This is a genomic window from Pantoea sp. X-Soil-TKNS-1280 (assembly GCF_059730475.1).
The window spans coordinates 2,063,528-2,121,198 of the sequence record NZ_AP035962.1; the positions used below are offsets into that span (position 1 = coordinate 2,063,528).

Below are 57,671 nucleotides of genomic sequence, written 5' to 3' on the forward strand. Positions count from 1 at the left end.
TTATATTGACTTTGAGTCGCTTAAGAAAATCGGGATATTTCTTTTCCATGTCATATTTGTTTTTTGTTTTTAGTGAATATTTCGGATTGTCCTGAATATCCGGTGGGGATATTTTATCGAGAATCTTATTTATCCATCGATTAGCCTTGATTTCACGCTCGGGAAACTGTTTGTAATAGACGGCAACTTTATCTTTGAACTCCCGGTTACGATAATTGAAGGCTTTTATTTTCTGGTTCAGCTTTTCGAATTCCTTTATGAATTCATCCGCTTTTGGGTAAAAAATATCTTCATTCGGGTATATGCTGTGGAATAGTGCAATTGCCCGTGAAAAACGTTTAAATCCTGAGTTAATTGTTGCAGGTATTTCCCATCTTGCAAATTTCTCTATAAATTCACTGGCTGCAGGATATTTACCTCGTATAAAATCAACTGGCAGGATCATTCCCAGCTCTTTCATCATTTTTCGGCATGCTATTTCAGCAAAGTGGGGCGGGTCTGGAAGCTGACTACCTTCCTTAATTAAATTCTGCATCGCTGCTTTGCGCTGATAGTCCTCATAGGGATTTAATGCCATGTAACCATAGGTCAGTGGACTAATCATATCGGTATAGAACGGGGCTTTTGTGGAGGCATTACGCTTCACCCGAATCGATGCACTGCTACCGTTGATGGGATCACCACGCCAGGAGATAAAGATGTCATTAAACTCACACAGTTGTTGAAATTGAATGCGTCTTTCTTCATCTTTCCATTCGATGATTATCGTGTCACCATCGTCTCTCTTAACCCAAAGGCGTACCGGTTTCCATCCAGGATAGGTGATTAAATTATTGAAAAAGGCATCAGAGATATTTGCGCTGTTAAAATTAATCTCCGAAAATTCTTTTTTAAAAAACACTTTTCCATATTTATCGGAAGTACGCATATCCTGTTCCATTCGTTCGGTCTTTAATGCATCAAGCGTATTGCTTGCGATATGAGATAAGAAATCAGAAACGTTTATGACTAATTCCTGATTATGCGGTTCAGAGCGAGCCACTTCATAGTTGGTAGGGAGAAGGAATAAATTTTTCTGATCAAGCCGATAGTTTTTTATACCCTGGGGGCCGTTAGTTTTGCAATAAATCTGGTCTGTGAGCATATTCCAGCGAACATCAAGAATTTTTATCTGAGCAGGAAGCTGCCGAATATTGAGAGAATTGTTATGCAACATCCAGCCCAGATCGGTATTAAACAGGGTCGAATTTGCCAGGTAATTCCTTACCTGACTATCCTCAAGATACATTTGTTCCTTCACATCCGATGCATCAGTTGGGTTCAGGCTGACCTGTGAGGAGGCGTGTTTGGTTTCCTTTCTGATATTTTCAGCGATCTTTCCGACAACAGAACGCGCAACTGCGGCGAAAAGCCTTACCAGTTTGCTGCCTTCCCCTTCAGGGGTTGCATCATAAAGGCATATTGCCGCATCCTCAAGGGTCAGCAAAGCCTTCTTTAGGGTGCCTGGTCCGGCGGTAATATCATTCAGTGCCTGTTTGCACGATTCAACCGGAATGAACTGCGTGGCTAAGTTTTCGGAAAAATCAACCACAACATCCCAGGTTCCCGGTGAAGATGTTGTGACCGTGGTGATTTCAGGGAAACGTATATTAATAATACTTTGACTTAAGCGTTGCATATATATCTGCCAGCTTTCCCTTTCATTAGCGGCAGGAACGGTTTTTTTGTCGCTGACAAAAAACGTGGTTTGCGCCAATTGATTGACACCCTGGGCAGATAAACGTGCCACAAAATCGGTTTTACCCTGCTGATTAAGCCAGTTCGCGTAATGATCTCGGGTGTGGAAATGTGCGGAATCATCATAGGCTAATGGTGCAGCAAAATTATTTAGCACCGGGATTTCAGAAATGAAATAGCAACGCCTGATACGCTCGAAATCTGCTGTCACAATAAAACCAATAAAATGGCGGTTTTTAACGGATTCTGACGCATTCTGTGAAGTGATGAAATAAACTTCCAGTCCCTGTGGCTCCTGCGAAGCAAACAGGAAAAAATCCTGATCGACCGCAGGAATCTGTTCAAAAGCCAGACGGCAGAGTTGTTTTTCCACATCAGCTAAAGCCTGATAATCGCTTTTAAGATGTGTGATCTGCTCTCTGTATTGTTGCAGATCGTGGTAAATTTTATGATTGAGATACAACGCATGTACCAGCAACCGGCCTTCCACTTCGAGATGATTGAGATAATCACTCAGCCTGTAAGTGCTTTTTTTAAGCAGGTCATCATAGCGGGAAAACTTTCTTAATAAATAATCATCTGAGAAACGGAGCAGAGATTGCATACCAAACTTTTTTAACTTCTCTGCAGTAAGTAGATTCAGTTTGTTGTCATTGGCAATAATGCCCGCCGCAACGGTTAAAAGCACGCCATTGGTAGAAAGAACGGCTTCGTCACTGACATCATCTTTGTTTATCAGACGGAAGCAGGGAAGATGATTTTTAATGAACTCCAGGTGGAGAAACTGCATTTTTTCAATGATCACCTCACTTTCCAGAAAAGCGGGTAGTGCTTCATCAGCATTTATCACGGAGGCCAGCAGATTGTTTTTAAATCCATTTTGCAGATCAATGACCAGATTTTCCAGCGCTGAAAATTTAGTGCTGACGGGTTTTACCATCGCCAAAATAGTATTAAAGGTTGCGGACAGTAACTTCCCCGGATCGGGTATCAGACGGTCGATCTCGTAGAGCAGGATATCGGTCAGATGATGTTTTCCCTCCGGAGCCTGTACCCAGGCATTCAGTAATTCTTTATTATTCGCAAAGGGTGAGCGCTCAAACAGTGACGTGGCAAATTTGACTGCCTCTGACTCGTCATATGCACAGTCCTGGTTATGATTTATCACTAATTTTCTGATGATGATGGCGATTTTTTCCAGCGGAGTAAGTTGCGACGTGACGGACCCTGGCAGGGTAAGCAAATAAACATGAAGTTTGTCTTCAATCTGAGTCGCTGGAATTTGGCTGAGCCACTGCTGTGCCTGTACCAGCATGTCATCAAGATCGCGCGCAATAAGGGGGGGGCGTTTTATTCTGCACGACCCCTGCGGTTTCGCTGTTTCAGATGGACCAAATAATAGTGTCAGACTATCCTGAGTGACCGCAGGCAGCGGAGTGGTGCTACCAGGCAGGGCAGCGGTTGTGGGGGGATTTCTGGGGAAGGTAAAGGGATATAATATTAACACCCTTTTATTACGATCAAACAGGTTGAGCGCATAATCAACCTGCTCAGCAGACAGCATTGGCGTTGACGATACAGCCTGCGCCGTGGTCGTTTCACCGTAGTCGTAAAATGGCCATTCATCAAAACCGGCCATGGGTCCAAATGGATCGAGGTCATTTTCATCAATCACCTCAGCCTGAATATCCTGTGCTCCAGCGACGGGCAGGAGATTCCAGCCTAAGAGCGGCGCAGCCAATGTTTTCCGTGCGGCGTTGGCAGCAGGGCAAATACCGCTGTTAATTGGCTCGCTCACCCCATCGATTTGCAGTGGGAGACGGTAAAGTGCAGAAGAATAGCCTGTCGTGGCGGTATTTAACTCCCGGCCGATCTCAAGATCTAAACCGTTGTTATTGCTAACACAAACCCGTGTTGCCAGATTGCCTTCAATACCTACACCCGCGATTTCAATCTCTGAGGTCTGGTTATCAAACCTGTTCACCCTATCCGAGGGACACTTGGGAATACGCAGGCAAACCGACTGTCCCTGCCTGAGCAGCAGCGGTGGCAGGGAAATGTCGGCAGGCAGGTTGATGATGGATTTGAACCATAATTCTGCGGCGGGTGATGTGCCCCCAATGATAACCGGACTGGCATTCAACATCTGCCCAGGTGCTGTTGTCGCAGAGGACGCGCCGAGGGTGGGCAGCGTAGTATCCAGATAAACGCTGACATAGGGTGCCAGCGCATTGATCAGCGGGAGCATCAGCGTTGAACGGGGCTGCCAGAATGCCATCTTTTCCAGGCAGCCTTTGAGTTTCTGCTCAAACTTGCGGTAAAGGTGACGATCTTCTTCCGTCAGGCTATTCAGCCATGCTTCGCGGTCCGCAACATGTTCTTCGACACGTTGCAATGCCACGCTGGCACCTTCAGCCGTTGAGGCGGAAAGCATCAGTTGGTTTAGCGCATACAACTCCTCATTCAACTCAGCGTTGTCTGACGTGGTCAGCAGCAGCCTGGGTAGCTCACTGTGTGCCTGATCGAGTGCCCGCTGCTGTAGCTGGCAGAACGACCAATGCAGCAGCAGTTGTGCAGCGGCCAGTACCGGCCTTTCCATTCCGTAAGAACTGGCGCGGATCAGTGAAGCGAAATAGCTATTGAGATTGCTCAGACTCTGCCTCACCACCTCCGGCGCTGAGCGTGGCAACCGGTGATTACTGGAGAGTCGTGTCAGGCTGTTGCTCAGGGTCCGGCATATTCTGCCGAATGAAAATGCTGTTCTGCTGGTGGGTTGTAACGCTGCATGGCCTGCGGTTGATGAGAAAATATGTGCTGCATCCGTCATTAAGAACCCCCTGAGTGATGATTTGTTGAACGAGAATCGGCAGGAGGCTAAAACCTGGTTACGGCTTCCCGTTTTGACAAGGAAGCCAACATGATCAAATGATGAAAAATATCTGAATCAGAAACAATGTCGTCAGTCTGCGAGGGACAGGGGGCGGTTTACCCATACCAGCTATATCCCCGTGGCACACGGGAAAATCCGATCTCTTTCAGAGCCGGAAGTAACGGCGATTGCCCGGCGGGTGTCTCATCAATACGCTCCAGCGTAAAACTGAGATGCTTCTCGCGTTTGAGAGCCACACCCAACGCCAGTATCGCGGCATGTAACTCTTCATGACTGGACCCGGCAGCAAAAGTCATCAGCTCTTTGCCACCTTGTGGCAGATAAAGCCTCACCCGACCCTGCGCAATCACCACCAGCGCGCCATTGCGGCGCGTGGGACGATTACCGCTCAGACTCAATGGCCACGGCAGTTGCACGCCAAAAGGGTTGGCCGGATCAAGTACTGCAAGAGCCACCGGACTGGATCCACTATGCTGACTGCTGGCGAGCTGGCGCAGACGGTCAATCGCCGTAGGGTCAGCAAATTGCGCGGCACCCATCCCGGCAACAAACCGCCCGCGTAACAGCCGTCCAGCATCTTCCAGGCCACGCAGCAGCGGTTGTAAGGCCGGGAACCCGCCGGGCACCTGTTCTGCGATGGCGGCACCGCGGCTGATGACGCCAAAGCGATCCAGCATATTTTCTGTCAGCGCCAGCGCACGCTCGGTATCGGTAAGGGGCGGGCGCATAATGAGCGACCAGCGGCCCGCCATGCTGTTGAGGGTAGGCCCGGTGCTGATACGGGCAGCGGGCGCGCTATAGCTGATGCGTCCGCGCCGGGGGCGGCTGGGGCGGGAACGCAGTGTGCTGCTCTGGCTGCTCAGGGTGCGCAGTGCTGACCAGGTGTCGGTGGTGAGATAACCGCGCCAGGCCAGATCCCACATTGCTTCGTAAACTAATGAGGAATCAGGCGTTTCATCCACCACACGCGGTAACAGCTGGCGCACAAACCAGCCGCTGCCGTCCTGCAACAGCGTCAGGATCGATTGTTGTAGCGGTGACAGTGCCACGGTTCTCCCCTCGTCTGGTGCAGGCAGCGTTTCACCGGCGTAGTCATTTAAATGCAATGACACCAACCCTTCACTGGCCCCCTGAGCGCGTTGTCCGCTCCAAATCACTTCGCCGCTGGACAGCAGTTCATCCAGCATTGCGGGCTGGTAATCACGTACCCGGACAGGAAAGATTTGTGATTCCCACAGCGCAGCGGGCAATGCGACGCCTGCCAATTGTTCGATCACCCGCAGTACGCCGTTGGTGCCACTCAATGCGCCCTGGGCCTGACGGGCGGCGGCATCGCTCAATACGCCCTGACGCTCCAGCAACAGGGTGACATAGACGGCCTGATCCACCGGTTTAGTGGCTTCGCGCGCCGCCTGCAACGAACGGACACGCAGGCGACGGAATACGGATTCCGCCACCCATTGCGGTTCGTCGGTGTCGGCTGCGGCAAAGTCGCCTTTCAGCACCTTGTCCTGTTGGCGCAGCACCTCCAGCGCATCGTCGGCGACGGCACGCCCCAGCCCGAAATGTCGGGCCATTTGTGATGCCGTAAACAGCGCGTGAGTGCGGGCGAAGCGGTTGATCAGATCGTATAACGGACGTGTTACCGGCTGGAGTAGCACGGCGGGTAAGGTATCGGGCACGCTGATTCCCAATGCATCGCGCAACCGCGCGGCATCCTCAGTCACCGTCCAGCGCGTGTCACCGGCCATGTTGGCCGGGAAAATCCGTTGTGCCTGTTGTAGCGCCGTTAAACCGGCATTCAGTGCTTCTTCGCCGCTGTAGCGTTTCGCCAGTTCCGTGGTTGAAAGGGGACCGATTTCACGCAGCAAATCCACCAGTGCTTCGCGACTGCTGGCGTGATAATCGGGTAATGTGCGTTGTAATTCCTGCTCCACGCGGGCGACCACCTCGGGAGCCAGCAGTTCGCGCATATCAACCTGGCCCAGCAGGTCACTTAACAGTTTGCTATCCAGCGCCAGCATGGAGGCGCGTTTCTCTGCCTGCGGGGCATCGCTGGCATACATAAATTCAGCCACATAACCAAACAGCAGCGGGGCAGCAAACGGTGAGGGCGAATCGGTACTGACTTCCACCAGCTGAATCTCTCCCTGTTGCAGACGCAACATCAGATGATGCAAGGCGGGTAAGTCATAGACATCCTGTAAACATTCGCGAGCGGTTTCAATCAGGATGGGAAAATCATCAAACTGGCGGGCAACTTCCAGTAACTGCCCGGCACGTAAACGTTGCTGCCAGAGTGGCGAACGTTTACCGGGATTGCGTCGTGGTAACAGCAACGCACGCGCCGCACATTCGCGAAACCGGGCGGCAAACAGCGCCGACTGGCCGACGGATTGCGTCACCACCCGTTGTAGTTCATCAGGCGCAAACAGGAACATTTCAGCGCCGGGTACACGGCCTTCACTGTCCGGAAAACGCGCGACAATGCCATCATCGCTGGCGACCACGGCAGGATCGAGACCCATTATCCGGCTGATGCGTTCTGCCACCGCCAGTGCCCAGGGAGCATGCACGCGCTGGCCGTAAGGCGAATGCAAAATCACGCGCCAGTCGCCGGTTTCATCGCGGCAACGTTCAATCAGTAAGCTACGGTCAGTTGGCAAGGTGCCAGTTGCCTGGTGCTGTTCGGCAATCAGCGTCTGAATATTATGGCGCGCATATTCATCCAGGGTAGCGCCCGGGGAAGCACCCTGATCAATGGCGCGTAGATAGCGCCCAATTGCCTCACCGAGTGCCGCAGAGCGGCCAACCCCCTCGCCATGCCAGAAGGGCAGACGCGCCGAACGCCCGGGAGCAGGTACCACCACTACCTGATCATGCGTAATTTGCTGAATACGCCAGGAAGTGGCTCCGAGGGTGATGATGTCATTGACCCGCGATTCGTACACCATCTCCTCATCCAGTTCGCCCACGCGTCGCGCGCCCGCCTGTTCTTCCCCTTCGGGCAGCATGACGCTGAACATACCGCGATCCGGGATGGTTCCGCCGCTGGTGACAGCCAGATGCTGCGCGCCAGGACGGCCACTGAGGGTGTGGTTGTGGCGGTCCCAGATGATGCGCGGGCGTAAATTAGCAAATTCATCGGAGGGATAGCGTCCGGCCAGCATATCCAGCACCGCATCAAAGGCGGTACGTGGCAGGGTGCGGAAAGGATCGGCACGCCGGACCCGCTCAAACCAGGCATCAACCTGCAAGGTATCCATCGCAGCGGCAGCCACCGTGTGCTGTGCCAGCACATCCAGCGGGTTATGCGGCGGGGCAATGGCATCCAGCTCACCGGCCAGCATGGCATTCACCGTCACTGTGGTATCCACCAGGTCCCGGCGCGTGCGCGGCCAGAAAATACCCTTAGGAGTGCCGCCAACCTGGTGCCCGGCGCGCCCCACGCGTTGCAGCGCACTGGCGACCGATAACGGTGCGCCAACCTGCATCACCAGGTCGATATCACCCATATCAATGCCCAGTTCCAGACTCGATGTTGCGACCACACAGCGTAGCTCTCCCGCCTTGAGGGCGGTTTCAATTTCCAGCCTTTGCTCTTTCGACACTGAGCCATGATGCGAGCGGGCGATAAAGGTATCGGGCGTTTGCACACGTTTTTCGGTGCCGCCAGTGAAGGATCCGTAGCCGAAGGATTCTTCTGGTTCTGTTGGTTGTTCCCCCAGCCGCCGCGCGTAGAGTTCGTTGAGGCGCGCGGTGAGTTTTTCCGCCAGACCGCGTGAATTAGTAAACACCAGCGTGGCCCGATGGCGCAGCACTTCGTCAAGGATACCGGCTTCGATATGCGGCCAGATCGACCCGGCAGCCAGGGTTGCATCCTGAGCAGCGCGCGCATCGGGACGCTGCTGAATATCGGTCATATCGGCAACCGGGACGGTGATGGTCAGTTGCAGGGGACGTTTTGCGTCGGGGTTGACCACCCGTGTTTCACCCGCACCACCAAGGAAACGAGCCACCACCTCGGGTGGGCGCACCGTCGCTGAGAGACCGATGCGTTGGGCTGGCTGGGCCAGCAGTGCATCGAGTCGTTCCAGACTGAGCGCCAGATGAGAGCCGCGTTTGCTGCCCGCCACCGCATGGACTTCATCGACAATTACCGTTGAGATGCCCTGTAGCGTTTCGCGTGCTTTGGAGGTCAGCAGCAAAAAAAGCGATTCCGGCGTGGTAATCAGAATATCGGGTGGACGTCGTTGCAGCTGCGCTCGCTCGGCACTGCGCGTGTCACCAGAACGCATCCCCACCGCCAGCGCGATCTCCGGCTCGCCTTGCTGGCGGCGCTGTGCTTCAACGCCCGCCAGCGGCATTTGCAGATTGCGCTGGACATCAGCGGCCAGCGCTTTAACCGGGGAGATATACAGGATGCGGGTTTTGTGGCTACGTTCGACGGATGCGGCCTGGCTTCGTTCACGAAACAACGCATCAATCGCATGCAGAAAAGCCGCCAGCGTCTTACCGGAGCCGGTAGGGGCGATCACCAGACAGTTTTTCCCGCTGGCAATGGCCTGCCATGCTTCGGCCTGGACCGGTGTCGGGGCCCGAAACGCAGCACGAAACCATTGCTGTGTCGCGGGTAAGAAATGACTGAGCGCTGCATCTGACATCCGGATTCCCTGATTGCGTTATCGGTGCATTTCTCAGTTTAGCGAAGTCGAAGGAGGAAAATCAGGGTATATACTTGTTTCTTTGGTTGGTTTCTTCATCAACAGGAGTGAATGATGGTTATGTTGAAGCGCGCGCTATTGCTGGCGCTATTTCCGGCCTCAGTGCTGGCCGCCCCGATTTTTACCCTGCAATCATCCGATTTTACCGACAATGCGATGCTGGAAAAGGCATTTGCCGGTAACGCGCAAGGCAATCCTTCCTGTACCGGTGAGAATGTTTCCCCGGCCCTGAGCTGGTCCAATGCGCCCGCCGGGACACGCAGTTTCGCCCTGATGATCACCGATCCGGTGGGAGGAAAGGGGTTGGGCGTCACGCATCTGGTGGCCTATAACATCGCCTCCGATCGCACGTCCTTTGCCCAGGGGGAACTGGCAAAAGGTACCGGTTATACCGGGGGCAAGAACTCTCCCGGCACTACCCGCTATTACGGCCCGTGTCCGCCGGTGGGAAGCGGCGTGCATCACTACAACTTTGTGCTGGTTGCTACCGATTTACCGCCTGACCAGTTACCGGCGGGGTTAACCCATGATGCGCTGGTGGCGAAGCTGAAAGGGCATGCGCTGGGGGCCGCCACCATCGTCGGGCGATTTACTAACGATCAATAACTACCCGCCGCACGGATCCGTAGCGGCGCGATAAATCGCACCGCTACCCAATTTCCGTCAGGTGTTGTAGCCCAGTTCTTCGGAAATGGCGCGGGCGGTGGCGACCACCGGCCCCATCAGCTTTTTCACCCCGATCTGTTGCATCTTGGCGGTGGGTAACGATATCGATACCGCGTAAGGCACGCGTTGCTGGATATCGAACACCGGGGCGGCAATGCATGACACGCCCAGCTCATTCTCTTCGCGATCCATCGCTGTTTGCTGCTGGCGGATGTTTTTCAGCTCTTCCATCATTTCCGGCAGCGTGGTAATGGTATTTTTCGTCAATTGCTGGATGCTGTCCTGATGGCTTTGCCAGTATTCGGGCAGATAATCTTCGCTGCCCCAGGCCATAAAAATCTTGCCCATCGCCGAGCAGTACAGCGGCATATGCTGGCCGATATAGGCGCGAGTGCGCATCATCCCGGTAGTGGGTTCCAGCTTATAAATCAGGATCACATGGTCATCTTCGCGGCTGGAGAAATTGACCGTTTCTCCCACTTCTAAGTTCAGTTTCTCCAGATGCGGGGCAGCGACATGGATGATGTTGAGCGAGGAGAGTGCCTTCTGCCCGACAGAAATAAATTTGGTGGTTAAGCGATAGCTGCCGGGCGAGGGGGCCTGGGTGACATAACCACTGCTGTGCAACCCCTGCAGCAGGCGGTGCACGGTACTCTTGTTCATGCCGGACAGCTCAGAAAGATGGGCCAGCGGACACCCGTTGGGGTAATTGCTTAACAGTTCAATCAGTTGCAATCCACGAAACAGGCTCTGTGTCCCCAGCGGCTTGTCACTCTTTTCTTCCTTTGCTTTATCCACTTTAACCACCATCCACGCTTCCTCTCAGTTTTCCTGCTCCGGTAAAAGAACAGTCGCCAGATGTTAACTCAGACACTTCAGCCTGGGAATCCTTCGCCAGTTTTAGTGTGACTTTTCGCGAAAATCCACCCCCGATGGAAGTGAGTGATGCATCACAATTCCGCAACAGAAAATATAACTAACTGTTTATTAATGAATTATATCCCGCTCACTTCTTTGCTTTTCGTGCGCGTCAGGAATAGTATTTTTTGGAATCGTATTTCGCATGTTGAAATTTAGCGGTGTTTTCAGGTTGTCGCCGCTGTTGATGCTCACCAGGAGTTTGCAGGAGGCGGTAATGCAGCATAGCCCGGGAACACCGGTTCTTACTCTGAGCCATATCACCAAACGCTTTGGCGGCAACCCCGCCGTGAATGATGTCAGCCTGGCGGTTTATCCCGGCGAAGTCGTTGCCCTGTTGGGAGAAAACGGCGCTGGAAAATCCACCCTGATTAAAGTGCTGGCCGGTGTCTACAACCGTGATGAGGGAGATATCCGTTTTCATGAAACCAGCATCGGCTCAGCCGCCAGCCTGAAAACGGCGACGCACCAGCCGATTGCGTTTATTCATCAGGATCTCGGTCTGATCGAATGGATGACGGTGGCGGAAAATATGGCGCTGGTGATGGGGTTTACCCGTCGTCTGGGGCTCATCGACTGGCGTGCCGTACGTGAACGGTCACGGGCTGCGCTGGAGGAAGTCGGCATCGTACTGGACCCGGACGCCCGCGTCTTCGAACTGTCGCGCACCGAAAAATCGCTGCTGGCGATTGCGCGTGCGGTGGCGGTCAATGCGGAAGTGCTGGTGCTGGATGAACCGACTGCCTCCTTACCCGCTAATGATGTGCGTCATCTGTTTGATGTGATTAACCGGCTGAAAAGCCGCAAGGTCGGCATGATCTACGTGACTCACCGCCTCGACGAAGTGATCGAAATTTCCGACCGTATCTGCGTGATGCGCGATGGCAAACATGTGGCGGAAGGCAACACCGCCGACTACCAGCTGCATGATCTGGTGGAGATGATTGTCGGTGAAGCACTGGAAGGGAATCAGCGACAGCCGTTACCCAATGCGCAAAAACCGGTGCTGGTGCTGGACCAGCTGTGCATTGATGAAGTGGGGCCGGTCAGTTTCACCCTGCAACCCGGCGAAATGCTGGCGCTGGCTGGATTACGTGGAGCCGGGCAGGAGGAGATTGGCCGCCTGCTGTTTGGTTTGCGTCAGGCCACCGCAGGCAGCATCCACTTTCGCGATCAACCCTATCAGCCACAAACCCCGCAGCAGGCAATGGCCGCTGGCGTATCGCTGGTGGCAGGCGATCGCACCGGTGAAAGCCTGGTGATGTCGATGAGCGTGCGTGAAAACCTGTTTCTTAATCCCTGCGCCAGTGGCCATCGGCTGCTGTCACGCTACGGACGTCGCGCCGAAATCGGGGCCAGCTGGTGGAAGGTGCAGCTGTTCGATGTCCGGCCTAAAGACGTCAATCTCGATATCAGCGCTTTGTCCGGCGGCAATCAGCAGAAAGTGGTGATGGCGCGCTGGATGCACCTCAACGCCCCGTTATTGATTCTGGAGGACCCCACTGCCGGTGTGGATGTCGGTGCGCGTGAAGAGATCTATCACCTGCTGAATAAAGCGCTGGCTGACGGCATTGCGGTGTTGGTGATTTCCAACGACCTCGAAGAGATCGCCCATATCTGCAACCGCGCACTGGTGTTTAACCGTGGCCAGGTGGTGGGCGAATTAAAAAATGAACAGGTGACCTTTGCCGGTTTGCTGGAGCTGGCCTCTGCCAGCAGCGCTGCCCCATTAACCACCGTCTGAAAAGGAAGGCAGGAGAAAAATTATGTCGAAAACATCCGTAAAATCCACCGCGCTGGAGCAGCGGGTAAACCTGGCTCAGCATGGCTTTGCCCCCTGGTCGATGCAGATTATGACCCGCTATGGCCTGCTGCTGCTGTGCGTGCTGCTGACCCTGCTGTTTTCCGTCTTATCCCCGTCGTTCGCCACCATGCTGACGTTACAGGCGATTCTTGCCAGTAAAGCCAAAATTGCCTTGCTGGCACTGGCGGCCACGCTGCCGATGATCGTCGGCAAGATCGACCTTAACGTCGGTTTCGGTATTGTGCTGTGGCACATCCTCGCCATCACCTTACAGGTGGAATATGGCTTCTCGTGGCAGATGGCGGTGCTGACGGTGCTGGCGATCTCGGCGTTGTATGGCCTGCTTAACGGCATTCTGGTGGCGTTAGCCGATATCGATAGCTTTGTCGCTACCCTCGGTTCCGGCACCGTGCTGTACGCGGTGGCGTTGTGGCACTCCGGTGGACGCCAGATTGTCGGCGATCTGCCCGATGCGTTCAGCGCGTTGCACCATACCGAGCTGTTTGGAATCCCGATTGGCGCGTTCTATGTGCTGGCCGTGGCAATCGTGCTGTGGCTGATCACCGAACACACCCCGCTGGGTCGTTGCATGTATGCGGTCGGCGGCAATCCCACAGCGGCGCGCCTGAACGGTATCGCAGTGAACAAATACATCATTGGCACCTTTATCGCTTCCAGCGTCCTTACGGGTTTCAGCGGCGTACTGATTGCTGCCGAACAGGGTGTCGGGCAGGCCAGCGTCGGGATGGATTATCTGTTGCCGGCGCTGGTCGGGGCGTTCCTCGGCAGTACCACTATTCGTCCGGGACGGGTGAACGTCTGGGGCACCGTGGTGGGTATTGCGATTCTCGCCATTGGTATTGCCGGTATTCAGCAGTTTGGCGGTGACTTCTGGGTCGAACCGTTGTTCAACGGGGCCACGCTGTTGCTGTCGATTACCCTTGCCGGTTACGCCCAGCGTCGCCGCATGTTGAACCAAAAAGCGGTGGTGCGCAGCCAAAGCGCGCCTGCCTCTGCACCTGACCATAAACAAAAAACCATCACACCAGGGAATTCATTATGAAAAATAAGGCATTGGGTCTGACATTTGCCGCCATGCTGGTGGCATCAGTGACCGCGCACGCAGACAGTTATCTCGACCAGGCGACCGCGGCGGTGGCAAAAGCCACCGCCAGCTCCAGCACCTGGGATGGGCCGACCACCGGACCAAAACTGCAAGCCAACAAGAAAATTATCTTTATCGCGTCCGACATGAAAAACGGCGGAGTGCAGGGAGTGCAGCAGGGATTAAGCGAAGCGGCTAAGGTTGCGGGCTGGAAACTGGAAACGCTCGATGGCGGTGGCTCGGTGAAAGACCAGCTCGCGGCGTTGAATCAGGCGATTGCCCAGCGCCCGGACGGCATTGTGATTGGTGGCTGGAACCCGAACGTGGCGAAAATCCCGTTGAAAAAAGCCAAAGAACAAAAAATTGTGCTGATGGCCTGGCATGCCGAACCGCAACCGGGACCGATTGAGAAATACGGCGTGACGGACAATATCACTTCGGATTCTAACGAGGTGGCGCGTCTGGCGGCGCAGTATGCGGTGGTGCGTTCGGGGGGGAAGGCGCAGGTACTGATCTTTACCGATTCGCTGTATCAAATCGCGCTGGATAAGGCCAACACCATGAAGCAGGAAATTGAAAAGTGCAGCGGTTGTAAGGTGGTCGAGTTTATCGATACGCCACTGGCTGATACCGCCAACCGCATGCCTTCCATGACCTTCAGCCTGTTGCAGAAATACGGCGATCATTTCCAGTATGCATTGTCGATCAATGATCTCTATTTCGACTTTATGGCACCGGCGCTGAAAACCGCTGGCAAAGGCGGCAAAAATGCCCCGTTTAATATCTCGGCGGGAGACGGTTCCATCTCTGCCTTCCAGCGTATCCGTAATGACGACAGCCAGATCGCCACAGTGGCGGAACCGCTCAAGCTGCATGGCTGGCAATTGCTGGACGAATTTAACCGTGCCTTTGCCGGGCAGCCGTCATCGGGGTATGTCACACCTGCGCACTTGATCACTAAAGACAATATCGCCAACGACGGCGGGGCGCAGAACAACTACGACCCGGCTAACAACTACCAGGGTCACTACAAAGCCATCTGGGGTGTGCAGTAACGGAGGCCAATATGATGCAGGTCGAAAAACTCTGTTCTCCCGCTATCTGGGCTGAAGGCCCGGTGTGGCTGCCACAGCAGGACGCAGTGGTGTTTAGTGATGTGAAGGGTAACCGTATGTTCCACTGGCAGCGCAACGGTGAACTCAGCCTGTGGCGTGCCAGCTCCAGCTATGCCAACGGCAACGCCCGCGATCAGGCGGGCCGGGTGGTGAGCTGTGAACATGGCCGCCGCGGCATCAGCCGCACCGAACATGACGGCAGCGTTACCATGCTGGTGGATCGGGTTGAAGGGAAACGCTTCAACTCACCTAACGATCTGGTGGTGCGCTCTGATGGCACCATCTGGTTCACCGATCCGCCTTACGGCATCATCAACGATGAAGAGGGGTATCACGCTCACAGCCAGGTGATTGGCTGTTATCTCTACTGCTTCGATCCGGCCAGTGGGCAGCTCAGCATTGCGGCCAGCGATCTGCAACGTCCGAACGGGCTGGCGTTTTCCCCGGATGAAAGCCTGATGTATGTGGCCGATATGTCGGTGGTGGATTTCCCGACACTGGGCCGCCGTCAGCTGCGGGTTTACCAGGTGGATGGCCGGGAGCTGGTGGCGGGGAGGTTGTTTGCTGAAGTGGCTCCGGGTTTTCCGGATGGCTTCTGCGTCGATAGTCATGGCGATATTTACTGTAGCTGCGCCGACGGGGTGATTATCTTCGACCGGCACGGTGAGACCATCGGCAAAATTCCGTTGCCGGAACGGGTATCGAACTGCACGCTCGGTGGCCCGGAAGGTAACGAACTGTATATCACCGCCACCACGTCGTTGTATCGGGTACGTATCCACGGCTAATGCTGCGATACATTGGCACTTCCCGTAGCGGCGCGATTTATCGCGCGGATTTTTGCCACAACGCGCAGGGGATTGCGCGATAAATCGCGCTGCTACAGGTGCATGCATGTCGGGTCAGAACACGCTGGCCCGGCTTCCCCACGCCTGAAGATCGGCCAGTTTGCGGGCGATCACAAAAGCAGATCAAAATTTTAGTTTGTTGATTTTTAAGTAAAAAATTCCCACGCATTTCTTTGACTCTCCACAGCTTTCCCCATACGATTTATTTGAAATGACATTCCAACATATGAAATTTAAAGCATAGCGCTGGGGAGTGAGTGCCGTATGAGAATCAGTTATCAGCAGTTGTATGAGGAATTCCTGCGTGTCCTGTTAAGCCGCAAGGTGCCACAGGATAAGGCCACTGACTGTGCGGCGATGTTTGCCGAAACCAGTCTCAACGGTGTCTATTCTCATGGCGTAAATCGGTTCCCGCGTTTTATTCAGCAGCTGGATGCCGGGCATATCGTGGCTGACGCCATGGCAAAAAAAGTGCTGTCGCTTGGGGCTATCGAGCAGTGGGATGCGCAACGCGGCATCGGCAATATCACCGCTCGCAACATGATGGATCGCGCTATCGAGCTGGCCAGCGATCACGGCATTGGTCTGGTGGCGCTGCGTAACGCGAATCATTGGATGCGTGGCGGCAGCTATGGCTGGCAGGCGGCAGAGAAGGGGTTTGTCGGCATTTGCTGGACTAACTCGATTGCGGTGATGCCGCCGTGGGGAGCGAAAAACTGTGCCATCGGCACCAACCCGCTGATTGTCGCAGTGCCTGGCGAGCCGATCACCATGGTGGATATGTCCATGTCGATGTTTTCCTACGGCATGCTCGAGGTGAACCGTCTGGCGGGCAAAACCCTGCCGGTGGATGGCGGTTTCGACGATGAAGGCAACTACACCCGCGATCCTGGCACCATCGAAAACAACCGCCGCATCCTGCCGATGGGCTACTGGAAAGGCTCGGCGCTGTCCGTGGTGCTGGATATGCTCGCCACGCTGCTCTCTAACGGCGCATCCGTCACCGAAGTAACCGAAGACAACGGTGACGAATTTGGCATCTCGCAGGTGTTCATCGCCATTGATGTTGACCGCCTGATCGATGGCGAAACCCGCGACCACAAACTGCAACGTATTCGCGCGTCGATTACCGGCGCTGAACGCGCCGATAGTCAGCAGGCGGTGCGTCTGCCGGGCGAAAGATTCCCGGTGCTGCGGGCGGAAAACCAGCGCCTCGGCATCCCGGTGGATGAGCGTGTCTGGACACGCATCCAGGCGCTGTAACGGAGGAACTACCGATGATTACCGGACATATCGCTAACACAGACGCCCGTCATTATCCACCGGCTATCGCCCGGGCGATTGCGTATCTCGCCAGTCACGATCTGGCAAATATCGCCGCCGGACGCTACGTAGACAGCGCCACCGGCTGGCAGGTGCAGGTGCTGGATCTGCAAACCGCCCCGGCGCAGGAAAACTACCCGGAAGCCCATCGCCACCATATTGATGTGCAATATCTGGTGTCGGGTGACGAGGTGATTGGCGTGGCGAATCAGCCCGCCAGCCTGAGCATCCATCAACCCTATGATGAAAACCGCGACATCATTTTTTATCAGCATGCCCCGGATGAAACCCTGATCCGCATGGTGCCCGGCACGTTTGCGGTGTTCTTCCCGCAGGATATTCACCGCCCTAACTGTGCCCCGCACCAGCCTGCGGCGATCCGCAAGGTGGTGGTGAAGATCCCGACTACCGCACTGGAGGGGACAGCATGAGCCTGACGTCTACCGCACTGACCCGTGAAGGCGTACCGTCGCTGCGCTGGCTGCGCATCATTCCGCCGATTCTGATCACCTGCATCATCTCGTATATGGATCGCGTCAATATCGCTTTTGCCATGCCGGGAGGTATGGATGCCGAGCTGGGCATCAGCGCCTCAATGGCAGGGCTGGCGGGTGGCATCTTCTTTATTGGTTATCTGTTCCTGCAAGTGCCGGGCGGCAAGCTGGCGGTGTACGGCAACGGCAAACGTTTTATTGGCTGGTCGCTACTGGCCTGGGCGGTGATCTCGATTCTCACCGGGCTGGCGACCAGTCAGTATCAGCTACTGGCGCTGCGCTTTGCCCTTGGCGTGGCGGAAGGCGGCATGCTGCCGGTGGTGCTGACGATGATCGGCAACTGGTTCCCGGATAAAGAGCGAGGCCGCGCCAACGCCATCGTCATTATGTTTGTGCCGATCGCCGGGATTATTACCGCGCCGCTGTCTGGCTGGATCATCACCAACTGGGACTGGCGCATGCTGTTCTTTGTTGAAGGGGTGCTGTCGGTATTCGTCATGGCACTGTGGCTGTTCACCATCAGCAACCGCCCGCAGGAAGCTAAATGGATCTCCCCGGCGGAGAAGCAGTACCTGATCAAGACCCTGCATGACGAACAGTTGATGATCAAAGGCCAGAACACCCGCAAAGCCTCGCTGAGCCGGGTGATGCGCGAGCCGGTGATGTGGCGACTGATTCTGGTGAATTTTTTCTATCAGACCGGGATCTACGGCTACACCCTGTGGCTGCCGACCATCCTCAAAGGGCTGACCAACGGCAATGCTGAGAAAGTGGGGATGCTGGCGATTCTGCCGTATGTCGGGGCAATCTTTGGCATGTTTCTGTTCTCGTCGCTGTCCGATGCCAGCGGTCGCCGCAAGATCTTCGTCGCACTGCCGCTGGCGGGTTTTGCCCTGTGTATGGCGCTGTCAGTGCTGTTGCAGGCTCATGTCTGGTGGTCCTATGCCGCGCTGGTGGGTTGCGGGGTGTTTATCCAGTCGGCAGCCGGGGTGTTCTGGAGCATTCCGCCGCGTCTGTTTAATGCGGAAGTGGCGGGCGGCGCGCGTGGCCTGATCAATGCGCTGGGCAATCTCGGCGGTTTTTGTGGTCCGTATATGGTGGGCGTGTTGATTGCTGAGTACAGCAAGGATGCCGGGGTTTATAGCCTGGCGATCTCGCTGGCGATTGCTTCTGTGCTGGCGTTGACGTTACCGGCACGCTGTGACTCCGTGAAGCGGGAGGCCGCATGAATAGCTGGTTAGGACTGGACTGCGGCGGCACCTTTATCAAGGCCGGGTTGTATGACGCGCAGGGCCGCGAACTGGCGGTGGCGCGGCAAAATTTGCCGGTGCTGGTACCGGAGCCGGGCAGAGCCGAACGCGATATGACCCAGCTGTGGCAACAGGCGGCGGCGGTGATCCGCGAAGTGCTGGCGCAAAGCGGGCAGGATGCGCAGCAGGTGGCAGGTATCGGCATCTCCGCACAGGGCAAAGGGCTGTTCCTGCTGGATAAGCAACATCAGCCACTCGGCAATGGCATCCTGTCATCCGACCGGCGTGCGCTGGCGTTGGTGCAGCAGTGGCAACGTGACGGCATGCCGCAACAGCTTTATCCGCAGACGCGTCAGACGCTGTGGACTGGTCATCCGGTGTCGCTGCTGCGCTGGATCAAACAGCATGAACCCCAGCGTTATGCCGCCATCGGCAGCGTGCTGATGGCGCATGATTACCTGCGTTTCTGTCTGACCGGGGAACTGGCGTGTGAAGAGACCAACATCTCTGAATCCAATCTGTATGACATGCAGAGCGGCGGCTGGTCAGCGGCGCTGGCACAGACGTTAGCCATCGATGAAATCATCCCGGCGCTGCCGCCGATTATTGGTCCGACGCAGATTGCCGGTCATGTCACCGCCGGGGCGGCAGCACTGACCGGCCTGCGTGCGGGCACGCCGGTGGTAGGTGGCTTGTTTGATGTGGTCTCCACCGCGGTGTGTGCCGGGTTGCATGATGAAACCCGACTGAACGCGGTGATGGGCACCTGGTCAGTCACCAGCGGCATTACTGACCGCATCATCGATGAAGCGAATTACCCGTTTGTCTATGGCCGCTACGCCATTGATGACCAGTTCATCATTCATGACGCCAGCCCGACTTCGGCGGCAAACCTGGAATGGTTTTGTCAGCAATGGGGCATTGAGGATTACCAGCAGCTGAATAACTGGGTGGCGGAATTGCCCGCAGCCAGCAGCGCGTTGCTGTTCCTGCCGTTCCTGTATGGCTGCAACGCCGGGGCCGATCTGCATGGCAGTTTCTTTGGCATCCAGGCGGGCCATAGCCGGGCACATCTGGTGCAGGCGATCTATGAAGGCGTGGTGTTCTCGCACCTGACCCATCTCAACCGTATCCGCCAGCGTTTCCCGCGCGCCACCGCCCTGCGCCTGAGCGGCGGGCCGACCCGTTCCGCCCCCTGGATGCAAATGTTCGCCGACGCCAGCGGGATGCCAGTCGAAGTGCCGCAAATCGCTGAGAGCGGTTGTCTCGGCGCGGCGCTGGTGGCCCTGACCGGCACCGGTGCGTATGCCTCGCTGCAACAGGCGCAGCAGGCGCTTAACCCGGAGATTGTGACCTGGCAACCGGACGGTAACCGACACGCCCGTTATCAGCAGAAATATCAACGTTATCAGCAGCTGGTGCAGGCTCTGGCGGCTGTACAAGGAGAGACCCCATGAGCCTTCCTTTGCTCCAGCTGGCGCTGGATCACACCGACCTTGATGCCGCACTCAGCACCGCGCAGCAGCTGCATCAGCAGGTCGATATCATCGAAGCCGGTACCATTTTATGTTTTAGCGCGGGGATTGAGGCGGTGAGCCGTCTGCGCCAGCAGCATCCGGGCAAAACCCTGGTGGCCGATTTTAAAGTGGCGGATGCCGGAGCCACGCTAGCCCGCATGGCATTCGACGCCGGTGCCAACTGGATGACGGTAATTTGTGCCGCGCCGCTGGCGACCTTCGCCACCGCATTGGAGGTGGCGCGCGAGTATCAGGGCGATATCCAGATCGAACTCTTTGGACACTGGACGCTGGATGATGCGCGACAGTGGCGCAGCCTCGGGCTGACTCAGGCCATTTACCACCGGGGCCGCGATGCGCAGGCCAGTGGTCAGCAGTGGAGCCAGCAGGATCTGGATGCAATGCAGGCGTTATCGGATATGGGGTTTGCGCTTTCCATTACCGGGGGCATCACCCCGGCCGAACTGCCGCAGTTTCGCAATATCGACGTAAAAGCGTTTATCGCCGGGCGCGCGCTGAGTGACAGTGTCACCGGTGTGGAGACCGCCAGCCAATTTCATCAGGCCATTGCCAACATCTGGGGAACACCATGAAACGCCAGCATCCACTGGGAATCTATGAGAAAGCGCTGCCTGCCCATCTGACCTGGCCGGAACGCCTCGCGCTGGCGAAAGCCTGCGGCTTCGACTTTGTCGAAATGTCGGTCGATGAGACCGATGAACGGCTGGCACGGCTGGACTGGAGCAAAGAGCAGCGTCTGTCGCTGGTTAACGCGATGATTGAAACCGGTGTCACCATTCCGTCGATGTGCCTGTCGGGGCATCGCCGCTTTCCGTTCGGCAGCCACGATGCGGCGACGCGTCAGCGTGCCGATGACCTGATGGATCGGGCGATCCAGCTGGCAAAGGATGTCGGCATTCGCACCATCCAGCTGGCGGGCTATGACGTCTACTACGAACCGCACGATGCCGGGACGGTGGAGCGCTTTGCCGCCGGGTTATCGCGCGCGGTGGAACGTGCAGCGGCGGCCCAGGTGATGCTGGCGGTGGAAATTATGGATACCGAATTTATCAACGCCATCAGCAAATGGAAGGTGTGGGAGCAGCAGCAGGCTTCGCCGTGGTTCTCCGTCTATCCCGATGTCGGCAACCTCAGCGCCTGGGGCAATGATGTCACCGCCGAACTGACACTGGGTATTGATCGTATCGCCGCCATCCATCTGAAGGATACCCAGCCGGTGACCGCCGATTCGCCCGGCCAATTCCGCGATGTGCCATTTGGTCAGGGATGCGTCGATTTTGTCAGCGTGTTCCGCACGCTCAAACAGCTGAACTATCGCGGTGCGTTTCTGATTGAAATGTGGACGGAAAAAGCCGAGGAGCCGGTCGCGGAGATCGTGCAGGCGCGGCGCTGGATTGAACAGAAAATGCAGGAAGGGGGATTATTATGAGCTTATCAACGTTGAAACAACAGGTGCTGGACGCCAATCTGGCGTTGCCGCGTCATCACCTCGTCACCTTTACCTGGGGTAATGTCAGCGCCATCGATCGCGCCAGTGGCCTGGTGGCGATCAAACCTTCCGGCGTGGAGTATGACGGCATGACGGTGGAGGATATCGTGGTGCTGGAACTGGAAAGCGGACGCATCGTTGAAGGTAGCAAGAAACCGTCGTCGGATACCGCCACCCATCTGGCGTTGTATCGTGCTTTTGCCGATATCGGCGGCATTGTGCATACCCATTCACGCCATGCCACCATCTGGTCACAGGCCGGGCAGGACTTGCCCGCCTGGGGCACCACTCACGCCGACTATTTCTACGGCACCATCCCCTGTACCCGTTTGATGACCGAACAGGAAATCGTCAATGAGTACGAACACAACACCGGCGAGGTCATTATTGAAACCTTCCGTTCGCGCGGTATCAGCCCGACGGCGATCCCGGCAGTGTTGGTCAATGCCCATGGTCCCTTCGCCTGGGGTAAAGACGCCGATAACGCGGTACACAACGCGGTGGTGCTGGAAGAGATTGCTTATATGGGGATTTTCTCGCGTCAGCTGACACCGGGGATAAAAGATATGCCGCAGGATTTGCTGGATAAGCATTTCCTCAGGAAACATGGCGCTAACGCGTATTACGGGCAGTAAAACGGCACGGATTTGAAGCGGCGCGATTTATCGCGCAATAAATTGCGCCGCTACCCGATTATTTCAGCCGATCCGCCGATCCACACACCAGAATCTTATCGCGCACTACCGCTTTCATCGCATCCATCCCCACCCGCAGATAATAGCGGGGATCGTTACCCTGCGGATTCTCGCCAAACCAGTTCTTTACCGCACCGGCAAAGGCGATTTTCAGTTCAGTGGCGACATTGACTTTGCACACGCCCAGCCCGATGGCGCGGCGGACGTAGTCATCCGGCACATCGCTGGCACCGTGTAACACCAGCGGGATATCGACGCGTTGCTGAATTTTTGCCAGCCGGTCGAAGTCAATTTTCGGCGTTTGGGTATAAAGACCATGCGCGGTGCCAATCGCCACCGCCAGGCTGTCTACCCCGGTTTGCTCCACGAACTGCCGTGCTTCGTCGGGATCGGTGAGAAATGCGCTTTCATCACTGACCGCCATATCATCTTCTACGCCACCGAGGCGTCCCAGTTCTGCTTCGACGCTGCAATCGTGGCGATGACAGAAGTTCACCACTTCACGCGTCAGCCGCACGTTGTCGGCAAAGGGTACATGGCTGCCGTCGATCATCGCACTGCGCACCCCGGCAGCGACTTTATTACCGATATCCTCAAGGGTTTCATGATGGTCGAGGTGCAGCGCCAGCGGCAGGCCGTAACTGGCTGAGTAAGCTTCGCACAGTGCAAAGATCTCCTTAAACGCAATGTGTTTAAAGGTGCCCGGCGTGCCCGCCAGAATCACCGGCGATTGCATTTCCTTGCAGACATCAAGGATCGCCTGAATGGTTTCGGCGTTATGGATATTAAACGCGGGCACGGCATAGCCGCGCGCCTGGGCATCCAGCAACAGATATTTGGTCGAGATTATGCCCATCAGTGTGCTTCCTTCTGCTGCTGCCACGGATGGATCACCACGCCCTGAACCACGCGATTCACCGTGCCGCTGGCGGAAGGGGTATCCGGAGTAATACCGGACTTCAGCGACGCCGTCAGTGCAAAGATCTGGGCATAGATCAGGAAGCAGAAGGCCAGCTCGATATCGTTCAGCGTTTGAGTAGTGGGTAAATAGAGATGCGGACCTGCTGCAACCTCGGCAGCAGGCTGGCTGGTGATGGCGACCACGCGCAGCGCGATCTTTTCACGATGCAGCTCGGTCAGCAGGTCAAGGTCATACTGACGGGTATAGGGATGGCCGGAAACGAACAGCACCACCAGGGTTTTATCATCAACCAGCGATTTAGGGCCATGACGGAAGCCAACCGGCGATTCGTAGAAGGCCGCCAGTTGTCCGGCGGTGAGTTCCAGCACCTTCAGCGCTGATTCGCGTGCTGCGCCTTGCAGGCTGCCACTGCCGAGATACACCACCCGTTGCCAGTCGAGATCACCAAAGGCGGACTGGCTGAAATCGCCGTGGTTTTGAATGATCTTTTCGCAGCACTCGGCAACATGGCTGAAGCGCGGAGTATTGAACTGCTGCGGTGCAAAAATGGCCAGGCAGCTGAGCATCATGGTGCTAATGCTGCTGGTCATGGCAAAACCCCGATCATGGGTTTCCGCTGGCATCAGACGTGCTCTGGCGTTGTCATGCTCACTGGCAAAACGATACAAATCACCGGTGGCGTTGCAGGTAATGATCAGATGGCGGCAGTCGGGTACAAACTGATTGGCAAGTTGCACCGCCGCTACGCTTTCCGGGCTGTTACCGGAGCGGGCAAACGACACCAGCAGCAGGGGCTGATCGTCCGGAAAGTAGTCCATCGGATTGGTGACTAAATCAGTGGTGGGGATAGCGACCACATTAGCCTTGAGCTGACGCGCCAGATAAGGGGCGATGATATCGCCAATAAAGGCTGAGGACCCGGCACCCGTAAGGATAATCCGGCCATTGGGCTGGGCGTAGAAGGTAGCCAGCCAGTCATCCAGTTCGCCACGCTGCGCGTCGAGATGTTGCAGAGCGCTCATCCAGCTTGCCGGTTGTTGCCGAATCTCTTCCTCGGTCCAGGTTTGGGTTCCTGACATGTTGGCCGCAAGGGTTTCATTCATAACAATATCCTTAAGATTAAGCTGTTACTGAAAGCCAGTCCGATAGTTTCACTACCTTTCTTTTTGCTGTCGTTTGGTTATTTAAACGGATAAGGCAATCTACAAGAAAGGAAATGAAACTTCAACATGAGAAGGAAAGAAAAGGAAAGGTGAGCGCCGTTACGCGATAAATCGCGTCGCAACAAATTCGAGCAGATGTGTTGGATTTTATTCAGGAGAAAGGCAGGTCAATGCTGGGAAATAACGAAGAGAGGTATTTAACGGAAAAAAAACAAAGCGGTAATAATATTTACCGCATTAACCAGAAATAAACATTAACCAGCCGATGATGCTGACGGCCGACGTTAAAATATAGCCGACACCTTCGCCCGTCATATAACGACGCATGGTCATATCTAACTGACCTACCTTGACTTTTTCACGTTGCTCGTCGTCAGTGGCGTTCAGGATAGTACGAAATGCCGCGATACCATTGGTCAGTAACAACGAGCAAATAGCGGCAACGGTCAGGGTTAATACATTATGCATGGTCATAGGCTTCAATCAGTTTGTCTGTCGAAGTTTTATTCTATGGCAAAAGCTGAAGCGCTTCAGTTCAAATTTAGCTATCAATGTTATTGATCAAATTTTATTTAAACATCGCTGAAATAGCGCAATACATCGCGCCGCTACAGTTTGCACAGGCTTGTAGCGGCGCAATTTATTGCGCGCCCTTAATCTACCGCCACACCCTTAACCCACAGCTGCTGGGGATACAGCTGGTCATTCAGCGCCAGCAGATTGGCCTGTTTCCCCGGCGCGAGGGTGCCCAGCTGATGTGCTATGCCCAGCAGGCGCGCCGGATGCAGGCTGGCCATCTCAATCGCCTGTTGGCTGCTGACGCCGCCGTGGGCGACCATATTGCGTACTGCGGCATCCAGCGCCAGCGTGCTGCCAGCCAGACCCCCTTGTGCTGTGCGCACCACACCCGCCCGCATCTCCACATCGTGACCACAAATCGAGTACAACCCATCGGGCATCCCGGCAGCTCGCATGGCGTCAGTAATCAGAATGATGCGTTGCTGCGCGCATTGGCAGGTGAGACGCAGGACCGCCGGATGGACATGATGACCATCGGCGATCAGTTCCAGCCAGGCGCGCGCGTCGCTTAATCCAGCGCCCGTCATACCCGGTTCGCGATGATGCAAACCGCGCATGCCATTGAAGCAGTGCACCAGCCCATCGGCCCCGGCATCCAGTGCTGCCAGCGTCTGGTCATAACTGGCTGCGCTGTGCCCCAGCATCACCCGAATACCGCGTGCTTTCAGATGACGAATTGCCGCCAGCGCCGCAGGTTTTTCCGGGGCCAGCGCTACCATGCGCAGCGTGCCTTGCGCCACCTCGATCAGTTGATCGATTTCGCTGATATCCAGCTCGCGGAACCATTCGGGCTGGTGTGCACCGCGATTTTCGGCGGTAAACCACGGCCCTTCAAGGTAGCTACCCAGCAGCTGAGCACCGGACGGATGATGGCGATAGTCAGCAATACGGCGCAATGCCTGAATGATTTCTGGCAGCGGGGCGGTGACGGTGGTTGCCAGCCAGGCACCGACCCCTTCGCGTGCCTTGTGTTGTGCCAGTGTCAGCAGCGCCGAGGGATCGTCATCCATCACATCCACGCCTGCACCACCATGCACATGGGTATCGATATAGGCCGGACACAGCAGATCCACATCCCGTCGCATCTCGCCGGGGGCGATGGGCTGGATGGCGGTGATGCTGCCATCCACCAGGTGCAGCTGCTGCTCATCACGCCAGCCTCCCTCGCACAACAGCCGACGTGCCCGAATAATCTGTTCCATTTATCTGGTTCCCTTAAGCAGGCTGGCAGGCAAGGTGATACTGTTGCAGCACATCCTGAATATGATCGATTAACAATGCATGGGGAGTGGCAGGCAGCTGACCCTGACGCACTTTGCTGTATTGCAGCGGCAGATACTGGCTGATAAGCGGCAGCGGGAGTGGGGTATCCGCCAGATTGCGGATCAGCACATTAAACGCATCGGCAATCTGCGCATCCGGCCAGTAGTAGCGCACCCGGTCCGAATAGCTAAAGCCGCGCGCCAGGCGGCGAGTGTTGCTATCGCCGTGATAATGACTTTGCCAGTAGCCGGGTTTGTCGAGCATCACATCCTCCAGCACGGTGCGCAGGTGGGAACAGGCTTTGGCACTGAGCAGTTCCTCTTCGATGCAGGCGAGGGAAAACAGCGCTTCGCGCAGGGCGAACGTTAACGCCGGGCCAACTTTCAGAATGGCGAAATGGTCGATAACCAGCTGGCGCAGCGCTTCAGGGGTTTGATAGTCGGTGGAATGGGCTTCGAACAGCGGTCGTCCGGCGGTTTCTGCCCACTGGCGCAGTTGCTGCGCTTTTTGTGGCTGATAATCAATAATATGCGTATGGTCAAACTCTACGCCAGGCTGCACCACCAGGCCGATAATGCGTGGCCATAACTCAGACAACCCCTGTTGTTCAAAGGCATGATGGTGCGCCATCAGCGTGGCCTGCGCCGCTTCCGGCGTGGTGACGGCCAGCTCGGTCAGCGTTTCGTGAGCGCCACCGGGTACCGGGACTTCCGTGCCGATGACATACACCAGGTCACGGCAGCCGAAATGCTGCTGGCAGGTTTCTTCGGCAATCACCGCCAGTCGCGCGGCGCGTTGCGCCACAATCGCATCGGTCAGCGGCACCGGATCATCGGCGCAGGACATGCTGCAATCGAGATGAATTTTCTTAAAGCCCGCCTGCACATAATGGGCAATCAATACCTCGGCATGTTGCATCGCCACTTCGGCCGCTTCCTTTTGCCAGCGATTAGGGCCGAGATGGTCGCCGCCGAGAATCAGTTGTTCACGCGGAAACTGGCAGGTATCCGCCAGCTGCCAGAGAAAATCACGAAAGTCTGCTGGCGTCATGCCGGTATAACCACCGGTCTGATCCACCTGGTTGGAGGTGGCTTCGACCAGCAGCGGCTGCTGGCGATCGCGGGCAAAGCGCAGAGCGGCCTCCAGCACTAACGGGTGCGCAGAACAAACGGAGAAGAGTCCATTTTGCTCTCCTTGCTGATGACGGGTGATAATTTCAGTCAATAGTTTCACTTTCGGCTCCACAGGGTAAGATGCCACCCATCAATCTTTCACAATCTTTCTTTTTTGCCGGGCGGCGAGGGATGAAAACATAATGAAAGCTATCAGATGCACAAAACGAAAGGCAAGAAAAAGATAACGTAAGTATGAAAAGCATTTTGCTTATGCGTATCTGATAGCAAAGGTTGCATTTGGCCGAAAGAAAGGTGTTAATAGCCCAATCGAAATAAAACGAAAGCAATGAATGGCAGGCTAACCTTATGCAGCATTCTGATAATCCGATGGAAAAAAGCGTGGCGGCGACCAGCGAGCGGCGTGAGCAGATTATTCAAAAATTACGCCAGCAAGGTAGCGTGCAGGTGAATGATCTCGCTGCGCTTTACGGGGTTTCCACGGTGACCATTCGTAACGATCTGGCGTTCCTGGAAAAGCAGGGTATTGCGGTACGCGTCTACGGCGGAGCGCTGATCTGTGATAACGGCCAGGGAACAGCGGAACCTTCGGTAAAAGACAAAAGTTCGCTGAATATTTCGGCGAAACGCAGCATCGCCAGCGTTGCTGCCGAGCTGATTAAACCGGGCCATCGGGTGATCCTGGATTCCGGCACCACCACCTTTGAGATTGCCCGCCATATGCGCCAGCATCAGAACGTCATCGCCATGACCAATGGGATGAACGTTGCCAACGCCCTGGTGGAAGCGGAAGGGGTGGAAGTGCTGATGACCGGCGGCCATTTGCGTCGCCAGTCGCTGTCGTTTTATGGTGACCAGGCCGATCATTCGTTGCAGAACTACCATTTTGACCTGCTGTTTCTCGGCGTTGATGCCATCGATCTGGATCGCGGCATCAGCACCCATAACGAGGATGAAGCGCGCCTGAATCGCCGTATGTGCGAGGTGGCAGAGCGCATCATCGTGGTCACCGACTCCAGCAAATTTAACCGTTCCAGCCTGCACAAAATCATCGATACCCAGCGTATCCATATGATCATCACCGACGACAGCATTCCGCAGAACAGCCTCGAAGGGCTGCGTCGGGCGGGGATTGAGGTGGTGCTGGTTAGCCAGTAAGCATCGCGGGCGCTGATACGCCCGCATCAAAATTCAGGCGGTTTGTGCCGGAGTGAGCAGCCGGTCAAGTTTCTCCCATACTGGCGCTAAATCCACCAGCTTACGCTGCTCACGGGCTTCATCCATCGCCAGCGCCAGAATCCCGGCTTCAATCGCATCCTGCGGCGAAACCGGCAGCGGACCGCCGTGCAGCACGTGGTCGATCACCTCTCGCGCCATTTGTTCATCGGCACCGTAATGCTGCGACAGCGCGGTACGGGTGGCGTACTGCTTATCCACGGTTTTGTTGCCGCTCATCACATCGTGTACCCACAGGAAACCACGAATAAAATCGCCTTCCGCCTGGCCGCGCGACCCCATGATGCAGAAACGGCGGAACTGGTCCGGTGCGTTGATGTTGGTATGGAAATTCATCGCTACGCCGTTGGCGTATTCGACAATCGCCACCTGGTGGTCAACGATGTCACCATCACTGTCGAACACTTTATCGTCTCCCAGCCAGCCAGACGGTTTCTGGTGAAACAGCGTCATATCATCCACCCCGTGCTGGCGCGGATCATTTTCCGGCACGAAATTACGCCGTCCGCCAAAGCTGGCAACGCGCATCGGTCGGGAACCAATCAGGCTGTTGTAGAGATCGAGGTCATGGCAGCATTTTTCCAGCATAAAGCTGCCGGAATAGCGCGAGTAACGCCGCCAGTCGCGCATAAAAAAGGCCCCGTGGTACGGGTAGATATGTTCCGAGGCTTCTACCGAGACGATATGACCCAGTGCGCCGGACTGCCGTGCCTGCAACACATCGCGATACATCGGCGCATAGCGCAGAACCAGGCCAATCAGCAACTGTTCCTGACCATACTGCGCCAGCAATTCCGCCAGTTGATAACTTTGTTCAAGGCTTGCCACCACCGGCTTTTCGCAAAACACTTTCACGCCAGCTTCCAGCCCGATGCGGATATGCTCCAGGTGCAGGTGATTGGGAGAGCCAATCATTAACATATCGAGCTGATGCGCCGCCAGCAGTGCCTCGGGCGTGTCATAGACATCACCGGCTGTGATGCCATGCTGTTGCAGGGTCGCCAGCCCGGCCGGGGCCGGATCGACGTAACCCACGATGGTGAAGTCTGGCAACAGGCTACTGAACACATGCCCGAGATAACCGAGACGGAACCCTAATCCAATAATGCCTACTTTCATGAAGCTACTCTCCCGCGGTATTAGCGATCGGCGATGATGATTTCGACGCCCATTTTTTCCAGGGCGCGCACGTACTGCTCGGATATGGCACTGTCGGTGACCAGCCGGTGGATACGCTCCACCTCGCGGATCAAACAGAAACTGGTGCGACCAAACTTGCTGGAGTCGGCCACGGCAATGATCTCGCGTGAGACATCGCACATGGCGCGGTTAATCTGCGCCTCTCCCAGCTGGGGCGTGGTAATGCCGGAGGTCAGGTCAAAACCATCGACACCGAGAAACAGCTTGTCGAAACGGTACTGACGGATATGCTGCTCTGCCGTCGGGCCGTCGATTGACCAGGAAGCGCTGCGCACGTTGCCACCCAGCACCATTAAATGAATGTTTTCACGGCTCGCCAGTTCATAAGCGATGTTGATGGCGTTAGTCATCACCACCAAATCCTTCTGTTTGTCCAGATGCCGGGTCATCAGGCTGGTCGTGGAACCGGAATCAATAATCACCGCTTCCCCGTCATTGATCAGTGCGGCCGCCGCTTTGGCGATGGCGAATTTCACATCGCGATTGATTTTGCCTTTGTCTTCCAGCGGTCGATCAAAGACAAACTGACGATTAAGTTGTGCACCGCCATAGCCACGAATCGCGCAGCCGCTTTTTTCCAGCCAGCGCAGGTCATTACGGATAGTGACCGAGCTGACGTTGTACAGGGCGCTGAGATCTTCCACCCGCACCACGCCCTCGCGCCTTAGTTGCTCAATAATCGATTCACGGCGTTGCTCGGTATTGATCATAAAGACTCCTCCTGAACAGAGTTGAGTAGCGCAGCGCCACGCACGCCGCTGCTGTCGCCAAACACCGGTGGCAGAATCACCGCCGGTGGGCTGACGGCAAATAACCCTTCACGCATGGCATCCGGCAGGCGCGGATAGATTTCAGGAATGTTGGATAAACCGCCACCCAGTACAAAGGCGTCAATATCCAGCATCATCTGCAACCCTGCCAGCGCACTGGCGAGGATTGCGATAAACATGCTGAACAGCTGCTGGGCCAGCGGGTCCTGTTGCCGGAAACTGACCATCAATGTGGGCAGATCGTGGGCCGGATGACCAAAATGCTGGCTTAGCGCCAGCAGACCGCGTCCGGAAACATAACGTTCGTAGCAATCCTTCAGACCACAGTTACAGGCAAATGAGGGCAGCTGATAGCGCTGAATCAGGCGTGCAGGCACCGGTAGATGGCCCCATTCGCCCGCCATGCCATGCTTACCGCTGAACAGTTGTTTATTCACCACCAGACCACCCCCTGCGCCAGTGCCGATGATCACGCCAAACACCACCGAATAATCCAGCGTTTGCGGCGAGTGCGCTTCGGATAGCGCAAAGCAGTGGCAATCATTGCCTATCGCCACCGGCCGGTTGAGCAGGGTTTCGATATCCCGCTTCAGGTTACGACCGGTAAGGCAGGGGACATTGGCCGATAACTGCTGCTGCGTGCGCGGATCGGTGATACCGGGCAGGCCGATGCCTACTTTTCCTTTGCCACCAAACTGCTGATCGGCCTCCAGGGTGAGTTCCACCAGGCAGTTGAGAAAGGCGGTGTAATCTTCCCCGGGGGTTGCCACCCGCTGGCGAAACAGCTGTTGCATCCTGTCGTCATAGGCGGCAATTTCAATTTTGGTTCCGCCGATATCAAATCCGTAACGCATAGGGTTGTCCTGGGATTAGAGGCCAGCCGGGCGCAGCACACGCCCATGAGTGATATCAAACAAATGAGCATGGTCCAGCGCCAGTTGTAGCCCGATGCGCTCGCCCGGTTGCGACGCCCAACCAGGGGAAGAAGGGAAGCGCGCGACAAAGTGGCGGCCTGCCACATCGCAATGCACGATCTCTTCATTGCCCATATGTTCCACCGTCTGCACCGTCGCCGGTAACGCCCCCGGCGCATCCGCCGTGGTGATCAGCACATGCTCCGGGCGGATTCCGAGGCAGATTTGCGCTTCACTGTAGCCGTTCAGACGCGCCGCCACGCTGGCAGGCAGCACCAGCTTGCCGGCATCGTCAAATGACAAGGCAGGCTGGCCGTTATTCGTGGTAATAGTTACATCATGCAGATTCATAGCCGGGCTGCCGATAAACGCGGCCACGAATTTGTTTGCTGGCTGATGATAGAGGGTCACCGGCTTGTCCACCTGTTGAATCACGCCACGATCCAGCACGCAGATGCGATCGCCCATGGTCATAGCTTCCACCTGATCGTGGGTGACATAAATCATGGTTGAAGGTAAGCCTTCCGCTTTGAGTTGCTGATGCAGATTGATCAGTTGCAGGCGCATCGAGACACGCAATTTCGCATCGAGATTGGATAGCGGTTCATCAAACAAAAACACGCGTGGACGACGCACAATTGCGCGACCCAGCGCCACACGCTGGCACTGACCACCTGAAAGCTGACCCGGCTTGCGCTCCAGTAAGTGGCTGATTTCCAGGTTCTCTGCTGCTTCACGTACCCGGCGATCAATCTCCTCGCGGGGCATTTTGCCGCTCAGGCTAAACGCCATATTTTTATATACCGTCATATGCGGGTACAACGCGTAGTTCTGGAACACCATTGCCACTTCCCGGTCTTTGGGGAGTACCTGATTGACGCACCGATTTTGAATCACGATTTCACCGGCACTGATGCTTTCCAGCCCGGCAATCATGCGCAGCAAGGTTGATTTTGCGCAGCCGGATGGCCCGACAAACACCATGAATTCACCTTCCTGAATCGAAAGCTCAATACCGTGCAGTGCCTGGAAGCCGTTGGGATAAATTTTCTTCACATCATGTAGTTGAATGCCAGACATAGCTGCTTCCTCATGTTGGGGGGCAATTACCCTTTAACTCCGGCGCTGGCGATTCCCTGGATGAAATAGCGCTGGAAAAAGATGAATAAAATCAGCATCGGCAGCACCGCCATCAGCGCGCCAGCCATTAGCATTGGATAGGGCACGCCTGCCCGGCTGGCGAGTGACGCCAGTCCCACCGGCAGGGTTAACTTATCGACGCTGGTATTAACGATTAATGGCCACATCAGGTTATTCCAGGCCCACAGGCCATTAATAATGATGCAGGCAATCAATCCCGGGCGAATCAGCGGCAGCAGAATGCGCCAGAAAATCGCGAAATGGTTGTAGCCATCAAGCAATGCGGCTTCTTCCAGCTCGCGCGGTACGCCAAGGAAGAACTGTCTCAACAGAAAGGTGGCGTAAATACTGAAGATGCCGGGCAGGATCAGACCACTCAGGGTGTTTACCAGGCCGAGTTTCTGCACGATAAGAAACTGCGGAATCAGGAAGGCCTGGGCGGGCACCATCAGAATCGAGACGCACAACATAAACACCGTGTCGCGACCACGAAATGTCAGGCGCGAGAAGCCATAGGCGGCCATTGCCGCAATCAACATTTGCAGCGTGACGGTGAAAAAGGTGTAAAGAAACGAGTTGATATAAAAGGTGGTGAAGGGGATCTCAGTCAGAATACGGTGATAAGCCTGTAACGAAGGATGCTGAGGCAGAATCGTCAGCGGAATCTGGATGCTTTCCGGCTGGGTTTTCAGTGAGGTCAGCAACATCCAGATAAACGGCACCAGCGAGATAAGGCTTGCCAGCGTCATCAACGCGTAAACCGTCAGACGGCGGATTTTTTCCTGATGCTGACGACGAAACCACGCCAGTTCTTCTGATTGGGGTAATGTGCTCATGGCGGGTTTCCTCAGGTAACCTTGATTTTTTTACCAATAAACATCTGCACCAGGCTGATCACCAGGGTCACGATAAACAGCATCACAGCAATGGCAGAGGCATAACCTTTTTCCTGTAAATAAAAGGCGTATTTATAGAACAGGAACGTCACCGTCATGGCGTCACTTTCAATCATCGAACGGTCGAACATTAAAAAGATAACGTCGAAGATTTGTATCACTTCAATGAAACTCATGATCGACACGAAAAATAATGTCGGCATCATCAGCGGTAACGTAATAAAGAAGAAGCGGCGCAGGGTGCCAATGCCATCAATATCGGCGGCTTCATACACCTGGCGGGGAATATTTTGTAATCCAGCCAGCAGGATAATGATTTTTAACGCCAGTGATGACCAGATGATAATGATGGAAACGCTGAGGTGTACCACTTTGGGATCGGAGAGCCAGTCAACCTGCGAAATACCAATAAACCCCAGCATATGGTTAACCAGACCGAAATCACCGTTAAACAGCCATTGCCATACCATCGCCACCGCTGCGGGCATGGTGATGGCAGGGAGAAAAAGCAGGGTGCGGAACAGCGTTTTACCGCGAATCGGCTGGTTCAGACCGATTGCCAGCAGCAGCGAAAGGGCAAGGCTGACCGGCACGCACACCACCACATAGAACAGGGTATTGAGCGTAGCGGTATAAAAATCATCATCCGTGAACAGGTCACGATAATTATCCAGACTGACCTCTGTCCAGTTCATAAACTGATTGAGATCGGTAAAGCTATAAAAAAATGTCTGGAGAAAAGGAATGAAATAAAATACCAGTAAGCCGATAACCAGCGGAGCGATCATTATCCAGCCCCAGAAACGCTCGGCTCGTTCCAGACTACTGACATTTTTTACCGTTTTCACGCGCGGGATAACGGTAGCGGGGGAGATATTTTCCATCTTTATCGGCTCGGTAGCGGCGCGATTTATCGCGCAGATTTAAAATGCCGGATCTGATAACAGCGCGATAAATCGCGCTGTTACAGAATTATTTTTCCATCACACGGCTGATTTTCTTCACCGACTTATCCATTTCTTCTTTGGCATCTGCACCCATAAAGATTTTCTTCAGGCTGCTGATCCACATATTTTGCCACTTCGGTGTATTGGTCCCGGCGGTGGGGTAAGCGGTGGCGTGATCCAGTGCAGTCAGATAGGCGGTGACGTCAACCTGCTTCACATTGGCAGCCCAGGCTGGCATCGCCTGTTTGTTGGCCGGAATGACCGCGGCTGCTAACTCCTCCTGCGATGATTTCTGCGCCATAAAGGAGACATAACGCCAGGCAGCATCTTTATGTTTACCGTTGGCGTACAAGGCAAAGCCCAGACTGTGTGCCACACCGGCTTCTTTATCGATGCGCGGCATTTCAATTACGCCAATATGATCGTTAATTTGTGGGTTGCTGGCGAAGGGGGCCGCCTGCCAGGAACCGGCGTACACCATCGCGGCACGATTCGAGGTAAACACCGAGTCGGTTTTCAGTTCACTCATCTGATTGGCGGTCGGCAGCAGGCCATCTTTCATCATTTGCTGTAATTGCTGATACACCCAGATCGCGTTATCGCTGGCGATATCGGTCGGCTGGCCATGGGTTGGTACGATATGCACACCTTTCTGATACAGCAGGTTCAGGTAGCTTTCCTGGCCGTCATTGCTGAGATCCATATACAGCGGGAAGGCGTCGCCTTTCAGTTTCGTTTTCAGCGCGGTGGCGGTGGTTTTCAGGTCATCCCAGGTCCAGCCTTTTTTCGGATAGCTGACACCGGCCTGATCAAACAGTTTTTTGTTGTACCAGACGGCAATCGCATCCACATCACGCGGGATAGCCAGCTGGTTGCCATCAAACTGGTAGGCTTTCACTGAACTGGCGACGATGTTGTTCAGATCGACCGATTTATCGTTCAGGTAGCCATTCAGCGGGGCCAGCACATGGTTCTGCGCATACTGGATAAAGTAGGGCATATTCACCCAAAAGATATCCGGTGCCACACCACCTGCAACGGCGGAATCCAGTTTGACGAAATACTGTGAAGCCGGTACCACTTCTATATCAATATTGATATCCGGGTTAGCCTTTTCGAATGATTGAGCAATTTTCTCCTCAGCAGGAAGTTGATTTCGATCCCAAATAGCGTAGCGCAACGTTATTTTATCGGCAGCCTGGCTGAGTGCAGGAATTAAAAGTGCGACAGCTAATGTGATTCCGGAAATTACTGGCCTGATATGAGACTTATTGTTTTTTGCAGACAGCATGACACAACCCTCATCAATAAAAAGTATTTCGCTGGAAAGACCCGGTGTTGGTGAATGATTTTGTAAACCATCTGTAATCTGGCTGTCAACAACGAAAAAGTGTAAGTGTGAGTGGCGCTTTTCCTTTCGATCTTTCGAAATCGAAAGGGTTTTTGCGGGGTTTTAGCGATGATTTCGTAACCTAAGTAGCAAAACGAAAGGGTGAGCTGGCGGTAATGATCTAATTAGCAAGGCTTTTTTCTGCGCAGGTTAGGACGATTCATATGACATTAATAATGTTAATTAAAACTAAAGCTCTGACATTATTTCCACCCGCCTTTCAGTGTTTGCAGGAAAATATTATGATTTGCGAGCTGCGTCATCTTATTTTCTTATTACCTTTTTTTTCTATTTTTTCTTTTCAGTATGCGTGCTATTAAATTGCCAACTTCTGACGCTATAAGGGATGAACCATGACGTTACATCTGCGGCTGACTTCGTCGCTGGAAAAAATGTTCCACCAAAAAACAATTACCGATGTAAAGCAACTGACGACAGCCAGCATTCTTTCCAATGAAACTTTCTCTTTCCAGGCACAATATTTTCTGCCCTCGCAGGAACGTAAAACCCGCCGCACTTTGTCCTGGTCAGTGGAGAGTGAGTTACTGCCGTGGTTGCAGCTGTATCAGGTCACCTCTGTGCCAGGCCATCTGCCTTGCTACAACACCGTGGATGAAAACTATCTGACCACCGAACCGGGCCTGTTTCCAGACCTGCTGATGCCGCTGACCACGCCTGCGCTGCAAATTACCTGCAACTATCAGGGCGCACTGTGGCTCTGCCTGACACCTCCGGCCACCGGTTTGCCGCCGGGACAGCACAATATTACCCTGCGCTTGCAGGATAAAGAGGACAGCAGCCTGGTAAGCGAAAGCGCACTGACGCTGACGGTGTTACCTGATGCGCTGCCAGAGCAGCAGCTTTACCATACCGAATGGATTCATACCGATTGCCTGGCGAATTACTATCAGCTGCCGGTATTCAGTGAGGCGTACTGGCAGGCAGTGCGAAACTTTGTACAAAGTGCAGTGGCGCATGGCGTCAATATGATGCTAACCCCGCTGTTTACGCCGCCGCTCGATACCGCACCAGGTACAGTGCGTACTGAGGTGCAGCTGATTGATGTGGTGGATGATGGGCAAGGGGGTTACCGCTTTGGTTTTGAACGCCTGGCGCGCTGGGTGTCTTTATGCCGGGAAGAGGGGATACGTGACTTTGAGATCGCCCACTTTTTCACCCAATGGGGAGCAGCTCATGCGCCGCATGTGGCGGTGCAATTGCCGGACGGTAGCCAGGAAGCGCGTTTTGGCTGGCATACCGACGCGTTTGGCGAACAGTGGCGTCACTTTCTCACTGCCTTCCTGCCGCAGTTGACCGCATGGTTTACTCAGCAGGGATTGCAGGAGCGGGTGTGGTTCCATATTTCCGATGAACCTACCGATCAGCATCTGGAAAACTATCGTAAAGCCAGCGATTTGCTGCGCCCGCTGATCTCCGGCTATCGTACGCTGGATGCCTTGTCCGATTACGATTTCTATCGACTCGGCCTGGTGGAGAAACCCGTGACCGCCTCTGATCATCTGGAACCTTTTCTGGAGAATCAGGTGCCCGGCCAGTGGACCTACTATTGCTGTGCCCAGTACCTGGACGTTGCCAACCGTTTTATGGCGCAACCGTCGGTGCGCAACCGTATCCTTGGAGTGCAGCTATGGTTGTATCGGATTGAAGGTTTTTTACATTGGGGCTTTAACTTCTATAACAGCGAGCTGTCACGCGAAGCGATTGATCCCTTCGCGGTCACCGATGGCTTGCAGGCGTTTCCGGCAGGTGATCCTTTCCTGGTCTATCCTGGTAAAAACTTCACGCCTTTACCCTCGATTCGTCTGAAGGTGCTGCTGGAAGCGTTACAGGATCTGCGGGCGTTACAATTACTGGAAAGGTTGCAGGGACGTGCAGCGGTAGAAGCTTTAGTGGATGAGATGATGGGAATGCGTATCACCTTTAAGGTCTGGCCTGCTGATGCGGAGAAATTGCTGCGGTTGCGCCACGAGGTAAACCGGCGCATTGCCAGCAACAAGGCATAACCTTGCGGTTTAATGAACCGGGCGGTTTTGTTATGCTGCCCGTTCAGCCGCAAAGAGGATGTTATGCGCACACTTACCGATGAAAAAAGACAAGCCATTATGACCGCCGCCTCAGCCGTGTTTCAGGAACACGGCTACGAGCGGGCCTCAATGAATGAAGTTGCCCGCCGTGCCGGCGGTTCTAAGGCCACGTTATACAACTATTTTCCTTCCAAAGAAGCCCTGTTTGAGGCGGTAGTCAGAACTTACAGCACCCATTATCTGACCGAAGCCGCCGGGGATATTCTCAACGACGATGGCAGCGAACTCAGCCTGGAAAACAAACTCCACCGTTTTGGTAAAGGTATGCTGAGCGTGCTGATGAGTGACAGCCAGGCACTGCAACTTTATCGCGTGGTGGTCGGTGAAGCCGGTCATTCGGATATCGGCGCGTTGTTTTATGAATCCGGCGTGCGGGAAAGTATGGAAATGCTCTCCAGCCTGATGAAAAGCCATATGGAGCAGGGCGATCTGGCGGAAAATTGCCCGATGCTGCGTGCGCGCCAGTTTTCCGCGTTGCTGAAAGCCGAAGTGGATGAATTGCTGTTGAAAAAAGAGATGGGTACTTTTTCAGAAAGCCGCGTCACCGAGATGGTGGCAGCGGCAGTGAACCTGTTTCTGGCCGGTGCCTGCCGCCGCACGTAACTCTTGAAAGCTGCACGGACGGGTAGCGGTGTGATTTATCGCACCGCTACATCAATCGAGCTGTTACTGTAATTTTTTCAGCAGTTCCTCCGCGCCCTTATCAATGCCGGTTTCTGCGGCGCTGAGCGAGCCGAAGGTGGCACCGATATTCATCGCGTTAGGATATTGTTCTGCGACGTAGGCCAGCAGCAGTTCACCGGTTTCGGCATCATGAATTTCAACCGCATAGTTCACGTAGCCGCTGAGCATGCCGCGCCCGCCGCGAATTGACTGGACGATATTATACGGCCCTCCGGCAAGGTCGAATTTAGTGACGGTCCCGGCGACCTGGGTGGTGGTATCGGCACCGGTTAGCGTCAATTTGAGACGCAGCGTATTTGGGGAAGGGGACGTGGCGCTCTGAAAGCGCGTGGTTAACTCCTGACCAAACTTCTGTTGCATATAATCGGCAAGATGGTGGCGATCGGCTTGATCCATATCGTTAAACTGGCCGTCACTGCCCTGATAAAGGCTGACCGGTTCAATAATGATCTTGCCATATTTTTTCCAGTCCACTGGCGCGCTGTAGCGAAAGGGGATTCTGTCGCTGTCATCCCCGGCGTTAGCGCTCAGCCGGGAAGATGACTCCAGCCCGGTGTATTTTACCGGCGCGGTACTGGAGCATCCGGTCACACCCGCCATCAGGACCAGTGCAGTCAATCCCGCATAAATCCCCTTCAATGATTTCTCCACAATCCGATCCTCTTAAAAAGTAAAAATGAGTATAAAAACGCTATAATTAAACTGTACGGTATAGTTATCTTGATTTATGCTGTTTCTGTCAAGCAGATGTTGCGGCAGGTTTCTGGGGGGATGGGGGATGCACAGAACGATGGTCAGTGGTGAAAATGGCGTATGCCGCAACGAGGCAGATTTATTACTGGCCGGAAACATGGCGCTTCCTTTGCGCTACGCCAGCTTGCCGTTAGGTAAAAGATTGAATCGATTAGGGCTGAGACTGGCACTGGCATCGCGTTGCCCGCCAGAAGTGGAAGAACAGGTGATGTGGGTCGTCAATGGCGCGATGCTAAAGGGTGAACTGCGCTACCGCAGGCCAGAAATCATGGTCACGACATTTTTGCAGCTGCTTTATGAGTACCAGGTTAGCCGGGCGATGCCGTTACGTGCCGCCGTGCGCGCCGCCGTGAAACGGTTTATGGCGGAAAATGGGGGGTTGCCAGTGTTGTAACGGTGCGATTTTTCACACCGTTACCGTGGCCCTGGTGTTGGCCGTTATCTTACTGGAAAGTCACGGTTTTTTTTGGTTTTTGGTCAACCGACAAAGAGAAAACATCCGGGCGGGCATAATGTCCAACCACATCAAAGTCATAGCGGGCGCGAATCAGTTCATCGGTATCAATCTGTGCACACAGCAACCCTTCGCTGCCGCGTAACGGGCCTGCCAGCACATCACCCAATGGGCCGATAATCACGCTGCCACCCTGAATCAACGGACGCTGGCTGTCCCAGCCGGGAATTTCAATGCCGAGTTCTGCCGGTGACGGCTGAATCTGGCAGGCGCTCAGAACAAAACAGCGTCCTTCATGGGCGATATGTCGCATTGAGGCCTGCCACACATCGCGTTCATCCACCGTTGGTGCGCACCAGATTTGCACGCCTTTGGCGTACATGGCAGTACGCAGCAGCGGCATATGATTTTCCCAGCAAATCGCGGCACCGATGCGCCCGGCTTGCGTGTCCAGCACCGGCAGGGTGGAACCGTCGCCCTGACCCCAGATCAAACGTTCGGTGCCGGTTGGCATCAGTTTGCGATGTTTCGCCGCCAGTCCGGTTTCGGGTTCGAAAAATAACGCACTGCAATATAAGGTGCTGCCTTCGCGTTCAATCACGCCAATCACTAACGCCGCCTGGGTTCTGCGTGCCAGATCCGCCAACGCCTCAGTTTCTTTGCCCGGCACATCAATGGCGTTGGCAAAGTATTCTGCCCAGGTTTCCCGTCCTTCTGGCAGACGATAACCCAGCTGAGTACCGAAGGTTTCCCCTTTGGGATAGCCGCCGAGCAGGGCTTCAGGCATCACCACCAGACGGGCGCCGCTGGCCATGATCTGCTCTTCATAAGACAGAATCTTTTCTAAGGTTTGTGCTTTGCCTGCTGGGGCGGAACCCATTTGCAGCACTGCCACAGTTGAGGAGGCCATGGTTAATTACCTGTTGCCGAAGATATGAACCACTGATACTCCCCGCTATAGTGATATGAATCAATCGTCGTGGCCGTATATCTGATATGAACAACATAAATATTGAAGCGCTCGATCTTAATCTCTTCAAAGTGTTTGAAGCCCTGTATGAAGAAGGTAGCGCCAGCAGGGCGGCTTTACGGCTGGGGATTACCCAGTCAGCAGTGAGTGCGGCGCTGGGCAGATTGCGCAAAATTTATGGCGACCATCTGTTTGATCGCACCGGGCGCGGTCTGCGCCCGAGTCGTCGCGCCGAGGAGTTAAAACCGATTGTCAGTGAAGCGCTGGATCGCTGTCGCCAGAGCCTTTCACTGGCGCAGCTGGACCAGGCCGCGTTCGATGGCCGCAGCGTGGTGCTGGGCTGGTCTGATGATTATGAAATCGCGCTGGCGCGCAAACTGATTAATCGCGTGGCGCAGGAATATCCGGGACTGCGGCTGATATTCCGGCAAATTCACAGTCGGATTGCCGCCGGAATGCTGATGAACCGCATGGTCGATTTGGCGGTCACCTCGGGGAGCGGCCACTCAGCGGCGCTGAGTAAAGAGTTAGTCGGGGTGAATGACTACGCCTGTGTAGTGGATTTTGTGCCGACCACGCCGGAACTGACTATTGATGACTACACCACGTTGCAACATATTCTGATTTCATCGGGGGGCGTGGTGGGGATTGTCGATGAAGCGCTGGCTGAACTGGGGCTGAAACGCACGGTTGAAGCTGCCGCAACGCACTTCTCGGCCGTACCCTGGCTGATTAAAGGTTCACGGTCAATTGTGACGCTGCCCAGCCATGCCGCCCGCGCGATGGCGGAGATGTTCGATTTACACCTGCTGCGCTGCCCGATTGAATTACCTGAGTATTCGGTAGAACTGGCCTGGCGAGCCGACAGTCTCAGGGACCCGGCAGTGGCCGGGGTGAGGAATATCTTGCGTGAGTTGTTGAAAGTGATGTGTAAACCGTCACGCTAAAATCGTCGTGCCGGGCTAAACGCCTCCATCGCGATGCTGCTGTGCTCGCCGTGCATCAATTCGGCCAGCAACATCCCGGTGGCCGGGCCGAGAGTAAAACCCTGATGACCATGACCGAATGCACACCACATGCCCGGCTGGCCCGGCACCGCCCCGATCACCGGTTTCATATCCGGCATACAGGGACGGGCACCTTTCCAGGGCTCGGCTTCTACGGCAGCACCCAGCGGCACCAACTGGCGCGCTACCTGTTCCACCGCCTTAAGCTGAACAGGCGTGGCAGGTGCATCAATATCGGCCAGTTCCGCCCCGGTGGTGATGCGTAACCCGCGCGCCATCGGAGCAATCAGGTAGCCCCGTTCTTCATCCAGCATCCAGTGACGCGGCGTAGCGCCTGGCACCGGCTGGAAATGCTGATGGTAGCCACGTTTCACAAACAACGGCGGACGATAGCCAAAATCACCGGTCAGTTGCGAACTCCAGGGACCGAGCGCTACCACCACCTGACGTGCCTGCACCCATTCGTCGTTCCGGGTTTGCACCTGCCAGCCGCCGTCCGCCGTCGGGCGCAGCGTCTGGGCATTACCCTGATACCAGGCGGCTCCGCGCGCCAACAACAACGCCGCATAGGCTTTCACCAGCTCGCCGGGATCACGCACCGTCAGTGGGTCACTCCAGTAAACCGCGCCGCTCAGCTGCGCGCGTAACGCCGGTTCAGTAGCCTGTAATTGGGCCGCGTCCAGCTTGCGATGATTCACCCCCATCGCCAGCAGTTTGTCGGCATCGGCAAAGGCGGCATCGCGTTGTTTATCGCTGCGAAACAGCATCAACCAGCCACGTTCACCGAGTAAATGGCGGGCATTCGCCGCATCCAGCAGCGCCTCGTGGGTCTCAATCGACAGGGCGATCAACGAAGCATAGGCCGCTGCAATCGGCGCATAAGCCTGCGGTGCCGAATTGGCGTAGTAGCGCAGCAGCGGCGAGGCAAGGGAAGGTAGCGCGCGCGGGTGATAACGCACATCCAGCCGACGGTTACCCGCCACGCTCAGCAGCGTACTGAGTTCACGCGGAAAGGCGTAGGGATTGACCGCCTCGCGCTGGATAATACCCGCGTTGCCATACGAGGTTTCTTCGCCAGGGTCGCGCCGGTCCAGCAGCGCGACATCATAACCACGCTGCTGCAGATGCAGGGCGCAGCTCACCCCAACCATGCCGGCTCCCAGCACTAACACATCATGCGCCATCGCTTTACTCCGCAGTGGGTTTTTGCGCGACCACAGTGATCTCCAGCAACGCCTCCTGCAACACCAGGCCCGCCAGCACCGTGGTTCTCACCGGCAAAGGATCGCTGAACCATTTGGCATACGCCTGATTAAATGGGGCGAACAAATCGGCGTCGGTGAGATACACGGTACAGGAGAAGATATCTGCCAGGGTGCAACCCTGTTCTGCCAGCGTGGCCTGAATGGTCTGCATCACGCGTTCGGTCTGACGGCTGACTTCTGCCGCCAGCGTGCCATCTTCTTCAAATCCAATCACACCCGAGAGCCATACCTGATCACCGACCAGACGCACTTTGGAAAAAGGTAAATTCATGTTGTCCTCGTTCGTTTACTGACCTAAAGGGAGATAAAAATCCGCCATGCTGGCGATAGGCGGTGCCTGGCACAGCGCGGCAATGTCCGGCTGCGGGCGTGCCAGTTGCGGATGCTGGCGAAATTTTTGCTCCAGCGCTTTTGCCACCCGCAGTACGCCAGTGTCGTCACCACGCTTGCCGATGATTTGTAAACCAAACGGCATGCCCTGCGCATCCCGCCCCAGGGGTAAGGAAAGGGAGGGCAACCCGGCCAGCGAGGTGACATACGCCAGCGCCAGCCAGTGATAGTAGGTACGTGTCGGCTGGCCGTTGATTTCACGCGGATAAAGTTCGGTCCATGGACGTGGGCTGATGGTGACTGCCGGTGACACCATATAATCATAGTCGTGAAAAAACGCTTCCCAGCGCCGATACAGCTGGGTTTGTAAATCCAGTCCGCGTGCAATATCCAGTGCGCTGTAGCGCAAGCCTTCTTCAATATTCATGCGCACGTTTTCACCGACTGACTGCGGATGCTGCTGATACAGTTCACGCGTAGCGGTGAGGAACAACAGTGATCGCAGGGTTTCGAAGGCTTCATTCGCTCCCTGACAATCCGGCGTCGCCTGTTCAGCGCTGGCGAACAGCGGGGCGATATGCTGCATTTTGCCGTGAAAGCAATCCACCACACCTTGCTCGGTCGGGGCGAAGCCGAAGTCGTGGCTCCATGCCAGGCGTTGCGAGGAGAGGTCCATCGCTGCCAACGGAAAGAACTCCTGCGGCTGGCGCAACTGGCGTCCCGGCACCACATGCGACAGCGGATCGCGCGCATCTTCGCCCTGAATCACGCTGAACATTAAGGCGGCATCATCCACCGTGCGTCCCATCGGACCCAGAGTGGAAATTTGCAACCAGGCGCAGCCGCGTTTTTCTGCCGGGATAAGACCCGCCGTCGGGCGGAAACCGACCACGCCGTTAAAGGCTGCCGGATTACGCAGCGAACCGCCGGTATCGGAACCGGTCGCCAGCGACACCATGCCGCAGGCCAGTGCCACCGCAGATCCGCCAGAGGATCCTGCGGCGGAACGGCTGGGATCAAACGGGTTACCGGTGGTGCCATACACCGCGTTGCGGGAATTCCCTCCGGCACCCCATTCCGGTACGTTGGTTTTGCCGACAACGTTCGCGCCCGCTGCGCGCAACACCGCCACCAGCCGCTCATCCTGCTGTGGCACGTTGTTGCGTTTTGCCACGCTGCCGTAGGTGGTCGGCAAGCCGGCGGCGTCGATCATATCCTTCACGCCGAGCGGTAAACCGTGTAACGGGCCGAGTGGTTCGCCGCGCAGCACCGCATTATCCTGCTGTTTGGCGATGGCGCGCGCCGCAGCAAAATCGCAGGCCACCAGCGCATTCACCGCCGGATTAACCTGTTCAATCCGCTTGATACAGCTTTCCAGCAGCTCACTCGGGGCGATGCTCTTTTCGCCAATCAGACGACGGGCTTCCGTCGCCGGGAGATCGCATAACGTATCCATCGCATCATCCTTCTTTGGTTAATGATTTCAGCGGAGGCACCGCCGCTGTGCCGGTTTTTTCCGTGCGGATGGTCAGGCTCATCAGGGTTGAGAACGCGGCGGCCCCCATCAGGAACAGGAACGCGGAGCCAAAGCTGAAGTGTTGCACCATCAGACCAATCGCCAGCGGGGCAATAAAGCCTGCCGCCTGGCCACCAAAGTTGATCACACCAATACCGGAACCCACCATCCGCGGCGCGAGGATTTTGGTCGGCAGTGCCACGGCAACCGCCAGCACAAACGATTTAAAGAAATAGGTGAATGCCTGCGCCACAATCACGCCGGTCAGCGTTTCCGCACGGTACATACAACCGATGGAGATGGCGGTAAACAGGGCGCTGAACAGCAGCATCAGGTTTTCCCGGCCATTAAAGAATTTCATCATCACCCAGCCACCGATGGCGGTCGCGATCCCGGCCATCAGATAGGGGATCGGCAGCAGCACGCCGACGGCTTTCAGATCGAGGTGACGCTCGGTCATCAGATAAACCGGCATCCAGGAATCCAGCCCTTTGTTGATGAGACTCAGACCAAACCACACCGCCGCGATCTTCCACAGCAGCGGGTGCTTCATGACACTTTTCACGTCCTGCAAATTAATGCGTTGCCGCTGTTCGCTGTCACTGGCCGGGGTGTTGCGTACCGTCAGGCTATATATCAGCACAAACACCAATCCCAAAATCCCAATTAGCATAAAGGTGTGACGCCAGTGGAAATGCAGCAGCAGTGGGGCAATTAACAGTGGGGCGATCATGCTGCCGATATAATTTGATGACACCAGCAGCGAGGTAATTTTAGGTTTCTGTTCCGTGCGGTAATTTTCCGCCGCATTCTTAATGGCTGCCGAGGGGAACGCGCCTTCACCCAGACCGAACAACAGGCGGATAAATAACAATGACGCCAGCGACCATGCCAGGCCGGTAAGCAGGGTGAACAATGACCAAAAACCGATCGCCATAATCACCACTGACTTCGCGCCAAAGCGGTCGGCGAGCCAGCCACCCGGTAACTGCATCAGCCAGAAGCCAAAATAGAACACGCTTAACACCAGGCCGAGTTCGGCGGGCCTGAGGTGCATTTCCGCCGTCAGTGCCGGTGCACCCATGCTCAGCACCACGCGATCAATAAAGGCGATACACCAGGCGATATACAGCAAAATAACCACCCAATGCCGGTAAAACGATGAAGGTTGCATGGCAGTTCCTTATTAGCCGGAGGATTAAATTTCTCAGCAGAAATTCATCCTGCCATGCGCTCAGGGTTATCACCATTTCAACTTTTTCACGTTATCCATAGCAAAACGGCAAAGATCACGTCGTGATAAGGCATTATTATTTCGCGCCAGCATAAACGACGAAAAAGGGATCGATTCAGGTGTTGGGTAATAAGCGAATATTATGATGTGACAGCGGAAATAAACGGCGTGGACTCCATTTCGCGAATAAAATGGTCAATAAACGCCGTCACCGCTTTGGGTAAGCTGCGGCCCGCCAGCGTATTCAGTTCGATATTGATGCCGTGCAGATCCTGTCCCACCAGCGGGACAGCGCACAAATTATGGGCACGAATATATTCCCGCACCGTCATTTCGGACGCCACCACCACGCCCTGTTCATAACGTACAAAGGCCAGCAACGCACTGATGGAGTTGGTGACAAACACCGGAGAAATGACGATCCCCTGACGGCTACAGCAGGCATCGAACAGGCGGCGCAACATAATTGGTCGTTCCGGCAGCCCGAGAGGATAGCCACTCAGCTGCGAAAGCTGTAAACCGCTGCGCCGGGCAAGCACATGTTCGGGCGGCATCACCGCTACCAGACGGGACTGCAAACGCCAGGCGACATGAATATTCTCCTCGGGAATCTGGCTGAAAGTCAGCCCGAGGTCACTTTCCCCTTCACGCAGCCGACGCACCACCTCTTCGGCATGGGTGACATGCAGGCGAAAATGGATATCGGGATAATGACGACGAAAGGAGGCGATCATCATTGGTAAAAAATCGACGCTGAAGCCAGCCGAACTGTCGATGCGAACTTCACCTTTCCGCAGCCCGCTCAGTTCAGCCAGTTCATGCACCACCTTTTCACTTTCCAGCTGGGTGCGGATCGCCCAGGCCGCCAGCAACTCCCCGGCGGCGGTGGGGATCATCCCTTCCTTACGCCGTTCGAACAGGGTTTCCCCCAGCCGATCTTCCAGGCCGCTAATCTGACGGCTGATAGCGGAGGCGGCAACATTCAGTTTCTGTGCCGCCAGGCTGAGTGAACCCGAGCGAACCACTTCCAGAAAGTAGCGGACGGCATTTTCCTGCAGGTGGCGTGCTTTCATACTCAGCCTTTTTTCCTTAATGATGAATGATCTGGTCGAGAAAATTTCGCGCGCGCGGTGAGGCCGGGGTGGTGAAAAAGGTTTCCGTCTCGGCGTCTTCGATAATTTCCCCGGCATCCATAAAAATGATGCGGTCAGCAATCTTACGGGCAAAGCCCAGTTCATGCGTGACACAACACATGGTCATGCCTTCAGCAGCCAGTTCCGCCATCACCGCCAGCACCTCTGCCACCATTTCAGGATCCAGTGCCGAAGTGGGTTCGTCAAATAACATCACTTTGGGGTTCATCGCCAGTGCACGGGCGATGGCGACACGTTGCTGCTGGCCGCCGGACAACTGAGCCGGATATTTATGTCCGTGACGTTCCATGCCCACACGTTGCAGCAGTTCCTGCGCTTTATCTAATGCCGCCGCACGCGGGCGTTTCAGGTTACGCATCTGTGGCACAATCAGGTTTTCCAGCACCGTCATATGCGGGAATAATTCAAAGGACTGAAACACCATGCCCACCTGCTGACGCAGGGCGGTGAGATTGGTTTTCTTATCACTGAGCTTCATGCCATCCACATCAATTTCGCCACGCTGAAACGGCTCCAGCGCATTGATGCATTTAATTAAGGTGGATTTCCCGGAACCGGACGGGCCACAAATTACCACCACTTCGCCTTTTTGAATATTCAGCGTGCAGTTTTTCAGCACCGGCAGCTGACCATAATATTTGGACAGATTATTAATGGCGATCATGCGTTTTTCTCCTGCAAAAGGGTAAGCAGACTATTGGCGACGATTTTGGTGGCGCGCTGTAAATCATCAAGATGCACACGCTCATCGGCGCGGTGCCCATTGGCCTCGAGGAAGCTGCGTGGTCCGGCACCGTACATAATGGTGGGAATGCCTGCGGCACTGTACAGACGGGCATCGGTATACAGCGGCAGCCCGACTAACGGGATCGGTTCCTGCAGGATTTCTTCTGCCTGCTGGCTGAAGATATTAGCCAGGGCGATGCTCGCGGCGGATGAGGTGAACGGGCGCGCCAGTAAAATGCGTTTTACCTTGCAGGTAATGCCGGTCAGCTGTTTTTCCACGCTGGCAATCAACGCGATTAATTCCTGCTCCACCGCCTCCGGGTTTTCCTCCGGGATAATGCGACGGTCGAGACGAATCACCATATTATCGCCCACCACATTGGTATTAATGCCGCCCGACACCAGACCAATCACCAGCGTAGGGGAATCAATACCCGGAACCTGCGAATGTGTTGCTGCCAGCGAGTCACGATAGTGATACAGCGCGCTCATGACACGGTTCCCGGCTTCGATGGCATCGTGGCCGCTGGCAGGAAAAGCGGCGTGCGCCGATTGACCCTGCACGGCGATTTCCAGATGCAGACAACCATTATGCGCGGTGACGACAAAGTAACTTAGCGCAGCACAGACCACGTAATCCGGCTTGCTGATGCCATTTTCCAGCAGCCAGCCAGGTCCGGTCGCGCCACCGGTTTCTTCATCGTAAGTAATGTGCAGCTCGATGGTGCCATTTAGCCTGGCTTCACTGTGGATCAGCGCCAGCAGCGCGTAAGCATAAGTGGTGATGTCTGATTTCGACACCGCAGCCCCACGACCATATAACCAGCCATCTTCGATTTCGGCACCGTAAGGGTCTTTGCTCCAGCCGCCACCGGGTGGTACCACATCACCGTGCGCATTGAGCGCTACCGTTGGACCGGGTCCAAAGCGATGACGCACCACCAGGTTGGTCGCGCTGCGCATCCCGGCAGCCTGTACCACATCATCCGGCACCGTGAAGGTTTCGACTTCCAGCCCCAGCGCGCGTAATTGCTGCGCCGTGACTAAGGCATGAGGCGTACAATCACCTGGCGGGTTATCTGACGGGGTTTGCACCAGAATTTTCAGCATCTCAACCTGGTCGGGAAAATGGTGTTCAATCCATGTGGCGACACGTTGTTTACTCATTGACAGCAGTCCTGTGATTATCGAAACGGGAAATATGGTAAGGCGACAGATTGATCTCACTGCTGCCACGAAGAATAAGTTGCGCCAGGCTGCGGGCCACCACCGGCGACAGGGTATAACCATTGGAGGTCACGGCGTTGTAGAAACCGGGGATGCCGGGCACTTCGCCAATAATCGGCGCGCCGTCGATATTGATATTCATCCCGGCCCAGCTACGTACCATATGCAGGCCACTCAGGGCGGTCAGCACTTTATTTGCCACCCACAAATTGCCTTCAATACTTTCGCGCGAGGGCTGATTCATGCGCATTGCCGGATTAAATTGCGCACTCCAGCCGCCGCCAATTAATAAGCTGCCGTGCGCCGTCTGTTTCAGGCTGAGATGACGACCCGCGTGTGCAATCAGGTGATCCACCAGCGGCGCGGCACGTTCGGTGACAATCATCTGTAGCGGCGCGCCTTTGACGGGCACGTTGATCCCCACCATTTCACCTACTTTGGCGGCCCAGGCACCGGCAGCATTGATCACTCGCTGCGCCTCAATCACGCCACGGCTGGTTTGTACCCGGTAGCCACCGTGGGAGAGCCGCTCAATGGCCATCACATCGGTGCCGCGCTGGAAACGTGCGCCCTGAGCGCGTGCCAGCTGGTTCACCACATAAGTGGCACGCAGTGGGTTGATCTTGCCTTCCATCGGGCAAAATTCGGCACCAATAAGCTGCGGGGAAAGGTTGGGGGACAATTGCGCTAATTCACGCGCATCCAGCAAGCTGGCTTCGATACCGAAGCGGCGCTCCAGCAACATTTTCTGTTCGAGGAAACGCATCTCCTGTTCGGTTTCCGCCACCATCAATCCGCCGGTGATCTTGATTTCCAGCGACTCACCGCTGGCGGCTTCCAGTTCCTGCCACAGCCGGACCGAAACCGGCCCCAGCGGCAGCGTTTGCGCCGCCGGACCGCCACCTTGTTCGGCTTTGGCACCAAAATCGAAGGACAGTAGTTGCACATGCAGGCTGCCCGCGTTGGCCCCGGAAGCCTGTAAATTGATATCGTCGCGCTCCACCACCAGCACATCAGCGCCACCCTCGGCCAGGTAATAACCGAGGCAGTTGCCCATCACGCCGCCACCGATCACCAGTACGTCGGTCTTCTGAGGGGGCAAGGGTGCAGATTCCACCGGGCGCGCCAGATTAGGGGTGATGGCGGGTTTATGGCCGCCCCATTCCTGTTTCTCAAAGGTCAACGCGGCGATGGGAACCGGACGCACCGGGAAGCGGGGCGCATAGAATCCGCTGGTTTGCTTTTGGCGTCCGGTCATCTCCGTCACCAGCTGCGCCACCATGCCAGAACAGGTTCGTCCCTGACATAACCCCATGCCGGTGCGCAGATTACGCTTCAGTGCGGCCGGGGTATCCATGCCTGCGCTGATGGCGCTGCGCAAGCTGCCAAGGGTGATGTTTTCACAACGGCAAATCACCGTCTCGTCCGCCAGCGATTGCAGGCTCACCGGTGGAGCCTGGTAGACCTGCCACAGCGCCTGTTGAAAATCTTCCGCTTTGGCGAGGCGTGTTTTCAACTGATGGATATCCATGCCCTCAGCCTTTTTGCCGAGCGCCTGGAGCGCACGGATGCCAGCCAGCTGACCGCGCGTCTGGGCAATCTGCGCGCCGCCGAGGCGGGCACCATCACCGATCACATAAACGCCAGCGACGCTGGTTGCGCCGTCTGCATCGGTTTTAATCGTTGGGGTACTGAACGGGGTGGCAGCAAGTTGCTGTTCGCAGCCCAGCGAGCGAGCCAGATCGGTGGAGGGAATAAAACCGTGGCCGAGACAAAGCACATCACACGCAATCTCGCGGCTTGAACCGGGAATGCGCTGCCCGTGCTGATCCACCGCCATAACAGTAATGCGTTCTAACCGATCCTGTCCGTGCGCAGCAACCACTTCATAACCCCAGCGCACCGCCACACGATTTTTTTTCAGGATCGACAGGTAATGACGTCCCTTGAGCAACAGCTCGGGTGCAACTTTTGCCATGGTCAGGATCTGCCGCAGCATTTTGATCCCCGGTTTAGCGGCGCGTTCCAGCACCTCAACCACCTTGCCCTGGCTGTCAACCAGCTCGGCGGCAAACTGCAAATTCAATGGACCATTGCCGCTGACGACCACTCGCTCACCAGGAATGACCCGATACGCTTTCGCCAGCGTCTGGCCTGCGCCGGTAGTCATCACGCCGGGCAGGGTCCAGCCAGGAAAAGGCACCGGGCGCTCATAGGCACCGGTGGCGATGATCAGCTGTTGCGGGCGAATCAGCAACGTCTGATCGCGCCAGATAACGCCAATTTCCTGGGCAGAAAAAGCCGCCCAGACCGTGGCCTGTTGCAGAATGTCTACCCCGGCTGCCAGGGTCTCTTTCAGCAGGGTATCGCCATCACACCATTGCTGCGGCACTTTGCCATGCAGGGTATGAGAAGGGGCCAGCGGCTTAAAAAACTGACCGCCGCTCTGCGGGCGTTCATCAATCACCATGACCTTTGCACCCGCGCTGGCGGCGATGCGCGCGGCAGAAAGTCCCGCCGGACCGGCACCCAGCACCAGCAGATCGCACTCACGTGTTTCTGGGGCAACGTTGTGTGGGGTTGGGGCGAGAGGTTGGGCCGGTGGTTGCGGAGCGCGCTGAGTCTGCACCTGCATACCGTCCTGCACCAGAGTCATGCAGCTGCGTTGCGATCCTTTGCCATCCACCTGCACCACACACTCGTAGCAGGCCCCCATGCCGCACCATAACCCGCGTTTGTCGCCCTGACTGGCCTCACGGATAGTCACGATATTTTGCCGTGCGAGTGCAGCCGCAATGGTTTCGTCAGGCAGGGCCTGCACGGCTTGGCCATCAAACCAGATGGTCAGAGTTTTGCTGGCAGGAATGATGTTGGGAGATTTGAGTTCCATAACGCTTGTGATCCGACAACGCTTGTGTATACATTATGTATACGGTATACAAACGGTATGCATCAAGCAATTTCTTAAGGAACTCAAAACATGGCGCAGTTTCGCGGTACTTATACGGTGTTAATTACTCCTTTCACCCAGGATGGTTTAGCAATTGACGTGCCAGCTCTGGAAAAATTGGTCGATTGGCAAATTGAGCAAGGTATTCATGGGCTTATCCCATTGGGCAGTACCGGTGAATTTTTATCGATGACTCGCGAGGAGCGCCAGCTGGTCACCGAAACGGTGATTCGCACCGCAAGAGGGCGTGTACCGGTGTTGATGGGAACCGGTGCAGAATGGACGCCGGAATGCGTGGAACTGAGTAAAGAAGCCGAAGCGATGGGGGCAGATGGCGTGATGATCATCCCGCCATTTTACAGCTGCCCGAACGAAGACGAATTGTTTGCCCATTACCGTGCGGTGGGCGAAGCGCTTTCCATTCCGATCATGATTTACAACAACCCGGCCACCGCCAATGTCGATTTGCTGCCGAAAACCGTGGCGCGTTTATCGGAAATCGACACCGTCAGCTATATCAAAGAATCCACGCTGGAAGTCACTCGTGTGCGCGACATCATTGAATTGTGCGGCGACCGCATGAATGTGTTCGCCGGCATCCTCGGCTACGAATCCTTCTGGCTCGGTGCCTGCGGCTGGGTGGCGGTGGCGTCTAACCTGTTGCCATCGCAGTGTGCACAAATGTTTGAAGCCGCAGTGGACCGCCTTGATCGCAATGAAGCCCTGGCGCTATATCACAAAATCCTGCCGGTAGTGCGTGCGGTTGGCGGGCCACATTATGTTGCCGCCAGCAAAGCGGGCCTGTCGATGATGGGGCTGGAGGTGGGCATCCCGCGTGCACCGCGTCTGCCGCTTGCCAGCGATTTGCACCAGGTTCTGCGTCATGAATTAGAAAAACTCGCAGTGCTGAACAGCTTTCAGCATTGATACCCGTCCTATTTTGCTTATTCGGAGAATGTAAATGATGACCAAAAAAACGTTGATAGCAGCTGCATGTCTTCTTACGGGTAGCCTGTTTATGCAAGCCAGCTTCGCGGCCTGTACCCCGATTGAGGGTGCAAACCTGGTGACGGCGGGTGAGTTAAAGATGTCCACTAACCCGACCTTACCGCCACTGCAATATGTCGATGGTGAGGGCCAGTTAAAAGGCATGCGCATCGAGCTGGGCGAGGAAATTGCCAAACGTCTATGCCTGAAACCGGACTACACCCGTATTGAATTTTCCGCGATGGTACCGGGTTTGCAGGGCGGACGCTGGGACATGATCAACACCGGCATTTTCTTCACTCCGGCACGCGCAAAAATCATGTATCTGATCCCTTATGAGAGCCAGGCCATCAGTGTTTCCGTGGCTCCTGCCGACAGCGGCAAAATTGCCAAAGTTGAAGATCTGGCGGGTAAAAGTGTCGGAGTGGAAATCGGCGGTTTTGAAGAAACCACCATCCGTAAGATCAGCAAAGAGCTGGAAGCCAAAGGCCTCAAGCCGGTTGATATCCATACCTTTGATAACTTTACCGTGGCCTTCCAGGCGTTACGCGCGCAGCAGGTAAGCGCAGTGATCAGCATCGACGCCGTCGCGGCGGATTATCAGCACAAAGGGATGTTTAAGCAGGTGCTCTCTGGCATCGACCCGACACCGGTTGCTATTGCATTCAAAGACGCACATCTGGCTGACGCCACCGCGAAAGTGCTGAACCAGATGAATGCCGATGGCAGCTTACCGGCGCTGTTTAACAAGTACGGCGCGAAAATGATCACCGGAACCTTTAGTGTTCAGGGTCCCCACTCGTAACTGTAGGAAAGCGAATTATGATTCAGGGCTGGAGCTGGGAAGGGTACTTCCATTATCTCACCAACTATTTCATTTTCATGGGGGCGGTGAATACCGTCCTGTTAACCCTTGCGGGTATGGCTGGCGGGCTGGTATTGGGAATATTACTCGCCTTTGCCAGACTCTCTCCCTGGTCATGGATTAACCAGATTGCCCGCACTTATATCTGGATTTTTCGCGGTACGCCGTTACTGGTGCAGCTGATTATTATCTATACCGGTCTGCCGCAGATTGGCATTCGCTTTAGCGTGATTGAAGCGGTGGTGATGGGGCTGGTATTGAATGAAGCGGCTTACCTGGCGGAAATCATTCGTGGTGGCGTGCAGGCCTTGCCGAAAGGGCAAATTAATGCGGCCAAAGCGTTGGGCTTTAACCAGCTGAATGTGGCGCGTTACGTGATTTTCCCACAGACCATGCGTTTAATCCTGCCGTCGTTAGGCAACAGCTTTAATGGATTATTAAAAACCACCTCCATCGCTTCGGTCATTTCCATGGAGGAGCTACTGCGTCGTACCCAGATATTGATGCAGGAACAATTTATGGTGCTGGAACTGTTTATGGTGGCCGCCACCTATTATCTGCTCCTCACCACCTTATGGGACTTTATCCAGCGCAAAATCGAACGTCACTACGCTAAAGCGTATCAAAACACCACGCACAGCAGTGAACCGGTCAAACCCAGCTTTAAGGAAGTTTCCAGCGCTTACACCCGGGAGACGCAACCATGAAATCCTTTGATCTGATTATTAAAAATGCGGATATCGTGACGGCTGCCGATCGTTATTATGGTGATATTGGCATCAGTGAGGGGCGTATTAGCGTCATCGCAGCGACCCTCGATGAAACGCTGGCGCAGCAGGTGATCGATGCCAAAGGTCGCATGGTCACGCCGGGCGGTGTTGATGCCCATTGTCACCTCGACCAGCCTTCCACTGATGGTTCTGTCGGGGCGGATGACTTCATTAGCGGTACGCGTTCGGCTGCCTGTGGCGGTACCACCACCATTATTCCTTTTGCCATGCAATTCAAAGGGCAAAGCCTGCACGATGCGATCGCCGATTACCATCAGCGTGCTGAAGGGAAAGCCTGCATTGATTACGCGTTTCACGTGATTATTACTGACGCCAGCGCCGCAGTGATTGACGAGATTCCGCAGGTTATCCAGCAGGGCTACACGTCATTTAAGATCTATATGACCTATGACGCGTTAAAACTGACCGATCACCATATTCTGAATGTGCTGGAAGCGACGCGTGAAGCCGGGGCGATCTCCATGATTCACGCAGAAAATGATGACTGCATCAGTTGGTTAACCGAGCGGCTGAAAAAGCAGGGCAAAATCGCGCCGCGTTTTCATGCGCTGGCCCATTCACCGATTGGCGAGCGTGAAGCCACGCACCGGGCGATTTCTCTGGCAGAACTGGTCGATGTGCCGATTTTGCTGGTCCATGTATCCAGCCGTGCGGCGATTGAGCAGATTTACTGGGCGCGTGGTCAGGGCATCAATATCTTCTCTGAAACCTGTCCGCAATATCTGTTCCTCACCGCTGAGGATCTGGGCATTGATGATAGTTTCCACGGCGCAAAATGCATTTGTAGCCCGCCGCCACGCGATACTGACAGCCAGAATGCAGTATGGAATGCGTTAGCGAACGGCACCTTTACCATTTTTTCCTCGGATCATTGCCCGTTTAACTTCGATGATCCGCAAGGTAAGAAGCTGCATGGCGACAATGCCTCATTTGATCTGGTGCCTAACGGCATCGCCGGACTGGAAACACGTCTGCCGTTATTGATGAGTGAAGGGGTACTGAAGAAGCGTATTTCCGCACAGCGTTTTGTCGATTTGACCGCCACGGCACCGGCGAAGCTCTATGGCCTGTATCCGCAAAAAGGCAGTATTGCGGTGGGTTCGGATGCCGATTTGGTGATCTGGGATACCGGTATCGATAAAACCATCAGCAATCGCGATTTGCACACCAATGCCGATCACACGCCTTATGAAGGTAAACAGGTTCAGGCCTGGCCTGCCATCACCTTATCGCGCGGTGAAAAGGTCTGGGCGGAGGGTGAATATCAGGGAAGGGCAGGGAATGGTGCGTTTCTCACTTGTGCGGTGCCTTTCCCAATAAGCGGATAATCCGGTAAACTCATTAGCCATTTTACTTTTGGACACTGCGTGAAGATGACTGACTATCAGGATCACACCCTTGCTGCGATTATGGCTGCCAAGCCGTTGTATATGAAATCAGCCAGTCTGTCTGAGCAGGTTTATACGTTGCTGAAGGAGTTAATCCTCGAACGTAAAATTCCCGGAAGTAGTGAAATGCTGGAATCGCGGCTGGCGGAAGAGTTGCAGGTTTCCCGTACGCCAATGCGTGAGGCACTGGTGAGACTGGCGGGTGAAAACCTGCTGGAACGACGTGGCGCACGTTCCTACACCGTGCGCACCATCGATATCAAAGAGTATCTTGATACCATGGCGCTGCGGGAAGTGCTGGAAGCGGAAGCGGTGGGTAAAGCACTGGATAAAATCAGCGCCGCTACACTGGATGACCTGCTCAAAGAGCTGCGTGAATTGATTGATGCCGGTGAGGCGCAGGAACATCTTTTCTGGCGTTTCGATGAAAAGCTGCACAACACCATTGCCGAAGCCAGCGGTAACCTGGTACTGGCGCAGGTGCTAAAAGGTTTGCGCGTTAACGTGCGTCTGTTCCGTTTGCATAGCCCGCTGCATCGCCAGCAGGAAAACCACGCCGAGCATCTTGATTTGCTTACTGCGATGCGTGAAGGCGATCGGGAAAAAAGCCTGGCTTCCATTCGTAAACACATTGTTAATCTGCGTAATGATGTGATTTCTTCGCTGTAACATTCCTCGTTATTAATGACAAAGTTATAACCGTTTGGTTATGGCTTTGTCATTTTCGTTAAAATTTATGCGTGCTCCAATGTTGTATTTCTTGTAGAAAACACAGAGTAATCTGTCATTGCGCAGAAAAACAGAAAGTTTTGCTGGTTTTCATAAGAGATTTTTTTTGGAATAAATAACCTATCAACGGGAAAATCGTAGTATTCGGGGAAGTGGCTGAATACTGCATTTCTAAATTAACTCCGTGTCGATTGTTTATAGGTTATCTTATGCCAAGAGAAATTACTAATACGCCGATTCATACGATTTATGATTATGAGGCAATGACGACATCAGCCACTGATTCAGGTAAGAAATTAGGTTATCTTAATATAGAGTTGGGTGAGGCAGCTGAAAAGTTAAAATATGACTCGCAGCTTGCTCATGAGTATTTGAGTGAAGGGGTGT

General features: G+C 55.1%; 48 protein-coding genes (2 of these 48 running past the window's edge). 23 read left to right on the top strand and 25 right to left on the bottom strand.

What is annotated here, in order from left to right; genetic code table 11:
• On the bottom strand, positions 1 to 4,564 hold the 5' portion of the coding sequence (locus AC6I8X_RS09675) for a hypothetical protein (protein WP_497840978.1). Its footprint begins 959 nt before the window's first position; only the first 4,564 of its 5,523 coding nucleotides appear in the window; its start codon is at positions 4,562 to 4,564; its stop codon lies off the left edge, out of view.
• Between the two features lie 158 nt (positions 4,565 to 4,722).
• Positions 4,723 to 9,291, bottom strand: coding sequence for an ATP-dependent helicase (locus AC6I8X_RS09680; RefSeq protein ID WP_497840979.1), 4,569 nt, complete (start codon positions 9,289 to 9,291; stop codon positions 4,723 to 4,725).
• A 114-nt stretch (positions 9,292 to 9,405) separates the two neighbouring features.
• Here AC6I8X_RS09680 and AC6I8X_RS09685 point away from each other — a divergent pair, with 114 nt between their 5' ends.
• Positions 9,406 to 9,957 (top strand): YbhB/YbcL family Raf kinase inhibitor-like protein, encoded by a 552-nt coding sequence (locus AC6I8X_RS09685; protein ID WP_497841032.1) that lies wholly within the window; start codon positions 9,406 to 9,408, stop codon positions 9,955 to 9,957.
• A 57-nt stretch (positions 9,958 to 10,014) separates the two neighbouring features.
• Here AC6I8X_RS09685 and AC6I8X_RS09690 read toward each other — a convergent pair whose 3' ends face one another.
• Positions 10,015 to 10,827: an IclR family transcriptional regulator gene (locus AC6I8X_RS09690; protein WP_084874699.1), complete on the bottom strand. Its 813-nt coding sequence runs from the start codon at positions 10,825 to 10,827 to the stop codon at positions 10,015 to 10,017.
• 325 nt (positions 10,828 to 11,152) lie between these two features.
• On the opposite strand from AC6I8X_RS09690, the gene AC6I8X_RS09695 reads away from it, so the two are divergent.
• The 11 genes from AC6I8X_RS09695 to araD all read left to right on the top strand — a co-directional run bounded on the left by AC6I8X_RS09695 (position 11,153) and on the right by araD (position 22,536).
• Positions 11,153 to 12,679: a sugar ABC transporter ATP-binding protein gene (locus AC6I8X_RS09695; protein ID WP_497840980.1), complete on the top strand. Its 1,527-nt coding sequence runs from the start codon at positions 11,153 to 11,155 to the stop codon at positions 12,677 to 12,679.
• 22 nt (positions 12,680 to 12,701) lie between these two features.
• Positions 12,702 to 13,802, top strand: coding sequence for an ABC transporter permease (locus AC6I8X_RS09700; protein WP_084874704.1), 1,101 nt, complete (start codon positions 12,702 to 12,704; stop codon positions 13,800 to 13,802).
• Positions 13,799 to 14,899 carry an ABC transporter substrate-binding protein gene (locus tag AC6I8X_RS09705; RefSeq protein ID WP_497840981.1) on the top strand — a complete coding sequence of 367 codons (1,101 nt, stop codon included), beginning with the start codon at positions 13,799 to 13,801 and terminating at the stop codon, positions 14,897 to 14,899. The genes AC6I8X_RS09700 and AC6I8X_RS09705 overlap by 4 nt, the downstream gene beginning before the upstream one ends.
• Before the next feature lie 14 nt (positions 14,900 to 14,913).
• Positions 14,914 to 15,747 (top strand): SMP-30/gluconolactonase/LRE family protein, encoded by an 834-nt coding sequence (locus AC6I8X_RS09710; RefSeq protein WP_313685337.1) that lies wholly within the window; start codon positions 14,914 to 14,916, stop codon positions 15,745 to 15,747.
• Between the two features lie 324 nt (positions 15,748 to 16,071).
• Positions 16,072 to 17,070, top strand: a complete 999-nt coding sequence (yiaK, locus tag AC6I8X_RS09715; protein ID WP_313685329.1) for a 3-dehydro-L-gulonate 2-dehydrogenase — start codon at positions 16,072 to 16,074, stop codon at positions 17,068 to 17,070.
• Positions 17,071 to 17,084: 14 nt separating this feature from the next.
• Entirely contained in the window at positions 17,085 to 17,561 is a 477-nt protein-coding gene (locus AC6I8X_RS09720) for a NanQ anomerase/TabA/YiaL family protein (protein ID WP_299452928.1), read from the top strand.
• Entirely contained in the window at positions 17,558 to 18,853 is a 1,296-nt protein-coding gene (locus AC6I8X_RS09725) for an MFS transporter (protein WP_084874712.1), read from the top strand. The genes AC6I8X_RS09720 and AC6I8X_RS09725 overlap by 4 nt, the downstream gene beginning before the upstream one ends.
• Positions 18,850 to 20,331 carry an FGGY-family carbohydrate kinase gene (locus tag AC6I8X_RS09730; protein WP_497840982.1) on the top strand — a complete coding sequence of 494 codons (1,482 nt, stop codon included), beginning with the start codon at positions 18,850 to 18,852 and terminating at the stop codon, positions 20,329 to 20,331. Before AC6I8X_RS09725 ends, AC6I8X_RS09730 begins: the two co-directional genes overlap by 4 nt.
• Positions 20,328 to 20,984 carry a 3-keto-L-gulonate-6-phosphate decarboxylase UlaD gene (ulaD, locus tag AC6I8X_RS09735; RefSeq protein ID WP_313690291.1) on the top strand — a complete coding sequence of 219 codons (657 nt, stop codon included), beginning with the start codon at positions 20,328 to 20,330 and terminating at the stop codon, positions 20,982 to 20,984. The genes AC6I8X_RS09730 and ulaD overlap by 4 nt, the downstream gene beginning before the upstream one ends.
• Positions 20,981 to 21,841 (top strand): L-ribulose-5-phosphate 3-epimerase, encoded by an 861-nt coding sequence (locus AC6I8X_RS09740; RefSeq protein ID WP_084874720.1) that lies wholly within the window; start codon positions 20,981 to 20,983, stop codon positions 21,839 to 21,841. Before ulaD ends, AC6I8X_RS09740 begins: the two co-directional genes overlap by 4 nt.
• Positions 21,838 to 22,536 carry an L-ribulose-5-phosphate 4-epimerase gene (araD, locus tag AC6I8X_RS09745; protein WP_313690295.1) on the top strand — a complete coding sequence of 233 codons (699 nt, stop codon included), beginning with the start codon at positions 21,838 to 21,840 and terminating at the stop codon, positions 22,534 to 22,536. Before AC6I8X_RS09740 ends, araD begins: the two co-directional genes overlap by 4 nt.
• A 58-nt stretch (positions 22,537 to 22,594) precedes the next feature.
• Here the strand turns inward: araD and kbaY are convergent, their stop codons facing one another.
• The 5 genes from kbaY to kbaZ all read right to left on the bottom strand — a co-directional run bounded on the left by kbaY (position 22,595) and on the right by kbaZ (position 27,756).
• Positions 22,595 to 23,452 (bottom strand): tagatose-bisphosphate aldolase subunit KbaY, encoded by an 858-nt coding sequence (gene kbaY / locus AC6I8X_RS09750; RefSeq protein WP_497840983.1) that lies wholly within the window; start codon positions 23,450 to 23,452, stop codon positions 22,595 to 22,597.
• Positions 23,452 to 24,621 (bottom strand): SIS domain-containing protein, encoded by a 1,170-nt coding sequence (locus AC6I8X_RS09755; protein ID WP_313690247.1) that lies wholly within the window; start codon positions 24,619 to 24,621, stop codon positions 23,452 to 23,454. Before AC6I8X_RS09755 ends, kbaY begins: the two co-directional genes overlap by 1 nt.
• Positions 24,622 to 24,918: 297 nt before the next feature.
• Complete coding sequence (locus tag AC6I8X_RS09760; protein WP_299452950.1) at positions 24,919 to 25,155, bottom strand: hypothetical protein; 237 nt, start codon at positions 25,153 to 25,155, stop codon at positions 24,919 to 24,921.
• Between the two features lie 179 nt (positions 25,156 to 25,334).
• The gene (nagA, locus tag AC6I8X_RS09765) at positions 25,335 to 26,462 is read right to left on the bottom strand and encodes an N-acetylglucosamine-6-phosphate deacetylase (protein WP_497840984.1); all 1,128 of its coding nucleotides are present in this window, start codon (positions 26,460 to 26,462) and stop codon (positions 25,335 to 25,337) included.
• A 13-nt stretch (positions 26,463 to 26,475) separates the two neighbouring features.
• Complete coding sequence (gene kbaZ, locus AC6I8X_RS09770) at positions 26,476 to 27,756, bottom strand: tagatose-bisphosphate aldolase subunit KbaZ (RefSeq protein WP_497840985.1); 1,281 nt, start codon at positions 27,754 to 27,756, stop codon at positions 26,476 to 26,478.
• 248 nt (positions 27,757 to 28,004) lie between these two features.
• Here kbaZ and AC6I8X_RS09775 point away from each other — a divergent pair, with 248 nt between their 5' ends.
• Positions 28,005 to 28,814 (top strand): DeoR family transcriptional regulator, encoded by an 810-nt coding sequence (locus AC6I8X_RS09775; RefSeq protein WP_084874734.1) that lies wholly within the window; start codon positions 28,005 to 28,007, stop codon positions 28,812 to 28,814.
• Positions 28,815 to 28,847: 33 nt separating this feature from the next.
• On the opposite strand, the gene AC6I8X_RS09780 is transcribed toward AC6I8X_RS09775, so the two are convergent.
• The 7 genes from AC6I8X_RS09780 to AC6I8X_RS09810 form a co-directional block, all read right to left on the bottom strand.
• A complete protein-coding gene (locus AC6I8X_RS09780; protein ID WP_497840986.1) occupies positions 28,848 to 30,011 on the bottom strand; it encodes a Gfo/Idh/MocA family protein in 1,164 nt (387 codons plus the stop codon).
• A gap of 20 nt (positions 30,012 to 30,031) precedes the next feature.
• Complete coding sequence (gene agaR, locus AC6I8X_RS09785; RefSeq protein ID WP_084874739.1) at positions 30,032 to 30,802, bottom strand: transcriptional repressor AgaR; 771 nt, start codon at positions 30,800 to 30,802, stop codon at positions 30,032 to 30,034.
• A complete protein-coding gene (locus AC6I8X_RS09790) occupies positions 30,799 to 31,716 on the bottom strand; it encodes an ROK family protein (protein WP_313688304.1) in 918 nt (305 codons plus the stop codon). Before AC6I8X_RS09790 ends, agaR begins: the two co-directional genes overlap by 4 nt.
• 15 nt (positions 31,717 to 31,731) lie before the next feature.
• Positions 31,732 to 32,856 carry an ABC transporter ATP-binding protein gene (locus tag AC6I8X_RS09795; protein ID WP_416412500.1) on the bottom strand — a complete coding sequence of 375 codons (1,125 nt, stop codon included), beginning with the start codon at positions 32,854 to 32,856 and terminating at the stop codon, positions 31,732 to 31,734.
• A gap of 26 nt (positions 32,857 to 32,882) precedes the next feature.
• Positions 32,883 to 33,665 carry a carbohydrate ABC transporter permease gene (locus AC6I8X_RS09800; RefSeq protein ID WP_497841033.1) on the bottom strand — a complete coding sequence of 261 codons (783 nt, stop codon included), beginning with the start codon at positions 33,663 to 33,665 and terminating at the stop codon, positions 32,883 to 32,885.
• A gap of 98 nt (positions 33,666 to 33,763) precedes the next feature.
• A complete protein-coding gene (locus AC6I8X_RS09805) occupies positions 33,764 to 34,696 on the bottom strand; it encodes a carbohydrate ABC transporter permease (protein WP_313688300.1) in 933 nt (310 codons plus the stop codon).
• 88 nt (positions 34,697 to 34,784) lie between these two features.
• Positions 34,785 to 36,050, bottom strand: coding sequence for an ABC transporter substrate-binding protein (locus AC6I8X_RS09810; protein ID WP_497840987.1), 1,266 nt, complete (start codon positions 36,048 to 36,050; stop codon positions 34,785 to 34,787).
• A 452-nt stretch (positions 36,051 to 36,502) separates the two neighbouring features.
• On the opposite strand from AC6I8X_RS09810, the gene AC6I8X_RS09815 reads away from it, so the two are divergent.
• Positions 36,503 to 38,173 carry a DUF4091 domain-containing protein gene (locus AC6I8X_RS09815; protein WP_313688296.1) on the top strand — a complete coding sequence of 557 codons (1,671 nt, stop codon included), beginning with the start codon at positions 36,503 to 36,505 and terminating at the stop codon, positions 38,171 to 38,173.
• A 63-nt stretch (positions 38,174 to 38,236) separates the two neighbouring features.
• Entirely contained in the window at positions 38,237 to 38,857 is a 621-nt protein-coding gene (locus tag AC6I8X_RS09820; protein WP_497840988.1) for a TetR/AcrR family transcriptional regulator, read from the top strand.
• A gap of 63 nt (positions 38,858 to 38,920) precedes the next feature.
• On the opposite strand, the gene AC6I8X_RS09825 is transcribed toward AC6I8X_RS09820, so the two are convergent.
• Positions 38,921 to 39,538: a DUF3313 domain-containing protein gene (locus AC6I8X_RS09825; protein ID WP_497841034.1), complete on the bottom strand. Its 618-nt coding sequence runs from the start codon at positions 39,536 to 39,538 to the stop codon at positions 38,921 to 38,923.
• A gap of 178 nt (positions 39,539 to 39,716) precedes the next feature.
• Between AC6I8X_RS09825 and AC6I8X_RS09830 the strand changes: the two genes are divergently transcribed.
• On the top strand, positions 39,717 to 40,085 hold the full coding sequence (locus AC6I8X_RS09830; RefSeq protein WP_313690365.1) for a hypothetical protein: 369 nt from the start codon (positions 39,717 to 39,719) through the stop codon (positions 40,083 to 40,085).
• Between the two features lie 49 nt (positions 40,086 to 40,134).
• On the opposite strand, the gene AC6I8X_RS09835 is transcribed toward AC6I8X_RS09830, so the two are convergent.
• A complete protein-coding gene (locus AC6I8X_RS09835) occupies positions 40,135 to 41,055 on the bottom strand; it encodes a carbon-nitrogen hydrolase family protein (RefSeq protein WP_313690363.1) in 921 nt (306 codons plus the stop codon).
• Positions 41,056 to 41,141: 86 nt separating this feature from the next.
• On the opposite strand from AC6I8X_RS09835, the gene AC6I8X_RS09840 reads away from it, so the two are divergent.
• Entirely contained in the window at positions 41,142 to 42,062 is a 921-nt protein-coding gene (locus tag AC6I8X_RS09840; RefSeq protein WP_497840989.1) for a LysR family transcriptional regulator, read from the top strand.
• Here the strand turns inward: AC6I8X_RS09840 and AC6I8X_RS09845 are convergent.
• The 8 genes from AC6I8X_RS09845 to AC6I8X_RS09880 form a co-directional block, all read right to left on the bottom strand.
• Positions 42,059 to 43,306 (bottom strand): NAD(P)/FAD-dependent oxidoreductase, encoded by a 1,248-nt coding sequence (locus AC6I8X_RS09845; protein ID WP_497840990.1) that lies wholly within the window; start codon positions 43,304 to 43,306, stop codon positions 42,059 to 42,061. The two genes, AC6I8X_RS09840 and AC6I8X_RS09845, sit on opposite strands and share 4 nt — an antisense overlap.
• A 4-nt stretch (positions 43,307 to 43,310) precedes the next feature.
• Complete coding sequence (locus AC6I8X_RS09850; RefSeq protein ID WP_084874769.1) at positions 43,311 to 43,658, bottom strand: RidA family protein; 348 nt, start codon at positions 43,656 to 43,658, stop codon at positions 43,311 to 43,313.
• Between the two features lie 15 nt (positions 43,659 to 43,673).
• The gene (locus AC6I8X_RS09855; RefSeq protein ID WP_497840991.1) at positions 43,674 to 45,173 is read right to left on the bottom strand and encodes an amidase; all 1,500 of its coding nucleotides are present in this window, start codon (positions 45,171 to 45,173) and stop codon (positions 43,674 to 43,676) included.
• A gap of 4 nt (positions 45,174 to 45,177) precedes the next feature.
• Complete coding sequence (locus tag AC6I8X_RS09860; RefSeq protein WP_497840992.1) at positions 45,178 to 46,407, bottom strand: MFS transporter; 1,230 nt, start codon at positions 46,405 to 46,407, stop codon at positions 45,178 to 45,180.
• A 200-nt stretch (positions 46,408 to 46,607) separates the two neighbouring features.
• Entirely contained in the window at positions 46,608 to 47,540 is a 933-nt protein-coding gene (locus tag AC6I8X_RS09865; RefSeq protein WP_313688060.1) for a LysR family transcriptional regulator, read from the bottom strand.
• A 16-nt stretch (positions 47,541 to 47,556) separates the two neighbouring features.
• Positions 47,557 to 48,285, bottom strand: coding sequence for an amino acid ABC transporter ATP-binding protein (locus AC6I8X_RS09870; RefSeq protein ID WP_084874777.1), 729 nt, complete (start codon positions 48,283 to 48,285; stop codon positions 47,557 to 47,559).
• Entirely contained in the window at positions 48,282 to 49,514 is a 1,233-nt protein-coding gene (locus tag AC6I8X_RS09875; protein WP_497840993.1) for a M20/M25/M40 family metallo-hydrolase, read from the bottom strand. Before AC6I8X_RS09875 ends, AC6I8X_RS09870 begins: the two co-directional genes overlap by 4 nt.
• Positions 49,507 to 52,464, bottom strand: coding sequence for an FAD-dependent oxidoreductase (locus AC6I8X_RS09880; RefSeq protein ID WP_497840994.1), 2,958 nt, complete (start codon positions 52,462 to 52,464; stop codon positions 49,507 to 49,509). Before AC6I8X_RS09880 ends, AC6I8X_RS09875 begins: the two co-directional genes overlap by 8 nt.
• Before the next feature lie 90 nt (positions 52,465 to 52,554).
• On the opposite strand from AC6I8X_RS09880, the gene AC6I8X_RS09885 reads away from it, so the two are divergent.
• The 6 genes from AC6I8X_RS09885 to AC6I8X_RS09910 form a co-directional block, all read left to right on the top strand.
• The gene (locus AC6I8X_RS09885; protein WP_084874788.1) at positions 52,555 to 53,451 is read left to right on the top strand and encodes a dihydrodipicolinate synthase family protein; all 897 of its coding nucleotides are present in this window, start codon (positions 52,555 to 52,557) and stop codon (positions 53,449 to 53,451) included.
• A 34-nt stretch (positions 53,452 to 53,485) separates the two neighbouring features.
• Positions 53,486 to 54,316 (top strand): ABC transporter substrate-binding protein, encoded by an 831-nt coding sequence (locus tag AC6I8X_RS09890; RefSeq protein ID WP_217621302.1) that lies wholly within the window; start codon positions 53,486 to 53,488, stop codon positions 54,314 to 54,316.
• Positions 54,317 to 54,333: 17 nt separating this feature from the next.
• Positions 54,334 to 55,083 carry an amino acid ABC transporter permease gene (locus AC6I8X_RS09895; RefSeq protein ID WP_299453060.1) on the top strand — a complete coding sequence of 250 codons (750 nt, stop codon included), beginning with the start codon at positions 54,334 to 54,336 and terminating at the stop codon, positions 55,081 to 55,083.
• On the top strand, positions 55,080 to 56,495 hold the full coding sequence (gene hydA, locus AC6I8X_RS09900; RefSeq protein WP_313685574.1) for a dihydropyrimidinase: 1,416 nt from the start codon (positions 55,080 to 55,082) through the stop codon (positions 56,493 to 56,495). The genes AC6I8X_RS09895 and hydA overlap by 4 nt, the downstream gene beginning before the upstream one ends.
• A 45-nt stretch (positions 56,496 to 56,540) precedes the next feature.
• Positions 56,541 to 57,224, top strand: a complete 684-nt coding sequence (locus AC6I8X_RS09905) for a GntR family transcriptional regulator (protein WP_313685572.1) — start codon at positions 56,541 to 56,543, stop codon at positions 57,222 to 57,224.
• A 269-nt stretch (positions 57,225 to 57,493) separates the two neighbouring features.
• Positions 57,494 to 57,671, top strand: partial view of a hypothetical protein gene (locus tag AC6I8X_RS09910; protein ID WP_497840995.1) — the 5' end (the start) only. Its footprint extends 2,537 nt past the window's final position; 178 of the gene's 2,715 nt are visible here — the first part of the coding sequence; the start codon lies at positions 57,494 to 57,496; its stop codon lies beyond the right edge, outside the window.

Excerpts from the sequence above, each read along its gene's own strand:
- AC6I8X_RS09680 (WP_497840979.1), bottom strand. The coding sequence starts at position 9,291 with ATGTCAGATGCAGCGCTCAGTCATTTCTTACCCGCGACACAGCAATGG.
- AC6I8X_RS09685 (WP_497841032.1), top strand. The coding sequence starts at position 9,406 with ATGGTTATGTTGAAGCGCGCGCTATTGCTGGCGCTATTTCCGGCCTCA.
- AC6I8X_RS09690 (WP_084874699.1), bottom strand. The coding sequence starts at position 10,827 with ATGGTGGTTAAAGTGGATAAAGCAAAGGAAGAAAAGAGTGACAAGCCG.
- AC6I8X_RS09695 (WP_497840980.1), top strand. The coding sequence starts at position 11,153 with ATGCAGCATAGCCCGGGAACACCGGTTCTTACTCTGAGCCATATCACC.
- AC6I8X_RS09700 (WP_084874704.1), top strand. The coding sequence starts at position 12,702 with ATGTCGAAAACATCCGTAAAATCCACCGCGCTGGAGCAGCGGGTAAAC.
- AC6I8X_RS09705 (WP_497840981.1), top strand. The coding sequence starts at position 13,799 with ATGAAAAATAAGGCATTGGGTCTGACATTTGCCGCCATGCTGGTGGCA.
- AC6I8X_RS09710 (WP_313685337.1), top strand. The coding sequence starts at position 14,914 with ATGCAGGTCGAAAAACTCTGTTCTCCCGCTATCTGGGCTGAAGGCCCG.
- yiaK (WP_313685329.1), top strand. The coding sequence starts at position 16,072 with ATGAGAATCAGTTATCAGCAGTTGTATGAGGAATTCCTGCGTGTCCTG.
- AC6I8X_RS09720 (WP_299452928.1), top strand. The coding sequence starts at position 17,085 with ATGATTACCGGACATATCGCTAACACAGACGCCCGTCATTATCCACCG.
- AC6I8X_RS09725 (WP_084874712.1), top strand. The coding sequence starts at position 17,558 with ATGAGCCTGACGTCTACCGCACTGACCCGTGAAGGCGTACCGTCGCTG.
- AC6I8X_RS09730 (WP_497840982.1), top strand. The coding sequence starts at position 18,850 with ATGAATAGCTGGTTAGGACTGGACTGCGGCGGCACCTTTATCAAGGCC.
- ulaD (WP_313690291.1), top strand. The coding sequence starts at position 20,328 with ATGAGCCTTCCTTTGCTCCAGCTGGCGCTGGATCACACCGACCTTGAT.
- AC6I8X_RS09740 (WP_084874720.1), top strand. The coding sequence starts at position 20,981 with ATGAAACGCCAGCATCCACTGGGAATCTATGAGAAAGCGCTGCCTGCC.
- araD (WP_313690295.1), top strand. The coding sequence starts at position 21,838 with ATGAGCTTATCAACGTTGAAACAACAGGTGCTGGACGCCAATCTGGCG.
- kbaY (WP_497840983.1), bottom strand. The coding sequence starts at position 23,452 with ATGGGCATAATCTCGACCAAATATCTGTTGCTGGATGCCCAGGCGCGC.
- AC6I8X_RS09755 (WP_313690247.1), bottom strand. The coding sequence starts at position 24,621 with ATGAATGAAACCCTTGCGGCCAACATGTCAGGAACCCAAACCTGGACC.
- AC6I8X_RS09760 (WP_299452950.1), bottom strand. The coding sequence starts at position 25,155 with ATGACCATGCATAATGTATTAACCCTGACCGTTGCCGCTATTTGCTCG.
- nagA (WP_497840984.1), bottom strand. The coding sequence starts at position 26,462 with ATGGAACAGATTATTCGGGCACGTCGGCTGTTGTGCGAGGGAGGCTGG.
- AC6I8X_RS09775 (WP_084874734.1), top strand. The coding sequence starts at position 28,005 with ATGCAGCATTCTGATAATCCGATGGAAAAAAGCGTGGCGGCGACCAGC.
- AC6I8X_RS09780 (WP_497840986.1), bottom strand. The coding sequence starts at position 30,011 with ATGAAAGTAGGCATTATTGGATTAGGGTTCCGTCTCGGTTATCTCGGG.
- agaR (WP_084874739.1), bottom strand. The coding sequence starts at position 30,802 with ATGATCAATACCGAGCAACGCCGTGAATCGATTATTGAGCAACTAAGG.
- AC6I8X_RS09790 (WP_313688304.1), bottom strand. The coding sequence starts at position 31,716 with ATGCGTTACGGATTTGATATCGGCGGAACCAAAATTGAAATTGCCGCC.
- AC6I8X_RS09795 (WP_416412500.1), bottom strand. The coding sequence starts at position 32,856 with ATGTCTGGCATTCAACTACATGATGTGAAGAAAATTTATCCCAACGGC.
- AC6I8X_RS09800 (WP_497841033.1), bottom strand. The coding sequence starts at position 33,665 with ATGACGCTGGCAAGCCTTATCTCGCTGGTGCCGTTTATCTGGATGTTG.
- AC6I8X_RS09805 (WP_313688300.1), bottom strand. The coding sequence starts at position 34,696 with ATGGAAAATATCTCCCCCGCTACCGTTATCCCGCGCGTGAAAACGGTA.
- AC6I8X_RS09810 (WP_497840987.1), bottom strand. The coding sequence starts at position 36,050 with ATGCTGTCTGCAAAAAACAATAAGTCTCATATCAGGCCAGTAATTTCC.
- AC6I8X_RS09815 (WP_313688296.1), top strand. The coding sequence starts at position 36,503 with ATGACGTTACATCTGCGGCTGACTTCGTCGCTGGAAAAAATGTTCCAC.
- AC6I8X_RS09820 (WP_497840988.1), top strand. The coding sequence starts at position 38,237 with ATGCGCACACTTACCGATGAAAAAAGACAAGCCATTATGACCGCCGCC.
- AC6I8X_RS09825 (WP_497841034.1), bottom strand. The coding sequence starts at position 39,538 with ATGGCGGGTGTGACCGGATGCTCCAGTACCGCGCCGGTAAAATACACC.
- AC6I8X_RS09830 (WP_313690365.1), top strand. The coding sequence starts at position 39,717 with ATGCACAGAACGATGGTCAGTGGTGAAAATGGCGTATGCCGCAACGAG.
- AC6I8X_RS09835 (WP_313690363.1), bottom strand. The coding sequence starts at position 41,055 with ATGGCCTCCTCAACTGTGGCAGTGCTGCAAATGGGTTCCGCCCCAGCA.
- AC6I8X_RS09840 (WP_497840989.1), top strand. The coding sequence starts at position 41,142 with ATGAACAACATAAATATTGAAGCGCTCGATCTTAATCTCTTCAAAGTG.
- AC6I8X_RS09845 (WP_497840990.1), bottom strand. The coding sequence starts at position 43,306 with ATGGCGCATGATGTGTTAGTGCTGGGAGCCGGCATGGTTGGGGTGAGC.
- AC6I8X_RS09850 (WP_084874769.1), bottom strand. The coding sequence starts at position 43,658 with ATGAATTTACCTTTTTCCAAAGTGCGTCTGGTCGGTGATCAGGTATGG.
- AC6I8X_RS09855 (WP_497840991.1), bottom strand. The coding sequence starts at position 45,173 with ATGGATACGTTATGCGATCTCCCGGCGACGGAAGCCCGTCGTCTGATT.
- AC6I8X_RS09860 (WP_497840992.1), bottom strand. The coding sequence starts at position 46,407 with ATGCAACCTTCATCGTTTTACCGGCATTGGGTGGTTATTTTGCTGTAT.
- AC6I8X_RS09865 (WP_313688060.1), bottom strand. The coding sequence starts at position 47,540 with ATGAAAGCACGCCACCTGCAGGAAAATGCCGTCCGCTACTTTCTGGAA.
- AC6I8X_RS09870 (WP_084874777.1), bottom strand. The coding sequence starts at position 48,285 with ATGATCGCCATTAATAATCTGTCCAAATATTATGGTCAGCTGCCGGTG.
- AC6I8X_RS09875 (WP_497840993.1), bottom strand. The coding sequence starts at position 49,514 with ATGAGTAAACAACGTGTCGCCACATGGATTGAACACCATTTTCCCGAC.
- AC6I8X_RS09880 (WP_497840994.1), bottom strand. The coding sequence starts at position 52,464 with ATGGAACTCAAATCTCCCAACATCATTCCTGCCAGCAAAACTCTGACC.
- AC6I8X_RS09885 (WP_084874788.1), top strand. The coding sequence starts at position 52,555 with ATGGCGCAGTTTCGCGGTACTTATACGGTGTTAATTACTCCTTTCACC.
- AC6I8X_RS09890 (WP_217621302.1), top strand. The coding sequence starts at position 53,486 with ATGATGACCAAAAAAACGTTGATAGCAGCTGCATGTCTTCTTACGGGT.
- AC6I8X_RS09895 (WP_299453060.1), top strand. The coding sequence starts at position 54,334 with ATGATTCAGGGCTGGAGCTGGGAAGGGTACTTCCATTATCTCACCAAC.
- hydA (WP_313685574.1), top strand. The coding sequence starts at position 55,080 with ATGAAATCCTTTGATCTGATTATTAAAAATGCGGATATCGTGACGGCT.
- AC6I8X_RS09905 (WP_313685572.1), top strand. The coding sequence starts at position 56,541 with ATGACTGACTATCAGGATCACACCCTTGCTGCGATTATGGCTGCCAAG.